The 54,794-nt window shown below is 72.0% G+C and carries 57 protein-coding genes and 3 pseudogenes; 23 read left to right on the top strand and 37 right to left on the bottom strand.

The window, feature by feature from the left end:
- The first annotated feature begins 142 nt into the window (after positions 1-142).
- Together MFF04_RS01640 and MFF04_RS01635 are read left to right on the top strand one after the other, a co-directional pair.
- Positions 143-334, top strand: a complete 192-nt coding sequence (locus MFF04_RS01640) for a hypothetical protein (protein ID WP_238273748.1) — start codon at positions 143-145, stop codon at positions 332-334.
- A 111-nt stretch (positions 335-445) separates the two neighbouring features.
- The gene (locus tag MFF04_RS01635) at positions 446-922 is read left to right on the top strand and encodes a hypothetical protein (protein WP_238273747.1); all 477 of its coding nucleotides are present in this window, start codon (positions 446-448) and stop codon (positions 920-922) included.
- A 152-nt stretch (positions 923-1,074) separates the two neighbouring features.
- Here MFF04_RS01635 and MFF04_RS01630 read toward each other — a convergent pair whose 3' ends face one another.
- Positions 1,075-1,329 carry a hypothetical protein gene (locus MFF04_RS01630; RefSeq protein ID WP_238273746.1) on the bottom strand — a complete coding sequence of 85 codons (255 nt, stop codon included), beginning with the start codon at positions 1,327-1,329 and terminating at the stop codon, positions 1,075-1,077.
- Between the two features lie 296 nt (positions 1,330-1,625).
- Here MFF04_RS01630 and MFF04_RS01625 point away from each other — a divergent pair, with 296 nt between their 5' ends.
- On the top strand, positions 1,626-1,847 hold the full coding sequence (locus MFF04_RS01625; protein WP_238273745.1) for a hypothetical protein: 222 nt from the start codon (positions 1,626-1,628) through the stop codon (positions 1,845-1,847).
- Positions 1,848-1,992: 145 nt separating this feature from the next.
- Positions 1,993-2,199 carry a hypothetical protein gene (locus MFF04_RS01620; protein WP_238273744.1) on the top strand — a complete coding sequence of 69 codons (207 nt, stop codon included), beginning with the start codon at positions 1,993-1,995 and terminating at the stop codon, positions 2,197-2,199.
- Between the two features lie 110 nt (positions 2,200-2,309).
- Here MFF04_RS01620 and MFF04_RS01615 read toward each other — a convergent pair whose 3' ends face one another.
- Positions 2,310-3,263, bottom strand: coding sequence for a GlxA family transcriptional regulator (locus MFF04_RS01615; RefSeq protein WP_238273743.1), 954 nt, complete (start codon positions 3,261-3,263; stop codon positions 2,310-2,312).
- Positions 3,264-3,381: 118 nt separating this feature from the next.
- On the opposite strand from MFF04_RS01615, the gene MFF04_RS01610 reads away from it, so the two are divergent.
- The 4 genes from MFF04_RS01610 (at position 3,382) to MFF04_RS01595 (ending at position 5,111) form a co-directional block, all read left to right on the top strand.
- Positions 3,382-4,194, top strand: a complete 813-nt coding sequence (locus tag MFF04_RS01610) for an SDR family NAD(P)-dependent oxidoreductase (protein ID WP_238273761.1) — start codon at positions 3,382-3,384, stop codon at positions 4,192-4,194.
- Positions 4,195-4,209: 15 nt separating this feature from the next.
- Positions 4,210-4,365, top strand: a complete 156-nt coding sequence (locus MFF04_RS01605) for a tautomerase family protein (RefSeq protein ID WP_238273742.1) — start codon at positions 4,210-4,212, stop codon at positions 4,363-4,365.
- Between the two features lie 84 nt (positions 4,366-4,449).
- Positions 4,450-4,605: a hypothetical protein gene (locus MFF04_RS01600; protein WP_238273741.1), complete on the top strand. Its 156-nt coding sequence runs from the start codon at positions 4,450-4,452 to the stop codon at positions 4,603-4,605.
- A gap of 122 nt (positions 4,606-4,727) precedes the next feature.
- Complete coding sequence (locus MFF04_RS01595) at positions 4,728-5,111, top strand: tautomerase family protein (RefSeq protein ID WP_238273740.1); 384 nt, start codon at positions 4,728-4,730, stop codon at positions 5,109-5,111.
- Between the two features lie 53 nt (positions 5,112-5,164).
- On the opposite strand, the pseudogene MFF04_RS22015 reads toward MFF04_RS01595, so the two are convergent.
- Positions 5,165-5,371, bottom strand: a pseudogene (locus tag MFF04_RS22015) (DMT family transporter); the annotation flags it as partial.
- A 161-nt stretch (positions 5,372-5,532) separates the two neighbouring features.
- Here MFF04_RS22015 and MFF04_RS01590 point away from each other — a divergent pair.
- Positions 5,533-5,754, top strand: a pseudogene (locus MFF04_RS01590) (transposase); the annotation flags it as partial.
- Between the two features lie 130 nt (positions 5,755-5,884).
- Here MFF04_RS01590 and pufC read toward each other — a convergent pair.
- From pufC to MFF04_RS01530, 12 genes are all read right to left on the bottom strand, one after another.
- Entirely contained in the window at positions 5,885-6,997 is a 1,113-nt protein-coding gene (gene pufC, locus MFF04_RS01585; RefSeq protein ID WP_238273739.1) for a photosynthetic reaction center cytochrome PufC, read from the bottom strand.
- Entirely contained in the window at positions 6,994-7,986 is a 993-nt protein-coding gene (pufM, locus tag MFF04_RS01580) for a photosynthetic reaction center subunit M (protein ID WP_238273738.1), read from the bottom strand. Before pufM ends, pufC begins: the two co-directional genes overlap by 4 nt.
- A gap of 23 nt (positions 7,987-8,009) precedes the next feature.
- The gene (gene pufL / locus MFF04_RS01575) at positions 8,010-8,834 is read right to left on the bottom strand and encodes a photosynthetic reaction center subunit L (protein ID WP_238273737.1); all 825 of its coding nucleotides are present in this window, start codon (positions 8,832-8,834) and stop codon (positions 8,010-8,012) included.
- 97 nt (positions 8,835-8,931) lie between these two features.
- Positions 8,932-9,120: a light-harvesting antenna LH1, alpha subunit gene (pufA, locus tag MFF04_RS01570; protein WP_238273736.1), complete on the bottom strand. Its 189-nt coding sequence runs from the start codon at positions 9,118-9,120 to the stop codon at positions 8,932-8,934.
- 11 nt (positions 9,121-9,131) lie between these two features.
- Positions 9,132-9,353 (bottom strand): light-harvesting antenna LH1, beta subunit, encoded by a 222-nt coding sequence (pufB, locus tag MFF04_RS01565; RefSeq protein ID WP_238273735.1) that lies wholly within the window; start codon positions 9,351-9,353, stop codon positions 9,132-9,134.
- A gap of 182 nt (positions 9,354-9,535) precedes the next feature.
- The gene (locus MFF04_RS01560; protein WP_238273734.1) at positions 9,536-9,751 is read right to left on the bottom strand and encodes a hypothetical protein; all 216 of its coding nucleotides are present in this window, start codon (positions 9,749-9,751) and stop codon (positions 9,536-9,538) included.
- Between the two features lie 116 nt (positions 9,752-9,867).
- Positions 9,868-11,334 (bottom strand): chlorophyllide a reductase subunit Z, encoded by a 1,467-nt coding sequence (bchZ, locus tag MFF04_RS01555; protein ID WP_238273733.1) that lies wholly within the window; start codon positions 11,332-11,334, stop codon positions 9,868-9,870.
- A complete protein-coding gene (gene bchY / locus MFF04_RS01550; protein ID WP_238273732.1) occupies positions 11,334-12,902 on the bottom strand; it encodes a chlorophyllide a reductase subunit Y in 1,569 nt (522 codons plus the stop codon). The genes bchZ and bchY overlap by 1 nt, the downstream gene beginning before the upstream one ends.
- Positions 12,903-12,908: 6 nt before the next feature.
- A complete protein-coding gene (locus tag MFF04_RS01545; protein ID WP_238273731.1) occupies positions 12,909-13,910 on the bottom strand; it encodes a chlorophyllide a reductase iron protein subunit X in 1,002 nt (333 codons plus the stop codon).
- Positions 13,907-14,842, bottom strand: coding sequence for a chlorophyll synthesis pathway protein BchC (gene bchC / locus MFF04_RS01540; protein WP_238273730.1), 936 nt, complete (start codon positions 14,840-14,842; stop codon positions 13,907-13,909). Before bchC ends, MFF04_RS01545 begins: the two co-directional genes overlap by 4 nt.
- Positions 14,843-14,951: 109 nt before the next feature.
- Positions 14,952-16,103: a methyltransferase gene (locus MFF04_RS01535; RefSeq protein WP_238273729.1), complete on the bottom strand. Its 1,152-nt coding sequence runs from the start codon at positions 16,101-16,103 to the stop codon at positions 14,952-14,954.
- A gap of 1 nt (position 16,104) precedes the next feature.
- The gene (locus MFF04_RS01530) at positions 16,105-16,974 is read right to left on the bottom strand and encodes a polyprenyl synthetase family protein (RefSeq protein WP_238273728.1); all 870 of its coding nucleotides are present in this window, start codon (positions 16,972-16,974) and stop codon (positions 16,105-16,107) included.
- A 97-nt stretch (positions 16,975-17,071) separates the two neighbouring features.
- On the opposite strand from MFF04_RS01530, the gene crtD reads away from it, so the two are divergent.
- The gene (gene crtD, locus MFF04_RS01525; protein WP_238273727.1) at positions 17,072-18,625 is read left to right on the top strand and encodes a 1-hydroxycarotenoid 3,4-desaturase CrtD; all 1,554 of its coding nucleotides are present in this window, start codon (positions 17,072-17,074) and stop codon (positions 18,623-18,625) included.
- Positions 18,583-19,479 carry a carotenoid 1,2-hydratase family protein gene (locus tag MFF04_RS01520; RefSeq protein WP_238273726.1) on the top strand — a complete coding sequence of 299 codons (897 nt, stop codon included), beginning with the start codon at positions 18,583-18,585 and terminating at the stop codon, positions 19,477-19,479. Before crtD ends, MFF04_RS01520 begins: the two co-directional genes overlap by 43 nt.
- Positions 19,480-19,484: 5 nt before the next feature.
- Here the strand turns inward: MFF04_RS01520 and MFF04_RS01515 are convergent, their stop codons facing one another.
- From MFF04_RS01515 to bchF, 20 genes are all read right to left on the bottom strand, one after another.
- Complete coding sequence (locus tag MFF04_RS01515) at positions 19,485-19,634, bottom strand: hypothetical protein (RefSeq protein WP_238273725.1); 150 nt, start codon at positions 19,632-19,634, stop codon at positions 19,485-19,487.
- 13 nt (positions 19,635-19,647) lie between these two features.
- On the bottom strand, positions 19,648-20,724 hold the full coding sequence (locus tag MFF04_RS01510; RefSeq protein ID WP_238273724.1) for a phytoene/squalene synthase family protein: 1,077 nt from the start codon (positions 20,722-20,724) through the stop codon (positions 19,648-19,650).
- Positions 20,705-22,231 carry a phytoene desaturase gene (locus MFF04_RS01505; protein WP_238273723.1) on the bottom strand — a complete coding sequence of 509 codons (1,527 nt, stop codon included), beginning with the start codon at positions 22,229-22,231 and terminating at the stop codon, positions 20,705-20,707. The genes MFF04_RS01510 and MFF04_RS01505 overlap by 20 nt, the downstream gene beginning before the upstream one ends.
- A 55-nt stretch (positions 22,232-22,286) precedes the next feature.
- The gene (bchO, locus tag MFF04_RS01500; RefSeq protein ID WP_238273722.1) at positions 22,287-23,192 is read right to left on the bottom strand and encodes an alpha/beta fold hydrolase BchO; all 906 of its coding nucleotides are present in this window, start codon (positions 23,190-23,192) and stop codon (positions 22,287-22,289) included.
- A gap of 10 nt (positions 23,193-23,202) precedes the next feature.
- Positions 23,203-24,894 carry a magnesium chelatase subunit D gene (locus MFF04_RS01495; protein ID WP_238273721.1) on the bottom strand — a complete coding sequence of 564 codons (1,692 nt, stop codon included), beginning with the start codon at positions 24,892-24,894 and terminating at the stop codon, positions 23,203-23,205.
- Complete coding sequence (gene bchI, locus MFF04_RS01490; RefSeq protein WP_283206336.1) at positions 24,891-26,072, bottom strand: magnesium chelatase ATPase subunit I; 1,182 nt, start codon at positions 26,070-26,072, stop codon at positions 24,891-24,893. Before bchI ends, MFF04_RS01495 begins: the two co-directional genes overlap by 4 nt.
- 42 nt (positions 26,073-26,114) lie before the next feature.
- The gene (gene hemA, locus MFF04_RS01485; RefSeq protein ID WP_238273720.1) at positions 26,115-27,332 is read right to left on the bottom strand and encodes a 5-aminolevulinate synthase; all 1,218 of its coding nucleotides are present in this window, start codon (positions 27,330-27,332) and stop codon (positions 26,115-26,117) included.
- A 98-nt stretch (positions 27,333-27,430) separates the two neighbouring features.
- Complete coding sequence (gene puhE, locus MFF04_RS01480) at positions 27,431-28,282, bottom strand: putative photosynthetic complex assembly protein PuhE (RefSeq protein WP_238273719.1); 852 nt, start codon at positions 28,280-28,282, stop codon at positions 27,431-27,433.
- Between the two features lies 1 nt (position 28,283).
- Positions 28,284-29,333, bottom strand: coding sequence for a magnesium-protoporphyrin IX monomethyl ester (oxidative) cyclase (gene acsF / locus MFF04_RS01475; protein WP_283206337.1), 1,050 nt, complete (start codon positions 29,331-29,333; stop codon positions 28,284-28,286).
- A 23-nt stretch (positions 29,334-29,356) separates the two neighbouring features.
- Positions 29,357-29,656, bottom strand: coding sequence for an O2-dependent cyclase accessory protein (locus MFF04_RS01470; RefSeq protein ID WP_238273758.1), 300 nt, complete (start codon positions 29,654-29,656; stop codon positions 29,357-29,359).
- Positions 29,656-30,183 carry a photosynthetic complex assembly protein PuhC gene (gene puhC / locus MFF04_RS01465; protein ID WP_238273718.1) on the bottom strand — a complete coding sequence of 176 codons (528 nt, stop codon included), beginning with the start codon at positions 30,181-30,183 and terminating at the stop codon, positions 29,656-29,658. The genes MFF04_RS01470 and puhC overlap by 1 nt, the downstream gene beginning before the upstream one ends.
- A gap of 11 nt (positions 30,184-30,194) precedes the next feature.
- Entirely contained in the window at positions 30,195-30,881 is a 687-nt protein-coding gene (puhB, locus tag MFF04_RS01460) for a photosynthetic complex putative assembly protein PuhB (RefSeq protein WP_238273717.1), read from the bottom strand.
- Complete coding sequence (gene puhA / locus MFF04_RS01455) at positions 30,878-31,654, bottom strand: photosynthetic reaction center subunit H (protein ID WP_238273716.1); 777 nt, start codon at positions 31,652-31,654, stop codon at positions 30,878-30,880. Before puhA ends, puhB begins: the two co-directional genes overlap by 4 nt.
- Before the next feature lie 12 nt (positions 31,655-31,666).
- The gene (locus MFF04_RS01450; protein WP_238273715.1) at positions 31,667-33,106 is read right to left on the bottom strand and encodes an MFS transporter; all 1,440 of its coding nucleotides are present in this window, start codon (positions 33,104-33,106) and stop codon (positions 31,667-31,669) included.
- Entirely contained in the window at positions 33,103-33,942 is an 840-nt protein-coding gene (gene bchM / locus MFF04_RS01445) for a magnesium protoporphyrin IX methyltransferase (RefSeq protein WP_238273714.1), read from the bottom strand. The genes MFF04_RS01450 and bchM overlap by 4 nt, the downstream gene beginning before the upstream one ends.
- A 10-nt stretch (positions 33,943-33,952) precedes the next feature.
- Complete coding sequence (gene bchL, locus MFF04_RS01440; RefSeq protein ID WP_238273713.1) at positions 33,953-34,846, bottom strand: ferredoxin:protochlorophyllide reductase (ATP-dependent) iron-sulfur ATP-binding protein; 894 nt, start codon at positions 34,844-34,846, stop codon at positions 33,953-33,955.
- Positions 34,843-38,553, bottom strand: a complete 3,711-nt coding sequence (locus tag MFF04_RS01435; protein ID WP_238273712.1) for a magnesium chelatase subunit H — start codon at positions 38,551-38,553, stop codon at positions 34,843-34,845. The genes bchL and MFF04_RS01435 overlap by 4 nt, the downstream gene beginning before the upstream one ends.
- On the bottom strand, positions 38,528-40,144 hold the full coding sequence (bchB, locus tag MFF04_RS01430) for a ferredoxin:protochlorophyllide reductase (ATP-dependent) subunit B (RefSeq protein ID WP_238273711.1): 1,617 nt from the start codon (positions 40,142-40,144) through the stop codon (positions 38,528-38,530). Before bchB ends, MFF04_RS01435 begins: the two co-directional genes overlap by 26 nt.
- A 4-nt stretch (positions 40,145-40,148) precedes the next feature.
- Positions 40,149-41,426 (bottom strand): ferredoxin:protochlorophyllide reductase (ATP-dependent) subunit N, encoded by a 1,278-nt coding sequence (locus tag MFF04_RS01425; RefSeq protein ID WP_238273710.1) that lies wholly within the window; start codon positions 41,424-41,426, stop codon positions 40,149-40,151.
- On the bottom strand, positions 41,423-41,914 hold the full coding sequence (gene bchF / locus MFF04_RS01420) for a 2-vinyl bacteriochlorophyllide hydratase (RefSeq protein ID WP_238273709.1): 492 nt from the start codon (positions 41,912-41,914) through the stop codon (positions 41,423-41,425). The genes MFF04_RS01425 and bchF overlap by 4 nt, the downstream gene beginning before the upstream one ends.
- Before the next feature lie 313 nt (positions 41,915-42,227).
- Between bchF and MFF04_RS01415 the strand changes: the two genes are divergently transcribed.
- From MFF04_RS01415 to MFF04_RS01380, 8 genes are all read left to right on the top strand, one after another.
- A complete protein-coding gene (locus MFF04_RS01415) occupies positions 42,228-43,100 on the top strand; it encodes a cobalamin B12-binding domain-containing protein (RefSeq protein ID WP_238273708.1) in 873 nt (290 codons plus the stop codon).
- Positions 43,101-43,172: 72 nt separating this feature from the next.
- Entirely contained in the window at positions 43,173-44,621 is a 1,449-nt protein-coding gene (gene ppsR / locus MFF04_RS01410) for a transcriptional regulator PpsR (RefSeq protein ID WP_238273707.1), read from the top strand.
- A gap of 81 nt (positions 44,622-44,702) precedes the next feature.
- Positions 44,703-45,587 carry a chlorophyll synthase ChlG gene (chlG, locus tag MFF04_RS01405; RefSeq protein WP_238273706.1) on the top strand — a complete coding sequence of 295 codons (885 nt, stop codon included), beginning with the start codon at positions 44,703-44,705 and terminating at the stop codon, positions 45,585-45,587.
- Positions 45,587-46,927: a BCD family MFS transporter gene (locus MFF04_RS01400; protein ID WP_238273705.1), complete on the top strand. Its 1,341-nt coding sequence runs from the start codon at positions 45,587-45,589 to the stop codon at positions 46,925-46,927. Before chlG ends, MFF04_RS01400 begins: the two co-directional genes overlap by 1 nt.
- A gap of 4 nt (positions 46,928-46,931) precedes the next feature.
- A complete protein-coding gene (locus MFF04_RS01395) occupies positions 46,932-48,143 on the top strand; it encodes a geranylgeranyl diphosphate reductase (protein WP_238273704.1) in 1,212 nt (403 codons plus the stop codon).
- On the top strand, positions 48,140-48,646 hold the full coding sequence (locus MFF04_RS01390) for a TspO/MBR family protein (RefSeq protein WP_238273703.1): 507 nt from the start codon (positions 48,140-48,142) through the stop codon (positions 48,644-48,646). The genes MFF04_RS01395 and MFF04_RS01390 overlap by 4 nt, the downstream gene beginning before the upstream one ends.
- Before the next feature lie 3 nt (positions 48,647-48,649).
- Positions 48,650-48,961: a hypothetical protein gene (locus tag MFF04_RS01385; protein WP_238273702.1), complete on the top strand. Its 312-nt coding sequence runs from the start codon at positions 48,650-48,652 to the stop codon at positions 48,959-48,961.
- Positions 48,962-48,991: 30 nt separating this feature from the next.
- Positions 48,992-50,644: a c-type cytochrome gene (locus MFF04_RS01380; protein ID WP_238273701.1), complete on the top strand. Its 1,653-nt coding sequence runs from the start codon at positions 48,992-48,994 to the stop codon at positions 50,642-50,644.
- Positions 50,645-50,716: 72 nt separating this feature from the next.
- On the opposite strand, the gene MFF04_RS01375 is transcribed toward MFF04_RS01380, so the two are convergent.
- Complete coding sequence (locus tag MFF04_RS01375; RefSeq protein WP_238273700.1) at positions 50,717-50,893, bottom strand: hypothetical protein; 177 nt, start codon at positions 50,891-50,893, stop codon at positions 50,717-50,719.
- Positions 50,894-51,168: 275 nt separating this feature from the next.
- Here MFF04_RS01375 and tsaD point away from each other — a divergent pair, with 275 nt between their 5' ends.
- The 4 genes and pseudogenes from tsaD (at position 51,169) to MFF04_RS01355 (ending at position 54,015) form a co-directional block, all read left to right on the top strand.
- Positions 51,169-52,224: a tRNA (adenosine(37)-N6)-threonylcarbamoyltransferase complex transferase subunit TsaD gene (gene tsaD, locus MFF04_RS01370; RefSeq protein WP_238273757.1), complete on the top strand. Its 1,056-nt coding sequence runs from the start codon at positions 51,169-51,171 to the stop codon at positions 52,222-52,224.
- Positions 52,221-52,520 (top strand): annotated as a pseudogene (locus tag MFF04_RS01365) (GNAT family N-acetyltransferase); the annotation flags it as partial. The gene tsaD and the pseudogene MFF04_RS01365, both read left to right, overlap by 4 nt.
- A gap of 32 nt (positions 52,521-52,552) precedes the next feature.
- Positions 52,553-53,554, top strand: coding sequence for an NAD(P)H-dependent glycerol-3-phosphate dehydrogenase (locus tag MFF04_RS01360; RefSeq protein WP_238273699.1), 1,002 nt, complete (start codon positions 52,553-52,555; stop codon positions 53,552-53,554).
- Entirely contained in the window at positions 53,551-54,015 is a 465-nt protein-coding gene (locus MFF04_RS01355; RefSeq protein ID WP_238273698.1) for an opioid growth factor receptor-related protein, read from the top strand. Before MFF04_RS01360 ends, MFF04_RS01355 begins: the two co-directional genes overlap by 4 nt.
- Before the next feature lie 49 nt (positions 54,016-54,064).
- Here the strand turns inward: MFF04_RS01355 and MFF04_RS01350 are convergent.
- Positions 54,065-54,794 (bottom strand): response regulator (locus tag MFF04_RS01350; protein WP_238273697.1); only part of this gene is annotated, 730 nt, incomplete at its 5' end.

Below are 54,794 nucleotides of genomic sequence, written 5' to 3'. Positions count from 1 at the left end.
AGCGATCCATACTCGACACCTTTTTCGACCTCCGTCGCGAATACCGAGGTCGGAACGCTGCGTCGCTCTCTCGGCTTGAGGGCAGCCGCCACACCCGGCGCATCAGTCGAGATCCAGGGTCGTTTCCGTGTCGTCGTGCTGCGTGAGCTACGAGATCTTCACCGGCGCGGACGACGCGATCGATATCTCCGTGACGACGACCAGCGGCCTCTCTGTCCGCCGACGTGATCTGACCTCGCACGCGGAGGCCTGCGCGGCATTGCAGGATCTGCGTGTCATTCTCGCCGCCCTGGGCCGAGACCTCGTCCTGACTGGCGGTCCAGTCTTGGCGTGATCACGGATCAACTGACCGTATTCGCATCTATCAGCGCTTCGTCTTGAAATCGACGGATCCGCCACCGATCTGCCGACTGCGCCTGCGGTTGGGCGCTCTACGGAGAAGATCATGCCGCACCACGACACCACCGCCCTTTCGGGCGTCATCAAGCACGTCTTCGCGCATCGTTTCACCCTGGAGGCCCAGGGCGAAACCCATCTGGCCGATCTCGGCCCGAAGGGCGCAGAAGCCTTCTCACTCTCGCCGGGTCTGCCCGTGACCCTGGAGGGCGAACGACGCCCGTCCGAGATCAAGGTCACCCGGATCGAGACCTCGGGCCGCGAGCCCGTGCTCATCGAGCATAAGAAGCCGAACCACGCTCCGGGCCATAAGCACGCTGACGCTCCGGCCGACGTGAATGTCGTCCTCGCCGCTGCGAGGAAGGGTGGCTGGGAACCCAAGGGCGAGGCGCGCAAGAAGCCTAAGCACTTCGAGGTGCTGGCGCGCCAGGGCCAGGGCCCGTGGACGGAACTCCACATCGACTTCGCGGGCGCGATCTACAAGCAGAAGCCTGCCGACGCCGAGAAGTGGTCGCTCGCCGCCTGAGCACCGACGTGGGCTGTCGACCGGCGGCCCCCTCGTCGGATCGCTCCGACAAACCTGACGATCCTGGCAATTGGTCGGCGCGATCGTCCAAAGGAAGAGGGCCTCGGCGATAAGCCGAGGCCCTTTCCAGTCCATGAGACGCCTCGCAGTAATCAGTACGACCGCGAGGTCGTCGTGGTCGATGTGGCCGCTCCCGTCGAGGTCGGGACGGTGGTGGGAGTCGTGTCGCGGTTCGCGCGGTGATGGCCGATAGCGCAACCCGCAGCGGCCCCGGCGACGCCATGGCCGACCATGTGACCGGCCAGACCACCCACGACAGCGCCCTTCAGGCAGCCCCTGGCTTCGGCCTGTCCGAGGCCGGCGACGGCGGTGAGAGCAACAACAGAAGCAATCGTCAGCGCACGCATCGCGTATCTCCAAGTTGAGATTTCGGCACCCAACGTGCTGCTGCGACGTTCCGTTCGCTCACGCTTTAGCGAGCCGCCGTCTCGGTCCGGCGGCGCGGATCTCGGAGGACGCTGAGCAATAGCAGTATCCGAACCCTGACCTTCGTCGGTTCACGCGAGCGACGAAGGTTTGCCGGCAAGATCGCTCAGACGTGATCCCGTCGATTCGGCGATATCGGGGTCCCGCTTGTTCCTGGGGTCGCGCCTTGAGCGCCTTCCGGTCACTTGGCCGGAAAGAAGAACCAGAGGACACTGCCATGGCGAACAAGCATCCAGGTGCCGATCACCACCACAAGGCTGCCGAGCATCACGAGCACGCCGCTCGTCACCACCGCGAGGCCGCCAAGCACCATGAGGGTGGTCATCACGAGAAGGCCGCCCACCACGCGCACAGCGCCCAGGGCCACGCCCACTACGCGACGCACCACGGCTCCGAGGCGAGCAAGCACCACGCCGAACACCACGGCAAGGGCGCGTAAGCGCTCCTCGATACAGGGTCAGGTCCCCGTGTCGCGGGGGTCTGCCCCCCCGGAACGCCTCAATCGCTCACGGCAACGTTAGATCACGCCCGGATCGATCTCGACCGCACCTCGTTGCGTGCTGTGAAGCTTGGGAGATCAGAGGATGCGTCCGGCCCGTCGACCGACACCCCTTCGATACGCCACCGCAGAGAGCATCCTCATCGTGCCGCAAAGATCCGACCTGCGCGCGGTCAACGACAATGCTCTACCCGACAGAGCCGCCCTGATCATCGTCGTGATCGGTCAAGTCAGCGCGGCGATCGCCAGCATCAGCGGGATCGTCGCGGCCGCATTGATGCTCGTTCGCTGACGATTCACGTCGCGACGCCGCATGCTGGTCCGCGCCGTCGGGGGTACAGGCCCGTCGAGCGCGGACGGTCCGCTGCTCTGGTAGACCCTAGGATACAGCGCTGGCCCTCGTTAGGCATTCGTCGCGTCCAGCGCTCCGCGCGCATTGCGTCGGATAACCTGTGGCGGTTGCCCGAACGCTCGAAGGAACGCCCGACGCATCCGATTGCGATCCGCAAAGCCGGTCTGGTCGGCGACGGCATCGATGGGATGCCGGCTGCGCTCCATGAGCACGCGCGCGGCCTCGACGCGCAGGTTCTCGACCGCCTTGGCCGGCGACTGGCCGGTTTCGGCATGGAAGACGCGGCTGAACTGGCGTGGGCTGAGATGCGCAGCCTCCGCCAACTCCTCGACCGAGAGCGGGCGGTCGAGATTCTGCTTGGCATAGGTCAGGGCCGCCTGGATGCGGTCCGACTTCGCATCGAGGTCAAGCAGGGTCGAGAACTGCGACTGGCCACCCGCCCGGCGATGGTAGAGTACGAGCTTCTTGGCGATCTCCTTCGTCACCTCGTGGCCGAGATCCGCCTCGATCAGGGCGAGCGCGAGGTCGATGCCGGCGCTCATGCCCGCCGACGTCCAGATCGGGCCATCGTTGATGAAGATGCGATCTACGTCGGCCGAGCACTTCGGGAACCGGTTCCGCAACTCGCGTGCATGCATCCAGTGTGTCGTCGCCCGCCGTCCATCGAGCAGGCCGGCCTCTCCGAGGACGAAGGCTCCCGTGCAGATCGCCGCGACGCGCCGAGCCTGTGAGGCTGCGCGCTGGACGAGGGCGATCAGGCCCGGCGACGACGGGCGTACGACCGTACCACCGCCGATGACGAGGGTGTCGTAGGGCGTGTCGCCGAACGCCTCCGTCTCCACGTTCATGCCGGCCGACGTGCTGACGGGACCTCCGTGCTCGGAGATGAAGTGGATGTCGTAGGTCGTTTCGTCCGCCGCGAGGTTCGCGACTTCGAAGGCTGGCACGGCTGCCAGAGCCATCATCGAGTAGCCGGGATAGACCACGAAGCCGACGCGCTGCATCCTCGCCTCCTATGTCCTAAATCGACGCAACTATGACATTTGCGCCGCACAAGGGCAACGGTAGCTTCCTCCCATTAGACGCCGCCGACCGGTGGCGCGAAGGAAGAGGAGAACGACGATGACTTCCCAAACCAATCAGGGCCTCGCCGTCGTGACCGGCGCATCCGCCGGCATCGGCGCGATCTACGGCGACCGTCTCGCCAAGCGAGGGTATGACCTCCTGCTGGTCGCCAGGAACGGCGAACGCCTGCAGGCCCTGGCCGACCGCTTGACCCACGAGACGGGGCGCAAGGTCGAGGCCTTTACTGCCGACCTGAGCCGGAAGGACGATCTCGCGCGTCTGGAGGCTCGCCTGCGCGAGGACGCGAGCATCACCATGCTCGTCAACAATGCCGGCATCGGCTCCGTCGCATCGATCCTGGAAGCCGACGTCGAGACGATGGACGCGATGATCCAACTCAACATCACCGCGCTGACCCGCCTGACCTACGCGGTCGCTCCTGCTTTCGTGGCGCGCGAAGCGGGGACCATCGTCAACATCTCGTCCGTCGTCGGCATCGCCGTCGAGATGCTCAACGGCGTCTACAGCGCGTCCAAATCCTACGTCCTCAGCTTCGGCCATTCGCTGCAGAAGGACCTCGCGGACAAGGGCGTGCGCGTCCAGACCGTGCTACCCGGCGCGACGGCCACCGAGTTCTGGGATGTGGCCGGCTACGCGGCACAGAAGTCGTCCGCGATCACGATGTCGGCGGCCGATCTGGTCGACGCGGCGTTGGCCGGTCTCGACCAGGGCGAGCACGTCACCATCCCGGGCCTGCAGGACGTCGACGACTGGACGCGCTGGGAGGCGGATCGCCGGGCGATCTCCGCCAAGTTCGGCAACGCCAAGCCCGGGCCGCGCTACGGACTTGCGACGGCGAACGCGGCCTGAATTTGGGGATCCTCCATGCCGTACCTACAGCTCGACGTCATCGGCCCGCATTCCGCGGCCTCCAAGAAGCACCTGGCGGCGCAGATGAGCCAGGCCTATGCGGAGATGATGTCGGTCGACGTCAGGCGAATCAGCGTCGCCATCCGTGAGCTCGGCGAGGGCGGCGTGTAGCGGATACAGGAGGCCGGCAGCGAGCCGGTGCCGGTCTCCGTGATGATGCTGGACATCCGGAAAGGGCGCTCGGCGGAGTTACGGATGGCGGTCGCCAAGGCGCTGTGCGCCCACTGCATCGAGATCCTCGGCCTGCGCGAGGATCGCCTCAACGTGGAGTTCACGCAGCATTCCGGCGACGAGATGTATCACCCTGCCCTCGGGGGCTATAGCCCCGAGTGGTCGCCGGACGAACGGTGACCCATCAGGCGCGATACCGGGCGCAGCAGACGCCCGTTCTCGACCTTGGCCTCGGTCGGGCGTCACAGCCGACCGAACCCCAGTCATTGGGATCTGAAGCACCGTAGCCCAGGGAGCACCATATGCCATTCGCCCGGATCGATCTCGCCAAGGGCAAGTCCGCCGAGTACCGCCGAACGATCGGCGAGGTCATCTACAACGCCATGCTCGAAGCCCTGAACGTGCCCAAGGATGATCGCTTCCAAGTCATCAACGAGCATGAGCCGGATAACTTCGTCATCGACCCGAGCTACCTCGGGATCGAGCGGACGGGAGACTGTGTCGTCATCCAGATCACCCTCAACGCGGGGCGCGGGGTGGAGCAGAAGCGGAGCTTCTACAAGGCCGTGGCGGACGGCCTGCACGAGCGCCTGGGTCTGCGCCGTGAGGATGTGTTCATCAGCCTCGTCGAGGTCACCAAGGAAAACTGGTCGTTCGGCAACGGCGAGGCGCAGTACGCTACCTGATCGAAGTTCGCGGGCGCGCCCGGTGTTGATGCGCTCTCTGTCGCGACCAGCAGCGCGCCCGCGATCGCGAGCAGCATCCCCAGGGCGCGCTTGGCCGTCATCGGTTCGCCGAGGACGAGCACACCGAGGATCGCCCCGCCGACGATAAACATGCCGTAGACCGGGACGACGATGCTCGCCGGCCCGAGCGGGAGCCCCTTGAGGAGGAACCCCGCCCGCGACCGTGGGCGCGGTACCGGTCGCGTCGGCGTACAACGCACCGGGCTTCAAGAAGTCTGCGCCTATCTTCCCGACGAAGGATCCGCCGATTCACGCATTCGGCACGGCGGCGACGGCTACCCTTGAGGTCGCGGTGGCCAGCACCGCGAAGGCGTTCAAATCGCCTGTGCGGGTCGCGAGCTTCACCATCAGTGTCACGGTCGAGTACCGGGCCCGCAGCATCACACCGCGCATCGCCCGGCGCCGCATCGAGAGTCGCGAACACTTGGGACGCTACCGCTGGATCGTGGAGCGCGCCCTGGCGTAGCTGGCTCGCTTCCGTCGCCTCGCTATCCGCCACGAGCGGCGCGCCGACCTCCACCTCGCCTTCACGACGCTCGCCTGCGCCCTCATCTACCGATCTCAGGCCAAACGGTTTTGTCCCTCACTCTTAGGGGCAGTCCTTCCCTCTCCGCCACTCCGATCGCGACCGGCCACCGACATGACATCGGAAGCCGGCCCTCGCGCTTCTTCTTCGGCGCGTCTCGGCGGATCTCAGCAGCCCGGTCCGGGCGCTATTGCGGCGTCGGCGCGGGAGCCGGCGGGGAGGCCGGAGCCTCTGTCGGGACGGCCGGCGGGGCCGCGCTCACGGTCTCGGTCGGCTTCGTCAGCTCCGGGTAGGCCTCGACGAGGTGGGCGCCGTTGAGGGGCTTGCTCTCGCCGTTGTGGCAGGTGGTGCAGTTCACCTTAGGCACGTCGCCCAGCGCTCCGAGACGGTTCGGCGGGAAGGTCGAGAGCAGCGGCTCGAGGTAGTTGCCGTTGAGGTCGCGCACCATCCGGATGCCGTGCCAGGCGGTGGTCCGCTGCGGCGTGCTCTGCGACCAGTTCGAGATCGCCCGCGTGTTGTGGCAGTAGGTGCAGTTGACCCCGAGCGCCTCCGACATGTGGATCATCAGGCCGTAGGTCTTCTCCGCGTCCTGGATCGGCTTGCCCTTGGTGGTGGGCAGGGCCGTGGTCGCGTTCACGCGGATGGCGTTGTTGTCGACGTCCTTGTCGGCGAGATAGGCGGTGAGGGTGTCGTAGGGCAGCGAGGACAGACCGACGGAGGGCGCGGCCAGGTTCTGCCCGTTGTTGCGGGCGATGAAGCCGCCGGGCCGGGTGGGCCCCGGATCGGTGAACCAGATGTTGGCCGGCACCGGCTGGCCGCGGTGGCAGGTGAAGCAGGTCACGCCGGTGCCGCCGACGTGCTTCTCCTTCCAGGTGCTGTTGATGTGCTGCGTCATCTGCAGCATCCGCCGGGCGACCTTCTTCTGGTAGAGGCTGTCGTCGGCCATGTTCTCGGTATTGTGGCAGTAGGTGCAGCCCTGCTGCGGGCTGACCCACTCGGTCATCGAGACCATGAGCCGGTTGAACTCGTTGACCGTCACGTCCTTGAGGACCTGGACGTTCTCGTAGGTCTTGCCGGCGAGCTCGTCGCCGGGCTCCGCCGGGTCGGCGGCCGCGGGCGCCACGTTGGCCTCTCGCGTCTCCGCGACGCCCTTGCGGGTGTGGACCTGGGCCATCGCGGTGCCGCGATAGCCGTTCTGCAGGGTCTCCAGCGGCGGCCGCACCCAGCCCGAGGTCACGAGCATCGCGACCGTGAGGAGGGCCGCGGCGACGACCCCGGCGAGGACGGAGATGGTCTTCATGGCGCGCTCCCCGGAAGGCTGGTGGGCGACACGCTCAGCGGATCGACCACGGGCGGGTAGACCTGCGGATAGGACGGGGCGACGCCGTGCTTGACCGCCCAGAGGTACCAGTTGTCGACGACCGTGCCCGTGAGCAGGATGCCGATGCCGCCGGTGAGCGTGGTCAGCACCGCGAACCACCAGGCCCAGCGGTGGACCGACTCCATCGTGGCGTTGAAGCCCATGGTCCAGCGCCAGAACAGGGCGGCGCGCTCGGTGGCGGTGCCGCGGTCGACGATCTGGTCGATCTCGCGCTCCCCGCCGTAGCGGCTCACCGCCAGGATCGTGCCGCCATGCATCGCGAAGAGCAGCGTCGACCCGTAGAGGAAGACGATCGAGAGCATGTGGAACGGGTTGTAGAAGAGGTTGCCGTAGCGCAGCGAGAAGGCGGCGGTCCAATCGAGGTGCGGGAAGATGCCGAAGGGCACCGCCTCGCTCCACGAGCCCATCAGCAGCGGCCGGATGAAGCCCAGCACCAGGAACAGCCAGATCGCGGAGGCGAAGGCCCAGGGCACGTGGTAGCCGAGGCCGAGCGCCTTGGCCCGCCGGAACAGGCGCAGCCACCAGAGCAGCACCGAGGCGGTGAGGAAGAAGCCGGCGATCAGCCACCATCCGCCCTCGGCGAGCGGGGGCAGGATCTTGAGGCCGTATTGCGGGCGCGGCGGCTCGAGCGCCAGCCAGGGGAGCTGGCGCACGAACTGGACCGGGTCCCAGTTCACGCTCGCCCACATATTGAGGCCGATGATCTCGAAGGCGATCAGGCCGCAGGCGAAGGAGAGCGCGCCGAGATACCCGACATAGATCGGGCCGACCTGCGCGTTGCCGATGAGGCCGAACAGGTAGGAGTTGAACGGCTTGCCCCAGCGCTGGTCGACCTCGACCGGGATCCCGTGCTCCGGGCTGACGGGGCGGACCTGCACCTCGGAGAAGATGTTCTGATAGTAGGCCATGGTCACGGTCTCCTCATCCGAAGTCAGCGCCAGACCGGGAGATTGAGCCACCAGCCCCACCACTCGGGCCAGCCGCGGGTCCAGAAGGGCCCGCTGATGACGATGCAGACGGCGCTCCAGAACCCCGCCGACAGCGCCAGGAACAGGCCGAGGCGGTGGATGCCGAGCGTGCCGATCGAGTAGCCGATGGTGTCGCGGAAGAAGGTGTCCTCGTGCTCGGGCGTCTTCACCACCTCGCCCTTGCCGGGGTTGGTGGAGGACAGGATCAGCGCGCCGTGCAGCGAGAGCGCCAGGGTCGTGGTGAAGAAGAAGCTCACCGCGAGCATGTGCGCCGGATTGTAGTGGAAGTGCAGGTACTGATATCCGGTGTTCGAGACCCAATCGAGATGGGAGAGGATGCCGTAGGGGAAGCCGTGCCCCCAGGCGCCCATCAGCAGCGGCCGGATCACCACCAGCGTGACGTAGGCGAAGATCGCCACCGAGAAGGCGAAGGGCACGTGGTAGCCGATGCCGAGCTTGCGGCAGATCTCGACCTCGCGCAGCGCCCAGGACGAGAACGCGCCCACCGCGCAGAAGGTGATGATCTGCCAGAGGCCGCCCTCCTTGAGCGGCGCCAGCGCCAGCCCGTACTTGAGGTCGGGGGGCGCGATGTTGATCTGCCAGATGTTCCAGGTCGGGCCGAGGGATGCGCCGTAGACGATCAGCGCCGTGCCCAGCACCGAGAAGAACAGCGTCGTGACCCCGAAGAACCCGACGTAGAAGGGCCCGACCCAGAAGTCGAACAGGTCGCCGCCGATCAGCGTGCCGCCGCGGATGCGGTACTTGCGCTCGAAACTCAGCATCGCCATCGCAACCTCCCGGATCGACCGTCCGATGTCCGATGGATGGCCGACGGGCGGCATGTCGCCGGCCCGCCGATCATCCGTGCTTGGGGTGCCGCGCCGCTCAGGCCGGCATCTGGGGCAGGACCAGCGTCTGCGCATTCGCGGCGCGCGGGGCCTTGGGACCTTCCAGCCAGTTGAACCGGTCCGTGCTGAGCAGGATGAAGTGGATCAGCAGGGCCAGGATGAACAGGAAGGTGAACAACGCCACGAGGGTGCGGCGCGGATCGAAGAGAAGCCAGATCTTGTACATGATGAGCCTCCTCAGGTGAGCAGGGAGACGACGCCCTGGGCCGCCGTCTCGAGGGCGGCGTAGCCCTTGGGTCCGGGAAGCCACGGACGCCACATCCAGACGAGGATGTGCGCGACCACGGCGATCGCCGTGAAGATGAGGAAGCTCGTCAGGAAGATCGCGTGGAACTCCTTGGCTTCCGGTTCCGTCAGCCCGGACAGGCTGCTCGGTCTCTCAACAATGCCATTGGCCATTGCTTCAAACCTCCTCTTCGACGTGCCGGGCCCGCGTCTGCGGGTGCGGCGGGTGTCGCCGGACCCGCGCCGGGAGCGCGGGCTCGGCCTTCCGTCCCGCCCGGCCGGACGGGAGCTCGCTCGGGGGTGGCACAGGCGCCCCGAGCCGAGGGCGCGTCACCCCGTGGATTCAGCTCATGAGTTCAGCCCATGAACACGAAGGGGATGGCCGAGACGGCCATCGCCCGCGCCTCCGCGAAGACGGAGCGCCGCCGCTGCGGCATCGCGCTGCGCGCCTGGGGGATCGTGCGCTGCACCAGGGCGGCGACGAGGAAGAACGGGTAGGTCGAGGCCAGGATGATCCGGAACTGGATCGCCTCTTGATGCAGGCGCGACGCCGGGTTCAGCGAACGGTGCATGGGATCACTCTCCTCCTGACGTTGCGCGGCGGGACGCCTCCGGTCCGGGACGCGGGGACCGGCATCGGCCGGGCGGCGCCGCGCCGCTCTGGCCGGAAAGGAAGGGGCGCCGGCGCTCACGCGGCGGCTCCGTAGCTGGCCTCGGCGCGGGCGCGCTCGACGTGGTCGAGGCCGACGCGGGCGCTGCCCGCCCCGCGCGCCGCCCGTTCCGCGGCATCGCGCAGGCGCTTGGCCGCCGAGATGCGCACCAGGACCGGATGGGCCTCGACGAGGGCGTCGAGGCGCGCGCGGGCCGGCTCGTCCCAGGGTAGCTCCCGATGCAGGCGGCCCGGCGTCGCCTCCACCGCGTCGAGGTCGCGGGCGAGCGGCAGGATGTGGAAGAGCATGTCGAAGAGGGCGTTGCAGACCTCTTGGACGAGGTAGGTCGCGCCGGAGAATCCCATGAAGGGCGTGCCCGTGTGGCGCCGGATGATCGCGCCGGGGAACGAGGCCGGCACGAACACCGCGCGGGCCCCGGCCTCGGCCGCGTACATCCGCTCGTTGAACGAGCCGAACAGCACGAGCGGCGGGTTCTTCGCGATGAGGTCACGGATCGTCGCGTTGTCGGTCTTCGCGCCGGCCTTGCGGGCGACGGCGAAGTGGCAGGGCAGGCCCATCTCCTCTTCGAGGAAGTGCCGGACGCCCCGCGCGTAGGTCTCGGAGGCCACGATGCCGAAGCTCGCCGTGCCGAAGAAGTCCTGCGTCACCGAGCGCCACAGGTCCCAGACCGGCTTGATCGTGGTGTGCTTCTCCCGCTCGATGAACGGCTCGGGATCGAGGCCCAGCGCCTCCCCGAGCGCCCGCAGGAAGCGCGTCGTCGAGTGGATGCCGATCGGGGCCTGGAAGTAGGGGCGCTCCAGGGCCTCGCAGAGCAGCCGCCCGAACTCGCGGTAGAGGCAGATGTTGGCGTCGGCGTTCACCAGGGCCGACACGTCGGCGAGGTGCGAGCCGAGGGGGAAGACGAGGTTCACCTCGGCGCCGATGCCCTCGACGAGGCGGCGGATCTCGGCGAGGTCCGAGGGCATGTTGAAGGTGCCGTAGGCCGGGCCGATGAGGTTGACGCGGGGCTTCACGCCCTCCTTGCGCGCCGGTCGGGCCGGGATACCCCTCTTGGCGAAGCGCCGGGCGCCGTGCTCGTTCCAGAGCCAGGCGAGCGCCCGGTCGGCGGCCTGCCACTGGTCCTCGTCGATGGTGCGCGGCAGGAAGCGCTGGAGGTTGGTGCCCTCCGGCGTCACGCCGCCGCCGATCATCTCGGCGATGGAGCCGGTGACGACGACGCTCGGCTGCGTCGGATCGAGGGTGGCGTGCGCCCGCTTCATCGCGGACTCGGTGCCGTGGCGGCCGAGCTCCTCCTCGGCCAGCCCCGTGACGACGATGGGCAATTCATGCGGGGGCAGCGCGTCGGTGTAGTGCAGCACCGAGGTGACGGGCAGGTTCTCGCAGCCCACCGGCCCGTCGATGACGACCTGCAGCCCCTTGATGGCGGTGAAGACGTAGACGGCGCCCCAGTAGCCGCCGGCCCGGTCGTGATCGAGGACGAGCATCAGGCCATCTCCCCGATCGGATCGTGGACGGGCTTGCCCCGGACGGCGGAGGCCACCGCCTGGCGGCGCTTCGGCACGTCCTCCCAGATCCCGGCGGCATGGCCCTCGCCGACCCCGTCGAAGAAGGTGCGCATGGCGTCGAAGCGCCCGCGGTTGCCGAGGGCCGCGTTGACGACCTTGGCGAGAGAGCCGGCGCCCGCGACGCCCATCAGCGGCCGGGCCGAGATCAGGTTGGTGAAGTACAGGGCCGGGATCGCCATGGACTTGGCCGCCTGCACCACGGGTGTGGTGCCGATGGCGAGGCCCGGACGGAACTCGGCGAGCGCCGAGAGATCGTCCTCGAGGGAGGCGCGGAAGCGCACCGCGACGCCGCGGGCCTCCAGCCAGTCGCGGTCCGCCTCGGACCAGGGCGTGCGCGGACAGGCGGTGCCGACGTAGCGCAGGTCCGCCCCGCTCTCGACGAGGAGGCGCCCGACCAGAAGCTCGGAGCCCTCGTAGCCGGAGAGCGTGATGCGGCCGGCGATCGGGTTTGCCGCGAGCGCGCCGCCGATCGCCGGCAGGACCCGGTTCTTGGCGGCCTCGACGGTGGCGCGGGGCACGGCGCAGGCCTCGCCGATGCGGTCGAGCCAGTCGGCGGTGCCCTCGCGGCCGACGGGAGCGGAGCCGACGACGGGGCGCCCGGCGGCCTCGAACTCGCGGATCGCGGCGGTGTAGAACGGATGGATCGCCGCCACCGCCGCGCAGTCGAGCGCCGCGTAGAGCTCGCGCCATTCCCGCGTCGGCACCACGGGGCCGGCCGCCAACCCGAGGGGTTCGAGGAGGCCGCCGATCACCACCGGGTCGGCGGGGAACATCTCGCCGAGCAGCGTCACCGTCGGGCGCCCGTCCCGGCCCGTGCGCGGGGCCTGGACGGGACCCTGCTCGGCCTCCGTGCGGGCGAATTTCAGCATCGCGCCGGCGAGCACGTCCTTGGCCTCGGCATGGGTCGGCACGCCGAAGCCCGGCACGTCGATGCCGATGATGCGCACGCCGTCGATCTGCTTGGGCAGCAGGCGCAGCGGCACGCCGGAGGCGGTGGGCACGCACAGGTTGATGACGACGACCGCGTCGTAGTCGGCGGGGTCGGCCACCTGGAAGACCGCCTCGCGGATGTCCTCGAAGAGCTTGCCGGTGACGAGCGTCTCGGAGTTGAAGGGCACGTAGCCCACGCTCCGCTTCGCGCCGTAGAAGTGCGAGGTGAAGGTGAGGCCGTAGACGCAGCAGGCGCTACCCGAGAGGATCGTCGCCGTGCGCCGCATCCGCAGGCCGACCCGCAGCGACCCGAAGGCCGGGCACATGCTCTGGGGCTGGTCGTGGGGACCGGCCGGATAGTCCTTGGCGTAGCGGTCGAGCGTCTCGCTGAGGCCGGCGGCCTCGGCGGCCGCCCGCATCGCGTCCTTGCCGGCATGGCAGCCGAGCCCGTCGCCCTTCACGGCGGCGAGGTTCACCACCTCCGCCGGAGCGGCGAGCGTCGAGACCGGCCGCTCCTTGCGGGCCCGCAGATCGGCGATGTCGAGGGTGACGGCCATGGCGCGTCAGACCTCGTCGTACACGACTTCGAGGGACGGCTTGGCGACCTGGGCCGTCCCGCACATGTCCTCGAAGGTGGCGGGCTCGAGCACCACGTTGCGCCCGGTGCTCTCGCTGGAGAACAGGCCGAGCAGCCCATCCTGGCTCAAGGGCTGCGGATGGTTCGGCAGCGCCTCGGCGACGCTCGAGGCCAGCCCCGCGAAGAGATCGCCCCAGCGCCCGTCGGGCTTGCCGATGATCTCGTAGCTCGCGCTCTTGCGGCGGATGTCCTCATCGGCCGGGATCGAGGCCAGGACCGGGATCCCGACCGCGGCGGCGAAGGCCTGCGCCTCGCCGGTGCCATCGTCCTTGTTGATGACGAGGCCACCAACGCCGACATTGCCGCCGAGCTTGCGGAAATACTGCACCGCCGAGCAGACGTTGTTGGCGACGTAGAGCGACTGCAGGTCGTTCGAGCCGACGACGATGACCTTCTGGCACATGTCGCGGGCGATCGGCAGGCCGAAGCCGCCGCAGACCACGTCGCCGAGGAAGTCGAGCAGGACGTAGTCGAAGCCCCACTCGTGGAAGCCGAGCTTCTCCAGGAGCTCGAAGCCGTGGATGATGCCGCGCCCGCCGCAGCCGCGCCCGACCTCGGGGCCGCCGAGCTCCATGGCGTAGACGCCGTCGCGCTTGAAGCAGACGTCGCCGATGGCGACCTGCTCGCCCGCGAGCTTCTTCTTCGTCGAGGTCTCGATGATGGTCGGGCAGGCGCGGCCGCCGAACAGCAGCGAAGTGGTGTCGCTCTTCGGGTCGCAGCCGATGAGCAGCACCTTCTTGCCCTGCTGGGCCATCATGTAGCTGAGATTGGCGAGCGTGAAGGACTTGCCGATGCCGCCCTTGCCGTAGATCGCGATGATCTGCGTCGCCTTGGCGGCCACGGTCGGCACCGGATCGGGCTCGATGCCGGCCTCGGTCCGCAGCGCCTCGGAGGCCTTCAGGGCCGCGCCGCTCAGCTGCATGTTCATGCCGCTCTCCAATCCAGGATCATCTTGAGGCACCCGGCGTCGCCGAAGGCCGTGCGGTAGGCTTCCGAGGCGTCCCCGGCCGGGCGCCGATGCGTGATCAGGCCGTCGAGGGAGAGGCGGCCCTGGCCGATCAGCCCCACGGCCGCGGTCAGGTCCTCGGGCCGCCACTGCGCGGCGACGCGGATACGGGCCTCGCGCAGGAAGGCGGGGGCGAAGTCGAAGCCGAGCCGGGCCTCGTAGAAGCCCGCGAGCACGATCTCGCCGCCGGGCGCGAGCCGGGCGATCCCCTGGTCGAGGATCGCCGCGTCGCCGCTGACGTCGAGGATCGTGGCGTAGTCGCGCCGCTCGTCCGCCTCGTGTGCGGCGACGGCGTAGGCCCCGGCGCCGCCCCTCCGGACCGGGTTCGTCTCCCAGACGTTCGGCGCCCCGCCGAGCGCACAGGCGATGCGGGCGACGAGGCGGCCGAGCACCCCGTGCCCGACGACGAGAAGGGGCTTGGCGAGATCGAGCCCCGCCAGGGCGTGATGGGCGGTGGCGGCGAGCGCGATCAGCGTGCCGCGCTCGGCGAGATCCGGGTCGATGGGGACGAGTCGGGGCCCGGCGCTGACGAGATGCGAGGCGGCGCCTCCGAACAGACCGCGGATCGCGCCGAAGCAGCGGGCGCCCGGCACGAACACCGTCTGACCCGCCCGCAGGCCGGACTCAGGCCCGGCCTCGACGACCTCGCCGACGGACTCGTAGCCCGGCACCAGCGGGTAGCCCATGCCGGGAAAGTCCGGCATCCGGCCGGACCAGAGCAGGCGCTCCGTGCCGGTGCTGATCCCGCTCCAGCGGACCGCGACCACGGCGTCCGCCGGCATCGGCGGATCGAGCGCCACGCTCTCGAGACCGATCCGCTCAGGGCGACGGAGGACGACGGCTTGGGCAATCATGACGCCTGTCCTCCCTTCCCGACGATTCGATCCGTGCAGGTCCGGACCTTGAGTGTCATCCTAGATGGACACTTACATACGTCAAGTATGACTTACATTTATGTGTGTCTCATCGAGTTGACACCACGACGCGCGTCAGCAGAGGCCGGCGGGTGGCGACCTCGCGGACGTGCCGGAAGCCGGCCTCCCGGAGCATCGCGGTCAGCTCGGCCACGGTCCGGCAGCGGCCGCTGCCCATGGCCAGGAGGTAGAGGCTGAAATACGCATCGGTGACGGGCGCGGCGCCGGGCGTGCCGCTCATCGGTTCGGCCAGGATCAGGACGCCCCCCGGCGGCAGGGCCTCGAAGGCGGCGCGCAGGAGCGTGTGCACGGCGCCGTCGTCGTGGTCGTGCACCACCCGCACCAGGCTGATCGCGTCGGCGTCGCGGGGAAGCGGATCGGTGAGGAAGCTGCCACCGACCACCCGCGCCCGCTCGCCGAGGCCCTCGCGGACGAGATGTGCCCCGCCGCGTTCGGCGACCGCCGGCAGGTCGAACAGCGTCACCCGGAGTCCCGGCGCCGCCCGCCCGGCGGCCGCCAGGAAGGCGCCCTCCCCGCCGCCGACATCCATGAGGCTGCGGTGGCGCCGCAGCGGATAGGCCTCGAGGATGTCCTCGGCGATCAGCGCCTGCGAGGCGGCCATCAGGCCGCCATAGGGGGCGACGGCCTCCGCCGTCAGCCCGGCCGCGTCCCCCTTTGCGTAGGGCCAGTAGCCGGCAAGACGTGTCGGCCCGGCCTCCCCGCGCAGGAGCGCGACGGGATCGCGCAGGTCGTCGTAGAGCAGGGCGTGGTGCTCGATCATCCGGTCGATGGCGGGGTTGCCGATCAGGGCCGCGCCGAGATCGGCCAGCGCGTAGCGGCCGTCCGGAAGGGGCGCGACGAGGTCGAGGGCGGCGGCGGCCTTGAGCAGGCGCGCGGCCGCCGCCGGGGCCAGCCGCATCCGCGCCGCCAGCGCCTCGGCCGCGACGGGCCCGTCCGCGAGGAGGTCGAACAGGCCGAGGCGCACGCAGGCGAACAGGGTCTGCGAGTAGGTGAAGCCCGCGCAGAGATCGAACAGCGCGCGGGTGTTCGCCCGCGCGATGCGCCGGGTGGGAAGGAAGCCGGCGGCCCAGCGCTGGAAGCGCGGATCGGCGATCGTCCGGGCTCGGAAGGCCCGCCATCGGGCGCGCCAGTCGCCTGCCTGTCGCAGGGGCCGGTCTCCGAGCGCGGCGCCCCGCGCCACCTCAGGCCAGCTCCCGGGCGAGGCTTTCCGGCAGGAACAGCCGCGTCTGCGCCGCGATCTCGGCGCGCAGCGCCTCGGCGCCGGGACAATCGGGGATCACCTCCATCGCCTCGCGCACCAGCCGCTTCAGCCGCGCCATCGCGCCGCCCATGCCGAGGAGCGCGGCGGCGTTCGGCCGGCCGAGGGTCGAGTCGCGGCCGACGGGCTTGCCGACCTCCTCCTGGCGGCAGGCGACGTCGCGCAGGTCGTCGGCGACCTGATAGGCCTCCCCGAGGCACTCGCCGAGAAGCCGCCAGGGCAGCGACGGGACGCCGGCCGCCGCCGCCCCCGTCACCGTGGCGGCGGCGAACAGGGCGCCGGTCTTGGCCTGCTGGTACTCGGTGAGCGCCACGGTCGGCTCGGATTCCCACGCCTGCCCGGCGACGATGCCGGCGGGCGCGCCGACCGCGCGGGCGACCAGCCCGACGAGCGCGGCGAGCCGGTTCGGGCTGCGCGCGGCGCCCCGCGCCAGGGTCTCGAAGGCCGCCACGATCAGGGCGTCCCCGGTCAGCACCGCGAGCGGCTCGCCGAAGGCGGCGTGGACCGAGGGCTTGCCCCGGCGCAGGGGCGCATCGTCGAAGCAGGGCAGGTCGTCGTGGACCAGGGAGGCGCAATGCAGCAGCTCGATCGCCGCCGCCGCCGCGTCGGAGGTGCGGCAATCGTCGTCGCCGCAGGCCCGCGCCACCGAGAGGCAGAGCCGGGGACGGATGCGGTGGCCGCCGGGAAAGACCGCGTAGCGCAGCGCCTCGGCGAGGCGCGGCGGCGCTCCGGGCGCCTCCAGATGGGCGACGGCGGCGTCGAGCGCTCCCTCGATGCGACGGTTGGCGTCCATGACGGCATCCCTCCCGTGTCACTTGTTGTTGATGCATCGATGTGTCAATAAATATTGACACTCGTCAAGTCGATTTCGAATGACGAAAGGACCGCCGGTGAGGGTCGTGGTCATCGGTGCCGGCATCGGGGGTCTGGTCGCGGCCCTGCGGCTCGCCCATGCGGGGCTCGCCGTCACGGTGCTGGAGCGAGCCGCGGCGCCCGGCGGCAAGATGCGCCGCGTCGCCGTGGGCGACACGGCCGTCGAGGCCGGCCCCACGGTCTTCACGATGCGCTGGGTGCTCGAGGAGATCTTTTCGGAGTGCGGGGCCGATCTCTCGGCCCATGTCGGGCTGGAGCCGGCCGCGATCCTCGCGCGCCACGCCTGGGGGCCGGGGGAGGAACTCGATCTCCTCGCCGACCCGGACGCCTCGGAGCAGGCGATCGCGGATTTCGCCGGTTTGCGGGAGCGGGACGGATACCGCCGCTTCCGGGCGCGCGCAGCGGAGGTCTACGCCACCCTGGAGGCGCCCTTCATCCGCGGCGAGCGCCCGAGCCCCCTCGACCTGACCCGCCGGGCCGGCTTCTCGGGGCTCGGCGATCTCTGGCGGATCCAGCCCTTCACCACCTTGTGGAGCGCGCTCGGCGTGTACTTCGCCGATCCGCGCCTGCGCCAGCTCTTCGGCCGCTACGCCACCTATTGCGGCTCCTCGCCCTTCGCCGCCCCCGCCACGCTGATGCTCGTGGCGCATGTGGAGAGCGAGGGGGTCTGGCACGTGGCGGGAGGCCTGAGCCGCCTTGCCGGCGCGGTGGCCGACCTCGCGGCGCGGCGCGGCGCCGCGTTCCGCTACGGCACGCAGGCGTCCGGGATCGCCGTCGAGGGCGGGCGCGTGGCCGGGGTCGACCTTGCGGATGGCGAGCGCATCCCCGCCGACGCGGTGATCTGCAACGCCGACGTGGCGGCGCTCGCCGACGGCCTGCTGGGCCGCGAGGCGGCACGCGCCGCCAGCCCCGTCCCGGCCGCCGAGCGCTCCCTCTCCGCCGTGACCCACTGCGTGCAGGCCCGTGCGCGGGGCTTCCCCCTTGCACGGCACACGGTGTTCTTCTCGGGGGACTACGCGGCCGAGTTCGCGCGGATCCGCAGCGGGCGGCTGCCCGACGATCCGACCGTCTACGTCTGCGCCCAAGATCGCAGCGACAAGGACCGCGGCAACGAGGACCGGAGCGACGCGGCGCCGGACCCGCAGCGGCCCGAGCGCCTGCTCTGCCTCGTCAACGCCCCCGCCAAACCCTTCGGCCCCTCGGAGATCGAGACATGCGTGAGTGCGATGCGGCGGCGCCTGAGGGCGAGCGGGCTGGAGCTCTCGGACGCGGCCGAGCCGGTCACGACCCAGCCGGAGGATTTCGCGCGGCTGTTTCCGGGCTCGGCGGGGGCGCTCTACGGGCGGGCCTCCCACGGCTGGATGGCCTCGTTCAAGCGGCCGGGAGCCCGCACGCGGATTCCGGGGCTCTACCTCGCGGGAGGGAGCGTCCATCCGGGGCCGGGGGTGCCAATGGCGGCGCAGTCGGGCCGGATCGCGGCGGACAGCCTGCTGCACGACAGGAGCCGCGCCCGCGCTTCGACACGCGGGTGGACCGCGACGGCTACGTCTGGTGGTACGTCGACGCCCTGAGCGAGGACGGGCGCCAGGGCCTCACGGTCATCGCCTTCATCGGCAGCGTGTTCTCGCCCTACTACGCCTGGGACCTGACGCGGGACCCGTTCGAGCACTGCGCGGTCAACGTCGTGCTCTACGGCGAGCGCGCGAACCGCTTCTGCATGACCGAGCGCGGGCGCGCCGCCCTCACGCGCGACGCGGACCACATCCGGATCGGCCCGAGCGGCCTCGACTGGGACGGGACCACGCTGACGATTCGCCTCGACGAGGTCGCGGCCCCGATCCCGACGCGGGTGCGCGGCACCGTGCGGCTGCGCCCGCCCGGCTTCACGCCGGGCATGCACCGCCTCGATGCGCAGGGCCTCCATCGCTGGTGGCCGATGGCGCCGAGCGCGCCGGTGGAGGTGGCGCTGAGCCACCCGGGCGTCTCCTGGCGCGGCACCGCCTATTTCGACACCAACCACGGCGACACCGCCCTGGAGGCGGCCTTCTCGGACTGGACCTGGTGCCGGGCGAGTCTCAGGGACGGCGCGGCCATCCTCTACGACGTGCGGCGCCGCGACGGCACGCGACAGGCCCTGACCCTGTGCTTTGCCGGAGACGGAACGCCGCTGGAGATCGAGGCCCCGCTCCACGCGCCCCTTCCGCCGACCCGCCTGTGGCGAATGCCGCGGCACACCCGCAGCGACGACGGCCGCGCGCAGGTCGTGCGGACCTTCGAGGACACGCCCTTCTACGCGCGTTCGCTGCTCGCCTCGACGCTGCGGGGCGAGCCGGTGCGGCCGGTGCACGAGAGCCTCTCGCTGGCCCGCTTCGCCAACCCGCTGGTGCGCCTGATGCTGCCGTTCCGGATGCCGCGGCCGGGCTGACGGGATCAGGCCGGCGGGTCCGGCTTCTCGGCCTGCGCCTTGGCGCGGTCGCGGCGGATGTCGCGCTTCAGGACGACGAGCTGCCAGATCCCCAGCCCCAGGGCGAGCGCGAAGACGAGCCCGATGTCGAGGAAGGCGAACAGCGGGTCGCTCATCGCCAAAGCCCGATCATGGGCTGGCCGTCGCAAGGCCCTCGCGCTCCCGCAGCACCGCGATGAGATCGAGCACCCGCGCGCCCTGCCCGCCCACGTCCCACCAGGCGGCCCGGGCCGGGACCGGACGCGCGGCGACGGCCTCCACGAGGAAGGCCGCCTCGGGAAGGGGCGGCGCCGTGCGGTCGCGTGGCGCCGGGCCCGGCCGCAGGGCGCGGATCAACAGGGCGGCCTTGCGGCGGCCGGGGACGCGGGCGCGGCTGCCGATCGGATCGAGGCCGCCCCGCTCCAGCGCGCGGCCGATCTCGGCGTAGATCAGACGCGCCGCGCGGATCGCCGGCCGGCAATCGACGGGGAGCCCCGCCACCCCCGGCTCGGAGCGGGCGTAGAGCGCGTCGGCCGCCGCGAGAAGGCGGCGGATCACCGCCCGGAGCGGCGGCGTCATCGCCGGCTCGGCCAGGAACGCGTCCGGATCGAGCCCGGCCTCCCGCATCCAGGCGAGCGGCAGGTAGAGGCGGCCGGCGGCGGCATCCTCGCCGACGTCGCGGGCGATGTTGGTGAGCTGCATGGCGATCCCGAGATCGCAGGCGCGCGCCATCGTGTCGGGGTCGCGCACGCCCATCAGCACCGTCATCATCGCTCCGACGCTGCCGGCGACCCGCGCCGCATAGGCGGTCAGCGCGTCCAGGGTCTCGTAGCGGCGGCCTTCCGCATCCCAGGCCAGCCCCTCGATCAGGGCCGCGGGAAGCGCGTGCGGCAGATCGTGCGCGCTCACGAGATCGGCCATGGCCCGGTCCGCGGGGGCGTCTTGGGGGACGCCGTCGTAGATGCGGGCGAGCCGGACCGCGAGGCGCGCGAGGGCGGCCGGGCGGTCGCGCATCCGCGCGTCGTCCACCGCGTCGTCGGACAGCCGGCAGAAGGCGTAGAGCCCGTAGGCGGGGCGGCGCACGCGGGCGGGCAGGAGGGCGGAGGCCGCGAAGAAGCTGCGCGATCCGGTGCGGATCGCGGCCCGGCAGGCGGCGTGGTCGGCCCCGCTCGCGTGGGGGATCGCCCAGAGCGGCGGCCTGCCGGCCTCAAGCGTGGACGCGGGCATCCGGCACCACCGTGTCGAGGACCTTGGCCGAGGAGAGCACGCCGGGAAGGCCGGCGCCGGGATGCGTGCCGGCCCCGACGAGGTAGAGGTTCCGGAACGCCGAGGAGGCGTTGTGCGGCCGGAACCAGGCCGACTGGGTCAGCACCGGCTCGAGCCCGAAGCCCGAGCCGCGGAAGCTGAGGAAATCCTGCGCGAAATCGGCCGGCGTCGTCACCCGCGAGGTCACGATCGAGCCCGTCAGCCCCGGCATCACGGTGGCCTCCAGATGCGCCTCGATGGCCTGCCGGTAGGGCTCGGCCAGCACCGGCCAGTCCTGGCCGCCGGCGAGGTTCGGCACCGGCGCGAGCACGTAGAAGGCGTCGCAGCCCATCGGCGCCAGCAGCGGGTCGGTGGCGGTGGGCCGGTGCAGGTAGAGGCTGAAATCCGGCGCCAGCACCTTGCGGACGAAGATGTCCTCGATGAGCCCGCGGTAGCGCGGCCCCATCAGGATGGTGTGGTGGGCGATCCCCGGAAACTTGCGGGCGGTGCCGAAGTACCAGACGAACAGGCCCATCGAGGAATGCGAGGCCCGTAGCTTGGCCCGCTGCCAGCCGCGCCCCTCCCCGCCGAGCAGGCTCAGGTAGGTCTGGGCGGAGTCGGCGTTCGAGACCACGATGTCGGCAGCGATGCGGCTGCCGTCGGTGAGCGTCACGCCGGTGGCGCGCCCGGCCGCGATGTCGATGCGCGCGACCTCCGCGCCGCAGCGGACGGAGCCGCCCTGCCCCTCGATGAGGCCGACGAGCCCCTCGACCAGCCGGCCGGTGCCGCCCATGGCGAAGTGGACGCCCCAGCGGCGCTCCAGATGCGCGATCAGGCAGTAGATCGCGCTCGCCCGGAACGGCGAGCCGCCGATGAGCAGGGGGTGGAAGCTGAAGATCGTGCGCAGGCGCTCGTCGCGGATGTAGCGCGCCACGAGGTCGAAGACGGAGCGGTGGCCGCCGAGGCGCAGCAGAGCGGGCGCGATCCGCAGCATGTCCGTCACCGAGGAGAAGGCGACGTGGCCGAGCTCCTCGAAGCCGACGCGGCAGATCGCGGCGCTGTGCGCCATGAAGCGCTCGTAGCCCTCGACGTCCCCGGGCGAGAACCGGGCGACCTCGGCGCGCATCGCCCGCGGGTCGCCGCTGTAGTCGAAGGTCGCGCCATCGTGAAAGCGGATGCGGTAGAACGGCAGCATCGGCGCCAGCGTGACGTCGTCCGCCATGCGGCGCCCGCACAGGGCCCACAATTCCTCGAACAGGAACGGCGCCGTCACGATGGTCGGGCCGGCATCGAAGGTGAAGCCGTCCTGCCGGTGCACGCGCGCCCGGCCGCCGGGCTGGTCGAGGCGTTCCAGCACCGTCACCCGGTAGCCGCGCGCGCCGAGCCGGATCGCCCCCGCCAGACCGCCGAAGCCGCTGCCGATCACCACGGCATGGGGCCGGGGCGGCGCTGTCCTCGTGAAACTCGGCGAGTCGGCGAGTGTCAACATAGGATGACACTACCGACTGAAAACCGGACTGTGCAAGCGCGGAGTGCTGCCGGGGTCAGCCCGAAGCGGAACTTTCGATTGTTGCCGCCTCGGACGCCTCGACGATGATCTCCGCGACCCGGTCCGGCGCCTCCTCGTGGGCGAGGTGGCCGAGATGACGAAGCAGGCTGACGCGGGCGTTCGGCAGGCGGTCTGCCAGGGCGAAGGCGGTCTCGGGGGCGATCGCCCGGTCGTCGCCCCCGACCACGAGCAGCAGCGGGACGTCGAGCCCGCCGATGGCCCGGTCGAGGGCGGCGAGGTCCCAGTTCGCCATCATGCCGAGCGCGCCGGCGACGTGGCCGGGACAGCGGAACAGCCGCCGGTAGAACTCCAGGGCGCGGTCGTCGAGGCGCGAGCCGGTGCCCTTGATCAGGCGCTCCGCCGCCGGCCGGTCGGCGGTCCAGGCGAAGAAGCGCGGCGTGACCGGGTTGAGGAAGAGCATGCGGGCGATGCTCGGAAACAGCACCGAGGCGACGCCCGGAAACGGCGTCAGCGCGCCGTTGAGGGCGACGAGCAAGCGCGGGCTCAAGCCATCGAGACACATGCGCACGAGGATCGCCGCCCCGGCGGAATGCCCGACGACGAGCGCCGGCGCGACGGCGAGTTCCCCGAGGAGGTCGCGGATCGCCGCGGCCATGCCGGGCAGCGAGAGGCGGCCGGGCGGCAGCGGATCGGTGAAGCCGTGGCCCGGCAGGTCCGGCGCCACCACCCGGAAGCGCTCCGCGAGGCGCGGCGCCAGCCCGCTCCAGGAATGGGTCGATGCGCCGGTGCCATGCAGGAGCAGCAGAACCGGCGCTCCCGGCTCGCCCATCACCTGAACGTGCCAGCGCAGGCCGGAGGCCTCGACGAAGCGGCTCGCCGCGCGGTTCGGCCAGTCGGCGCCGTCGCGCTCCCATTGCGGTCGGTCGCTCGACACCGGCATCGCGGACGTCCTACCCCGCCGCCCGGATCGCGGTGCTCATGGCCGCCGCATCGGCGTGGGGCAGGGGCAGATAGCGTGCGCCCATCGCGTCGGCGAGCCGCCGGGCGGCGTCCTGCGGCCGGGAAGCGGTATCGATGAGGAGGGTGCGGATCCCGGCGCCCCTCAGAAGCCCCGCTGCGTGCAGGGCGTCGGCGCCCGCCTCCGCCCGTCCCGGCGCACCGGAGCGGGCGACGTTGGCGCGCCCGTCGGTGAGCACGACGAGGGTCGCGGAGCCGCCGCTCCGGCGCACCGCGCAGGCGAGGCCGGCGGCGAGGTCGAGGCCCGAGGCGAGGGGCGTGCCCCCGCCCCCGGGCAGGGCGGCGAGGCCGCGCCGGGCCCGGGCCAGGGCGCGGGTCGGGGGCAGCACGATCTCGGCCCCCGCCCCGCGAAAGGCCACCAGCGCGACCTTGTCCCGTCGGACATAGGCCTCGGCGAGAAGCAGCTCGACGGCGCCCTTGGCCTCGGCGAGCCGCTCCAGCGCCGCCGAGCCGGAGGCATCCACCGCGAAGATCGTCGTGGTCTCGCTGCGCTGGCGGAACCGGATGATGCGGAAATCGCTCGCCTGCACCCGCAGGCCCCCTCCGCTCGGGTCCGCCGCCTTGCGCAGGCGCTGCCAGGGAGCGGCGGCGCGCAGCGTCGCGATCAGGGCGAGACGGCCCTCGCGGGGATGGCCCGGCCGCGTCCCGGCCGGACGCCCCGAGCGGGTGGCCCGCTGCATCGCGCCGGCCTTGCCGGCTCGCGGAGCCACGCTCCGTCCCTGCGCCGCGACGAGTCCGGCGAGCAGATCGGCCGGGATCGCGGCGCGAGCCGCCTCGACCACGCTCTCGGTCTGCGACGAAGACCGGTCGTCGGCCTCCGCCGAGCCGGACGGCGCCTCGGCCGGTGCCGGCTCCGGCCGGGCCTCCGCATCGTCCTGGACGGGCGGCGGAAGCCGGGTCGCGCGGGGCGCCAGGACGAGACCGGCCGCCTCGCGGACATCCTCCGCGGCGACGGTTCTGCGGCCGGCGCGGGCCGCCGCGAGGCGGGCGATGCGCAGGGCGAGGAGCGGCGCGCGCAGGGAGGCGACGCCGAGGGCCTCGGCAGCCGCGCAGAGGTCGGCGGCCGGGTCCGGGGCCGGATCGTCCTCGACCGAATACGGCGCCGGGTCCTCGGCGGCGACGCCCGTCTCTCCCCAGGTGACGCCGGTCAGGTCGAGATGGAAGGCGAGACGGTCCGCCAGCGCCTCGGGGACGCGCTCGTCCTCGCCCGTGCCCTCGTCGAGGAGAAGCAGGCCGATCCGGGCCGGGCTGCCGTCCCATGCGGCCCCGACCCGACCGGTGTCGAGGGCAGCCGCGAGACGGGCGGCGGTGGCGGCCGTCAGCCGCTCGGCCATGGGCACGACGAGGAGGCCGCCATCGGTCTCGGCGAGCAGCCCCGCCTCGGCGACGGGGCGGCCCGCCGCGAGGGTGGCGGCGAGGTCGAGCCCGCCGAGCAGGCGGTCGTCGGCGATGCCGGCGGGCATCCGTCGCCAGGGCGATCCCGGCCGCATGGCGGCGCGCAGGCGCTCGAGCCAGAGATCGCGCACCGGCCCCGCGCCGGCCCGGAGCAGGACGCCGCCGCAGCCCTGGGGATCGGCGGCGGCGAGGCCGGCCACCCGCAACGCCCGGGCCCAGGGAGTGGTCATCGCGCCAGGACTTCCTCCACGGCCCGGGCGACCCGCGCGGTGGAGCCGGATTCGTCGAGGGGGTTGCGGCGCAGGCGGTGGCGCAGGGCGGAGGGGGCGATGCGGGCGAGGTGATCGAGGCCGACCGTCTCGACACCCTCGTAGGCAGCGAGCGCCCGGGCGGTGCGCATCAGGGTGAGCTCGCCGCGCAGGCCGTCGGTGCCGAGCGCGAGGCAGAGCCGGGCCGCCGCCTCCAGGGTCGCGTCGGGCACCGCGAGGCCGGGCAGCCGGGCGCGGGCGGCGGTCAGCGTCCGGCGGATGGCGCGGTCGGCCTTCGCGTAGCCGGCGCAGAAGCCGGCCGGGTCGCGCTCGTAGGCGTCGCGCCGCCGTACCACGTCGATGCGGGTCGGCAGGTCGGTCGGGGTCGTCACCTCGACGGCAAGGCCGAAGCGGTCGAGGAGCTGCGGGCGCAGCTCACCTTCCTCCGGGTTGCCGCTGCCGACGAGCACGAACCGCGCCGGGTGGCGGATGCTGAGGCCCTCGCGCTCCACGGTGTTCACGCCGGAGGCGGCGACGTCGAGGAGCAGGTCGACGAGGTGATCGTCGAGCAGGTTGACCTCGTCGATGTAGAGGAAGCCGCGATTGGCCCGCGCCAGCAATCCCGGCTCGAAGGCCTTCTCGCCGCGGGTCAGCGCGCGCTCCAGGTCAAGGGCGCCGACCACCCGGTCCTCGGTGGCGCCGAGCGGCAGGTCCACCACCGGCACCGGGACGGAGCGGACGGTGCGCGCACCGCTCTGCGCCGCGCAGTGCGGGCAGGGCTCCGCCGCCCGGCCGGGATCGCAGGAATAGGGGCAGCCGGACACCGTCTCCATCGGCGGCAGCAGGGCGGCGAGGCCCCGGATGGCGGTGGACTTTCCGGTGCCCCGGTCCCCGAACACCAGCACGCCGCCGATCGAGGGGTCCACGGCGGCGATGAGGAGCGCCCGGCGCATCTCGTCCTGGCCGACGATGGCCGAGAACGGGAAGGCGGGTCGGTCGGAGCCCGGCCGCGCTTCCTCTTGCTCGCGGACGACCGGGCCGCGAAGGCGCCTTGCCGGCTTCAGGCGGATCGCCGGCTCGGCCGCCTGCATCCGCGGGAAGGGCGCCGGGACGCCGCGCCGCTCGACGGGGTCCGGCCGGCTCGCTCCGTTCACGCTCATCGTCGGATCTCCCGCTCGGGCCCAGGACTCTTCGTGACGGCTCTACTCGGCGGCCGCGCGCCGCACGCCCATCCGGCCCCAGATCGCGGAGAGGGCGTCGACGAGGTGGTCGATGTCGGCGTCGCTGTGCAGGGGCGAGGGCGTGATGCGCAGGCGCTCGGTGCCGCGCGCCACCGTCGGGTAGTTGATCGGCTGCACGTAGATGCCGAACGTGTCGAGCAGGGTGTCGCTGATCGCCTTGCACAGCACCGGATCGCAGACCATCACCGGCACGATGTGGCTGTCGTTGGGAAGCGTCGGGATGCCTGCGGCCTCGAGCCGGGCCCGCACCGTGGCCACCCGCTCATGATGGCGTGCCCGCTCGACGCCGCTGGCCTTGAGGTGCCGGATGCTCGCCGCTGCCCCGGCCGCCACGGCCGGCGGCAGCGACGTGGTGAAGATGAAGCCCGAGGCGAAGCTGCGCACGAAGTCGCAGAGCCTGGCCGAGCCCGTGATGTAGCCGCCATGCACGGCGAAGGCCTTGCCGAGCGTCCCCTCGATGACGTCGAGGCGGTGGGCGAGGCCGTCGCGCTCCGCGATGCCGCCGCCCCGCGCCCCGTAGAGGCCGACGGCGTGGACCTCGTCGAGATAGGTGAGCGCCCCGTGCGCCTCGGCCACGTCGCAGATCTCGGCGATGGGGGCGATGTCGCCGTCCATGGAGTAGACCGACTCGAAGGCCACGATCTTCGGACGGCCCGGGTCTACGAGGCGCAGCTTGCGGTCGAGGTCCTCGGGATCGTTGTGGCGGAAGATGTGCCGCTCGGCGCGGCTCGCCTTGATGCCCTCGATCATCGAGGCGTGGTTGCCGGCATCCGAGAAGACGGCGCAGCCGGGCAGCTGCGCGCCGAGCGTCCCCAGGGCGGCCCAGTTCGAGACGTAGCCCGAGGTGAAGAGCAGCGCCGCCTCCTTGCCGTGCAGGTCGGCGAGCTCGCGCTCCAGGAGCACGTGGTAGTGGTTGGTGCCCGAGATGTTGCGGGTGCCCCCCGCACCCGCGCCGCAGCGGTCGAGGGCCTCGTGCATGGCGGCGAGCACCGCCGGGTGCTGGCCCATCCCGAGATAGTCGTTCGAGCACCAGACCGTGACGGGCCACGTGCCCTCGGGCGTGTGGTGGGTGGCGTGGGGGAAGCGCCCCGCCTGCCGCTCGAGATCCGTGAAGACGCGGTAGCGGCCCTCCCGGTGCAGGCCGGCCAGAGCGGAGCCGAAGATCTCTTCGTAGTTCATGCTCGTCCCCTTCCCGTGTTGCCCGGCGGGTTCGGCCCGCTCGTCCCTGCCGCCGCGGCGGCGTGTCGGTTGCCGGTCCGCCGTGGCGGATCGGATGGTCAGCGTCCCTCGATCTCGGCGAGGCATGGCTCACCGAGATGGGCCCCCTCCCCGCAGGACGCCGGGATCGGCGCGGCCGCCGGCCCGGCGCGGGCGATCTTCGGCAGGCTCCACTGCCAGAGCGCGGCCGAGGGCAGCGGCAGCATCAGGAAGCCGTGCTCCAGGGTGGCGAGCGCCATCAGGGTCGCGAGGATGCTGAGGCCCGCGACCTCGTGGGCGCTCGCGCCCTCGCCGAGCGCCGCCAGGACGAGCCCGCCCGTCGCGAGGCCCGCTGCCGCGACCGAGACCGGGAAGAGTGGGTTCATCGCGCGGGTTCGGAGATAGCTGCGCAGGTAGGCGAGATGCTCGGGCAGGAACTCGACGTTGAGGTTGCGGACGCCGAGGAAGAGGTTCAACCGCGCGGAGAGGTTCATCCCCCACAAGATCAGGTAGGTCCACAGAGCGAACCGGTTCGGCGCCCCCCAGGTCAGGGCGAGGATGGCGAGGAAGCCCGCGACGATGGCCGCCTCGTGCCAGAGGCTGGTGGCCGCTGCCGCGCGGAAGCGGGCGAAGCCGCGGGCGCCCGCCGGACAGCCGACGGGGCGCGGGCCGGAGACGAAGCCCATGTAGTAGCTCATCTCCTGCCAGCCCCAGACGAGGAGCGCCGCCGTGAAGGCGGTGTAGGCCCCGCCCTCGCTCGCATCTCCGGCCGAGGCCCCGATCGCCCAGAGCGCCAGGGCCAGCGCGCCCGTGCCCGCCACCATGCTCGCCGCGTGCGTGGCGCGCGGGCGATGGTCGAGGAGCAGGATCAGGCCGGTGGAGAACCACCAGACCAGCACCGCGTAGAGAGCGGGAAGCGCGTAGGCGGCCATCCTACCAGACCGGTTCGAGGCGGATCTCCGCCGGCATCGCGTTGTCGCGGGCCGGCATGGCGTAGAGCCGGGCGAAGGTCAGCGCCGAGGCGGCGATCCAGGCGCCCTGCTTCAGCCGGCCGGCGAGGCCGCCCTGCGCCTTGGCGTCGGCGAGCCGCACGGAGCAGGTCACCAGCCGGTCGAGCAGCCGCTTGAAGCGCGGGTTGTCGAGGTCGAGCGTCAGCGGGAAGGTTTGCTTCGAGATCTCCGAGGTGATGCGGAAGACCTTGAAGTCGTAGTCGCTCGGATCGACCCCGAGGGCCTCGTGGAAGGCCGGGCGGCAATGGTCGCGCACGTACATCGTCGCGAAGACGGCGAGCAGGAAGAACTTGATCCAGTAGCGGTTCAGGCCCGAGGTCAGCTTCGGGTTGGCGCGCATCAGGAGCGCGAAGGCCTCCCCGTGGCGGAACTCGTCGTTGCACCACTTTTCGAACCACTTGAAGATCGGGTGGAAGCGGCGCTCGGGGTTGCGCTCCAGCTCGCGGAAGATGGTGATGTAGCGGGCGTAGCCGATCTTCTCGGAGAGGTAGGTGGCGTAGAAGATGAACTTCGGCCGGAAGAAGGTGTACTTCTTGGATTTCGTCAGGAAGCCGAGGTCGACGCCGATCCCGAAATCCTTCAGCACGTCGTTGATGAAGCCGGCATGCCGCGCCTCGTCGCGGCTCATGAAGCCGAACAGCTCCCGGATATCGGGGTTCTTGGCGCGCTTGCGCATCTCCGCGTAGAGCACGCAGCCCGAGAACTCGGCGGTGATGGACGAGACCAGGAAGTCCATGAACTCCTTGCGCAGCGCCGGGTCGAGCCCGGACATGTCGCAGTCGAACTCCGCGTTGCGCACGAAGTGGCGCTTGTTGGGGTCGGCGCGCAGCTCCGCGATGAGCTTGTTCCACTCGGCCCGCACAGGCTCGACGTCCGTGCGGTCAAGCTCCTCGAAGTCGGTGGTGTAGAAGCGCGGCGACAGGAAGGTCGTCTCCTGCGCGGCCTTGGTCGCCTCGTTGATCGGCATCTTCAGGGCGGGCTGCTGGATGGCTGCGGTCACAGGCGCCTCCTCTCGGAAAAGCTGACTTCGTAGAGCTCGGTGAGCTCGAGATGCCCCGCGAGCTTGGTCCAGAGCCGCTCGAGGGCGCCGGCCCGGGTCACGGTGGCGGTGCGGCGGACCACGAGGCGCTCGCCGTAGGGGACGGAGGTCGGCGCGTCGTGGACCTGCACCGCGTCACCCGGCTCGATCTCGAAGGCCGCGTCGAGGACGACATGGGCGTGCAGGCTCTCCGGCGTCTGCTCGATCTCGACGGTGCAGGGCACCTCGACGCTGCGGCGTCCGGTCAACCAGGCCATCATCGGGCGACTCCCAGGACGCTCTCGGCGGGGGAGAGCGCGTTCGGACAGGACCCTGCGGCCGGGCACGGCTCTCGGGCGGGCATCAGGCGCGCGAAGGCGCCGAAGTTCGAGGGGCCGAAGGCGCCGAGATCGACGCTCCGCCCGGTCAGCGGATCGTCGAGCCGCAGCGCCCCGTCGTCGAAGCGCGTGAGGGTGAACGGCACCTCCCGCGACAGGCCGGCCCGGAGCCGCCCTTGCGCGAAGCCCCGCAGGGTGGCGCGGATGAAGTTGTCCTCGCCGGGCCGCACGGTGGCGACGAGCGCCCCTTCACCGGCCTCCCGCAGGGCGATCGAGCCGTCGGCGGCGTCCTCGACGCGCAGCGCGAGGCTCTGGACGGGCCGGGCCGGCTCCATCCTGGTCAGGCCGACGCTCTCGACGCGTCCGACCGTGACCGCCAGCACCACGAAGCCGACGAGGGCGCCGACCCCGGCCACAAGGGCCCCGGAGGTGCGGCCGTTCGCTCTGGCGAGGGCGTGGGCGCGCATGCCGGCCTCCCTCAGTTCGCCGTCGCGAGGCGGGGCGCGGGCACCGCCCGCGGACGCAGCAGCACGGGACCGGCCGCCTCCTCGGGAGCCTCGCGGTAGGCCAGCAGGGCGCGGGCGAGAACCTGCGCCACCTCCGCGCCCCCGGCGACCGAGCGGATCATCGGCTCGGGCCGGTTCACATGCCAGGGCCGGGCGTGGGGCCAGAGGTGGAGATAGGCAATGCGGTTTCCGGCGCGCAGGCGCAGCGGCAGGTCGGCGCTGCCGTCCGGATAGACCCGGCAATCGGCGGATTCGACGAGGGCGAAGGGCAGGTTCAGGGTCATCGGCAGGGCGATGCCGAGCCGCATCACCACCCGGCGGTTGGTGATGGTGTAGGTCGTGGTCCGGGCCGAGAGCCATCCGAGCAGCGCCAGGAGCGCGAGGGCGCCGGCGCCGACGACGAGGGTCGGCAGCGCCAGGGCCGCCGCCTCGATCCAGCGGCCGTCGAGGGCCGGCGGCACCGCGGCCCACAGCGCCAGCCCGACGAACCAGAGCCCGACGAGGCGCAGGTGCAGAGCGCGGAAGGCGATCCCGAAGGCGCAGGGGCGCCCCTGCCAGAGCACGTGCTCGCCCGCCGGCAGCGGCGCCGGCAGGCCGGGCGGCGCGTCGAAGGCGTTCGCCGGCAGGTGATGGGCGAGAGGGGCGGCGGATCGCGTCACAGGAAGGACTCCTGTCTCTGGGCGGTCGCGTAGAGGGTGCCGCCGCCGAAGAAGGCCATGATCCGCTCCTCCTCGACGAGGGTCACGGAATCCGGATCCTTGGTCGCCGGGATCTCGGCGAACTGGCGGGCGAGCAGCGCCTCGGTCTTGACCGTGCGCGAGAAGCGGCCGGTCCTGGCGAAGGTCGCGGGCATCAGCACCCGGCGGCTCCCGTCGGCGAGGGCGACCTCGTAGTAGCGCATCAGCGACTCGCCCCGGTCGACCCAGAGGTCGCTGATCGTGCCGGCGAGCTGCCGGTCGGCGCCGAACACCGGCATGCCGATCGGGTTGGGGCCGTCCTCGTGGACCTCGAAGTGGTCGGCGACCCGCAGCGGCACGATGCGCTTCTCGCGATCCCAGGTCTCGTCGTGGCTGTCCTCGCGCTGGGCGTAGGAGGCCGGGCCGATGGCGTCGTGCAGGCCGTCGGTCTCGGGTTCCAGCGGCGCGCCGGGCCAGACCTCGCGCTTGTGGCCGCGGTAGACCCAGGGCGTCGGCGGACCCGGGCGGGGCGCGAGCTTCACGTGGCCGTTGGAGAGCAGGAACTGCTTCGGCGAGGGGATCAGGATCGAGTCGAGCGGACCGGGCCGTCCCCAGGCGGCCTCGGCCTCCAGCGGATAGCCCTCGCGGCGGTCCTCGCGGCGCAGGTAGAAGACGAGGCCCGCGAAGAAGATCCAGAAGGCGTAGAGCACCACCTGAGCGACATCGAGATAGGCCGTGATTTCACCTCTCGGCATGACCGGTCTCCTTCAGGCTGAGCGGGGCAGGGATCGAGGCAGGGATCGAGGCAGGGGCCGAGGTGCTGGCATCGGGGCGTCGGCGCGCACGAGCGGGCCGATGGCGAGCAGCGTCGCGAAGAGCAGCGCGATCTCGAGGTGGTAGACGACGAGGTAGCCGGTGGAGGGCAGGTTCAGCGCCTCGCCGAGCGCACCGGATTCCGCGAGATGCGCGCCGAGATCGCGCAGGATGCCGCTCGCCGCGATGGCGATGCCGGCCGCGCTCGCCTGCACGGCCCCCCAGGCGCCGAGCGCGAGGCCGGTATCCTCGGGGCCGGCCTTGGCCATCGAGGCCGTGAGCGTGCCGTGGGCGAAGAGGCCGCCGCCGAGACCGATCAGGGCGACCCCCGCCGCGAAGAGCCGGCCGGAATCGAGGGGCGCGGCGAAGATCACCGCCGAGAAGGCCGCGATGCCGACGCCCGCGCCGGAGGCCGCGACCCGGAAGGCGTCCCCGCCCCGGTCGAGCCAGCGCGCGGCGAGCAGCAGGCCGAGGCCGCCGCCGGCTGCGAGCAGCGCCGTCAGCGCGGTGGTCGCCGCCACCGGCAGGTGCAGGATCTGCGCGCCATAGGGTTCGAGCAGGATGTCCTGCATCGAGAAGGCCGCCGTGCCGAGCCCCGTGGCGACGAGGCGGCGGCGGGCGCGGCCCTTGCCGGCATAGAGCGCCCAGGAGTCGGCGAAGGCGGGGCGGGGCCGCTCCGGCGCCGTGCGGCTCGGGGCGCGCGGCTCCTGCTTCCAGAGGGCGATGCCGTTGAGCACGATGGTGACGACCGCCGCCCCCTGGATCACCTTGATCAGGCGCAGCGCCGAGAAGTCGGCGAGCAGCAGCCCGAAGGCCACGGCGCTCACCACCATGCCGGCGAGCAGCATCGCGCAGAGCAGCGCCACGACGCGGGGGCGGGCATGGGCCGGGGCGAGATCGGTGGCGAGCGCCAGGCCCACGGTCTGCGTGGTGTGGAGGCCCGCGCCCACCATCACGAAGGCGAGCGCGGCCGCGACATGGCCCGGCCAGACCGGCCCGGTGGTGTCGCCAGACAGGATCAGCAGGGCGAAGGGCATGATGGCGAGGCCGCCGAACTGCAGCAGCGTGCCGAACCAGATGTAGGGAACGCGCCGCCAGCCGAGCACGGAGCGGTGGGTGTCCGAGCGGAACCCGACCAGCGCCCGGAACGGCGCGAAGATCAGCGGCAGCGACAGCATCACCGCGACGATCCAGGCCGGCACCGCCAGCTCGACGATCATCACCCGGTTGAGCGTGCCGATGAGGAGCACGGCGGCCATCCCGACCGTGACCTGGAACAGGGCGAGGCGCAGCAGGCGCCCCATGGGCAGCTCCGCCGTCGCCGCGTCGGCGAAGGGCAGAAGGCCGGGCCCGAGGTTCCGGAAGGCGCGGGTGAGGAGGCCGGCGGTTCTCATGGCGCGCCTCCCTTCTCCCCTCTGCGGGAGACGGCGGCCCGCGAAGCGGGTCGGATGAGGGGAGCGCCATCTCCGGATGCGTCGCTCCCCTCTCCCGTCGCCCTCCGGACGCCGCCCTCCCCCGCAGCGGGGGGAGGGAGCGCGCGCGTGAGCTCGATGGCGTTGGAGAGGTAGAAGCCGCTGTCGATGCGCCGTGTCCGGGTCAGGGCGAAGGCGTCGAGCATCCCTTCCCGTGCGATGCGGCGGCGCAGGGCCGCCTCGGTGATCGGCACGATGGCGGGCGCCCGGTCGCGGCGGGGGAAGAGCCGGCCGGCGGCGTGCATCAGCGTGAGGAGCGCGGTGCGCGGCGCGACGGTGAAGACCAGCGAGGTCTCGGTGCGCCGGCTCAGCTCGGCGAGCGCGCGGGCGATGTCGGCGGCGCCGTAATGGATCAGCGAGTCCATCGCCACGACGTGATCGAAGCGGCCGAGGCCCGCGTCGAGCATGTCGCCGACCCGGAAGTCGATGCAGCCTTCGGCGAGCGGGGCGGTGCGCTCCCGCGCCAGGTCGATCAGGGTCGGGGAGACGTCGACGGCGACGACCTCGGCGCCCCGGCGCGCGGCCTCGAGGCTCAGCGCCCCGGTGCCGCAGCCGGCATCGAGCACCCGCCGCCCGCGCAGGTCCGCCGGCAGCCAGGACAGCAGGGTCTCGCGCATGGCCTCGCGCCCGGCCCGGACCGTGGCGCGGATCTTCGAGACCGGCGCGTCCGAGGTCAGCCGCGCCCAGGCCTCGACGGCGGTGCGGTCGAAGTAGGTGGTGAGCTCGGAGCGGCGCTCGGCGTAGCTGGGCGAGGTCATGTGGTGCGCCTCAATCGAAGCCGAGGAATTCGAAGAGGTCGCGGTCCTTCATCGGGAGCGCGTCGAGCGGCCGGCCGCCGGCCCAGAGATGGGCGGCGAGCCGCATGTACTCGTCGGTCACGGCAGTGAGCTCCGGCGTCGGCTCCATCTCGAAGAGCGTCGCCTTCTTGAGGCGCGAGCGCCGGACCACGTCGAGGTCCGGGAAATGCGCGATGCGCTCCAGCCCGGTCGCCGCGTTGAAGCGGTCGATCTCGTCGGTCTTGGCGGAGCGGTTGGCGATGACCCCGCCGAGGCGCACGTTGTAGTTCTTCGCCTTGGCGTGGATCGCCGCGACGATGCGGTTCATGGCGAAGATCGAGTCGAAGTCGTTGGCGGTGACGATGAGCGCCTGGTCGGCGTGCTGAAGCGGCGAGGCGAAGCCGCCGCAGACCACGTCGCCGAGCACGTCGAAGATCACCACGTCGGTGTCCTCCAGAAGGTGATGCTCCTTGAGGAGCTTCACCGTCTGGCCGACCACGTAGCCGCCGCAGCCGGTGCCCGCCGGGGGCCCGCCGGCCTCGACGCACATCACGCCGTTGTAGCCCTCGGCGACGAAGTCCTCGACGCGCAGCTCCTCGGAGTGGAACTGCACCGCCTCCAGGGCATCGATGACGGTCGGGGCGAGGCGTTTCGTCAGGGTGAAGGTCGAGTCGTGCTTCGGGTCGCAGCCGATCTGGAGGACGCGCTTGCCGAGCTTCGAGAAGGCCACCGACAGGTTCGACGAGGTCGTCGACTTGCCGATGCCGCCCTTGCCGTAGATCGCGAACACCTTGGCGGTACCGATCTTGAGCGTCGGGTCGAGCTCGACCTGGACGCTGCCCTCGGGCCGGCGCGCGGCGATGGGGTTGCGGATGGCGATGTTCATGCGGCGACCCCTGCGGTGATGCCCTCGACGCGGTCCTCCAGCTCCTCCTCAGCGCGGTCGAGCGCGTCGCGCGTCGCCGCGTCGGGGGTCCAGAAGCCGCGCTGGTGCGCCTCGATCAGCCGGTGGGCGACCTTGGCGGATGCGGTCGGGTTGAGCGCGGCCATGCGCTCGCGCATGGCCGGGTCGAGGACGTAGGTCTCGGTGATGCGCTGGTAGACCCAGGGCGCGACCCCGTCGGTGGTGGCCGACCAGCCGAGCGTGTTGGTCAGATGCGCCTCGATCTGGCGGACGCCCTCGTAGCCGTGGCCGAGCATGCCCTCGGTCCATTTCGGGTTGAGCATCCGGGTGCGGGACTCCAGCGAGACCTGCTCGGTCAGGGAGCGCACGACACCCTCGCCGCGGGTCTGGTCGCTGATGAAGATCGGCACGGCGGCGCCCCTCGCCTCGGCCACCGCCCGGCCCATGCCGCCGAGCCCGTCGAAGTAGTGGTCCACCGAGGTCACGCCGACCTCGACGGAATCGAGGTTCTGGTAGGCGAGGTCGACGGTGGCGAGCACGCTGCCCATCAGGGCGCGCTGGGCCTTCGGCACGCCGTTGCGGCCGTAGGCGAAGGACTTGCGCCGGGCGAAGGTCTCGGAGATCTCGTCCGCCTCCTCCCAGCGGCCGGACTCAACCAGCGCGTTGACGTTGGCGCCGTAGGTGCCCTCGGCGTTGGAGAAGACCCTGAGCGCCGCGGTCTCGAGGTCGATGCCGTGCTCGTCCTGCAGCGCCAGGGCGTGCTTGCGCACGAAGTTGCGCTCCACCGGCTCGTCCGCCGTGGCGGCGAGGTAGGAGGCCTCCGCCAGGAGCTTCGTCTGGAGCGGCAGCAGGTCGCGGAAGATGCCCGAGAGCGTGACGACCACGTCGATGCGCGGGCGCCCCAGCGTCTCCAGCGGGATCAGGGTGGCGCCGCCGAGGCGGCCGTAGCCGTCGAAACGCGGGGCCGCGCCGATCAGCGCCAGCGCCTGGGCGATCGGGCCGCCCTCGCTCTTTAGGTTGTCCGTGCCCCAGAGGACCAGGGCGACGCTCTCGGGGAGCGCGGCGCCCTCGTCGGCGTAGCGGGCGAGGAGGCGGGCGGCCTGGCGGGCGCCGTCGGCCAGCGCGAAGGCGGAGGGCAGGCGGTAGGGATCGAAGCCGTGGAGGTTGCGGCCCGTGGGCAGGATGTCGGGATTGCGAAGGAGGTCGCCGCCAGCCACCGGCGCGATGAAACGCCCGTCGAGGGCGGCGAGCAGTCCCTTGATCTCGTGATCCTGTGACAGCTGCCGGTCGGTCTCGCGCAGCGCGGCGAAGGCGGCACGGTTCGGCTCGCTCGCCGGCAGGCCCGCCTGCGCCAGCGCTGCGTCGATCTCCGCTCCCGCCACGAGGGCGGCGAGACCTGCGGGAGCGGGCGCCAGCCCGTGATGGGCCTCGGCCAGCGCCAGGAGGATGTCGGCCCGTTCCTCCGGCGGGGTCTCCCGTCCGGCCACGTGGAGCCCGTGCGGGATCAGGGTGTGCTCCAGCTCGTGCAGGGCCGCGCCGAGGCGCTGGACGTGGCCGGCGAGGTCGGCGCTCCAGACCGGCTCGGCGGTGACGAGGTCGAGGCCCGCGCCCTGCGCCTGGATCAGCTCGGCGAGGTCGCGGCGCTCGGCCAGGGCCTCCGGCTCCAGGGCCCGCCAGCGCTCGATCGAGGCCTTGAGGTCGATGAGCCCGCGATAGAGCCCGGCGCGGGCGAGGCTCGGGGTGAGGTAGCTCACCAGCGTCGCGGCGGAGCGGCGCTTGGCGAGCAGCCCCTCGGACGGGTTGTTGGCGGCGTAAAGGTAGACGTGGGGCAGCGGGCCGATCAGGCGCTCGGGCCAGCAGGCGCCCGACAGGCCGGTCTGCTTGCCGGGCATGAACTCCAGGGCGCCGTGAGTGCCGAAATGCAGCACCGCGTCGGCGCGGAAATCCTCGCGCAGGTAGCGGTAGAAGGCCGAGAAGGCGTGCGTCGGGGCGAAGCCGCGCTCGAAGAGCAGCCGCATCGGGTCGCCTTCGTAGCCGAAGCCCGGCTGCACGCCGACGAAGACGTTCCCGAACTGGGCGCCGAGCACGAAGATCTGCGCGCCGTTGCTGTTCTGGCGGCCGGGGGCCGGGCCCCACTGCGCCTCGATCTCGGCGAGGTGCCGCTCGCGGCGGACGTGCTCGTCGGCCGCGACGCGGTGGTGGACGTTGGCGGCGGTCCCGAACCGGGCGGCGTTGCCGCCGAGCACCGCCTCGCGCAGCGCCTCGACGCTCGCTGGAACCTCGAGCGTGTAGCCCTCGGCCTTCAGCGCGGTGAGCGTGTTGTGGAGCGATTGGTAGACCGACAGGAAGGCGGCCGTGCCGATGCTGCCGGCGTTCGGGGGGAAGCCGAACAGCACCACGGCGATCCGGCGCTCGGCCCGCGCCTTGCGGCGCAGGGCGACGAGGCGCTCGACCCGGGCAGCGAGGGTGTCGGCGCGCTCAGGATTCACGACCATGTCGCGGGCGCTGTCGCCGGGCGAGCGGCTGGAGCGGCCGCCGAACACCGTCGGCGCGGTGGCGCCGTCGAGTTCGGGGATCGCCACCATCATGGTGGCCTCCACCGGCGAGAGGCCGCGGTCGGAGGCCTCCCACTGCTCCAGCGTCTGGAACTCCAGAGCGTGAGCGGCGAGGTAGGGCACGTCGAGGGCGGCGAGCAGCGCCTGCGCCCCGGCGGCGTCGTTGTAGGCGGGGCCGCCGACGAGGGAGAAACCGGTGAGCGAGACCAGCGCATCGATGGTCGGGCGGCCGTCGCGCTGGAAGAAGGCGTCGACCGCCGGGCGGTTGTCGAGCCCGCCGGCGAAGGCCGGCACCACCGCGAGCCCGCGCGCCTCCAGGGCGGCGATGACCCCGTCGTAATGGGCCGTGTTCCCGGCGAGCACATAGGAGCGCATGACGAGGAGGCCGACGCGCCCCTTCACCGGGCCGGCGGGCACCGGCACCCTCGCGGCGTCCTCGCCGATCCGTCCGGCCATGCGTGGGTGATAGAGGCCGGTCTCGGGATAGCCGAGCGGCGCGGGCGCGGCGGCGATCCGGCGCCAGGCTTCCCGCGGGCCCGCCGCGTAGCGCCCGACGAGGAAGCGCACGAGGTTGGCGATGTTCTCGTCCGACCCCGAGAGCCAGTATTGCAGGGTGAGAAAGTAGGCCCGCACGTCCTGCGCCGAGCCCGGGATGAAGCGCAGGATCTTGGGCAGCTTGCGGATCATCGCCATCTGGCGGGCGCCGTTGCTCTGGGCGCCGGGCTTCCCCCGCAGGCGCTTCAGGAAATCGAGGGCGCCGCGCCGCGTGCCGTCCATGTCGAAGCGGTTGAGGCGGGTCGTCTTCACGATCTCGCCCGCCGAGAGGCAGCCGATCATGGCGTCGCAATGCGGGCGCCGGGCGAGCAGGGCGGGGAGGATCGCCCGTACGTGCTCGTCCATGAACAGCATGGTCGAGAGCACGATGTCGCCCCGCGCGACGTCGGCCTTGCAGGCCTCCAGGGCGGCCGGATCGGTGTCCCAGGCCGCGGCGGCGTGGAAATCGAGGACGAGGCCGGGCAGGTCGCGGGCGAGGCGCTGGCGGGCGCGCTCCAGGGCGCTCGCGAGATGGTTGTCCATCGTCACGAGCACGACCCGGAGCGCCGGGCGCTCAGCGTCCGTAATGCGCTTTCGCATCGTACAGCGTCTCGAGGGTGATGAGCGGCAGCGCGCGTTCCCGCGCGAAGCGCTCGGTGTTCGCGCGGGCCTTGCCCCGCACGAAGAACGGGATTTTTTTCAATTCCTTCTCGGCATCGGGGGCCCAGGCGGACGACGCGGCGGCGCTCTTCCCTCCCCCCTCTGCGGGGGAGGCTGGCCCGCGAAGCGGGTCGGGAGAGGGGAACCCGGTTTCCGAAGCTGGCACGACCGGCGTGCGGGACGGCGCTTCGTCCGGCAGCGTCGGCGCACTTCGCCCGAGATGCGAGGGCGCGGCCTCGGCGTGGAACTCCGCGTCCTCGCGGAACATCCCGAGCAGGTGCTCCTCGAGGCCCATCATCAGGGGGTGAACCCAGGTGTCGAACAGGACGTTGGCGCCCTCGAAGCCCATCTGCGGCGAGCGGCGGGCGGGGAAGTCCTGCACGTGGACCGGGGCCGAGATCACCGCGCAGGGCAGGCCCAGGCGCTTGGCGATGTGCCGCTCCATCTGGGTGCCGAGCACCAGCTCGGGCTGGGCGGCCTGGATCGCGGCCTCGACGTCGAGGTAGTCGTCGGTGATCGTGGCCTCGATGCCGTGCAGCGCCGCCTCGGCCCGGACCTCGCGGGCAAACTCGCGGGCATAGGTACCGAGACCGACCACCCGGAAGCCGAGCTCCCCGGCGGCGACGCGGGCGGCGGCCAGCGCGTGGGTGGCGTCGCCGAAGATGAAGACCCGCTTGTCGGTGAGGTAGGTCGAGTCGACCGAGCGCGAGTACCAGGGCAGCCGCGAGCCGTGGCCCTCGAGCACCGGCGCCGGATCGACGCCGGCCGCCGCAGCCACCTCCTCCACGAACCGGATCGTCGCCCGGACCCCGATCGGCACCGTCTCGACGAAAGGCTGGCCGAACGCCTTCTGGAGGTGCAGGGCGGCGGCGCGGGCGATCTCGGGGTAGAGCACCACGTTGAAGTCCGCTGCGCCGAGGCGCCCGAGATCGGCGGGCGTGGCGCCCAGCGGCGCCACCACGTTCACGTCGATGCCGAGGCTTGCGAGCAGCGTCACGATCTCGGCGAGGTCGTCCCGGTGGCGGAAGCCGAGCGCCGTCGGGCCGAGCAGGTTGCAGAGCGGCCGACGCTCCGCCCGCGGCGTCGGCTCGCCCCCGGCGAGCGCCCGCACGAGGCGGTAGAAGGTCTCCGAGGCGCCCCAGTTCTCCTTTTTCTGGTAGGCGGGCAGCTCCAGCGGGACGACCGGGATCGGCAGGTCGAGGGCGCGGGCGAGGCCGCCCGGATCGTCCTGGATCAGCTCGGCGGTGCAGGAGGCCCCGACGATCATCGCCTCGGGGCGAAAGCGCGCGTAGGCCTCGGATACGGCCTCCTGGAAGATCGCCGCCGTATCGCCGCCGAGATCGCTCGCCAGGAAGGTCGTGTAGGTCACCGGCGGGCGGGCGTCCCGCCGCTCGATCATGGTGAAGAGCAGGTCGGCGTAGGTGTCGCCCTGGGGGGCGTGCAGCACGTAGTGCAGGCCGCGCATGGCGGTGGCGATCCGCATCGCGCCGATGTGAGGGGGGCCCTCGTAGGTCCAGAGGGTGAGCTGCATCGCCTCAGACCTCCAGCCGGGCGCGGCGCTTGAGCGGGCGCGCGAAGAGTTCGGCGAGGTCTCCGGCCTGGTCGTAGCCCTGAACCGGGGTGAACAGCAGCTCGATCGACCACTTCGTCGCCAGGCCCTCCGCCTCGAGGGGGTTGGCGAGGCCGAGGCCGCAGACCGTCAGGTCGGGCTGCGCCGCCCGGCAGCGGTCCATCTGCGCATCGAGATCCTGGCCCTCCACGATCCGGGTGCCGGCGGGCAGCAGCGCGAGTTCCGGAGCGAGGTGCTGGCGGTGGAGGTAGGGCGTGCCGACCTCGACGAGCGCCGCGCCCATCTCCCGCGACAGGAAGCGGGCGAGCGGCAATTCGAGCTGCGAGTCGGGAAAGAGGAACACCCGCCGGCCTTCGAGACGTTCGCGGTGGAGGTCGAGCGCCACCGCAGCGCGGGCCCGGCCCGGCGCGGTGACGCGCTCGAAGCGCTCGGCCGGGACGTCGAAGGCGTCGGCGGCGGCCTTCAGCCAGCCCGTGGTGCCCTCCGCGCCGAGGGGGAACGGGGCGGCGATCCGGGTGGCGCCCCGCGCCTCCAGAACGCGGGCGGTCTCGGCCAGGAAGGGCTGCGCCAGGAGGATGCGGGTGTTGGCGCCGATCGCCGGCAGCTGCCCCGCCCGGCGGGCCGGCAGGAACGCCACCTCGGCGAGGCCGAGATCGGCGAAGAGCCGGGCGAACTGGTCCTCGACCACGTCCGCGAGCGCCCCGACCACGAGGAGCGAGGGCGCGGCGGAGGCGGCCGCGCGCGACATCTCCGGGACCAGCGCGGCGAGGCAGGCATCCTCGCCCTGGGTGAAGGTCGTCTCGATGCCGCTGCCGGAATAGCTCAGCACCCGCACCTCGGGATGGAAGGTGCGCGTCAGCCGCCGCGCGGCCTGGGCGAGATCGAGCTTGATCACCTCCGAGGGGCAGGAGCCGACGAGGAACAGCAGGCGGATGTCCGGCCGCCGTTCGATGAGCCGGCGCACGACCCGGTCGAGCTCCTCATTCGCGTCGGCGAGCCCGGCGAGGTCGCGCTCGTCGATGATCGCCGTGGCGAAACGCGGCTCGGCGAAGATCATCACCCCGGCGGCGGATTGGATCAGATGCGCGCAGGTGCGCGAGCCGACGACGAGGAAGAATGCGTCCTGGATCTTGCGGTGGAGCCAGACGATACCAGTCAGGCCGCAGAACACGGCGCGCTGCCCGCGCTCCTGGCGGATCTCGCAGCCCGTCTCCGGGCGCGGCAGAGGCGCGTGGGCGTTCACCGCGCCGGCTCCGCGGCGAACGCTTCCAGGCGCGCGGACCGGAGCTTCAGGAGGAACTGGGTGGCGTTGACGACGTAGGCGGCGTAGGCGGCGAGCGCGAGGAGCATCAGCCCGCTCGTGTCGAGGGCGCCGGTCGCCAGCGCCAGCAGGTAGACGCTGTGCAGGGCCAGCACCAGCATGCTGACCATGTCCTCCCAATAGAAGGCCGGGGCGAACAGGTAGCGGCCGAACACCGCCTTCTCCCAGATCGAGCCCGTCACCATGATCGCGTAGAGCGTCACGGTCTTGGCGACGACGGAGAGGTTGGCGGCCCACGCCCCCTCGCCCGTCGCCAGGGTGCGCAGGACGAGGCCGAGGCTGACGGCGAACACGAGGAATTGAAGGGGGGCCAGGATGCCCTGGACCAGGGTCCAGCGGGTGCGGTCCCGGCGCGCGCGCTGGTCGGCATCGTAGAGCGGTCGTCTTTGCCTGTCCGGTGTCCGGATCATGCGTCCGCCCTCTCGCCGGAGCCCCCTCGATGACCTCGGGACGGGCCGATCGAGGGGAGGTTAGGAACCCCTCCGACGAGTGTCAAGCTGGCTTTACGTCAGATCCAAATTACACTTTGAATGCAAAATAGTTACAAACTTGACGTTGATAACGGCGATTTCAGGCGTATCGTGCAGCTCGCCTCGAGCATGGGCGATGCCCACTTTCCCGGCCCGGAGGCCCAAGAGGCGCATCAAGACGAGACCCGGAATTCGACCGACAAGATCGAACCGACACGGCCATCAGCGTCATTGGGAGGAACCAATGGTTGACATGAGGCAATTCGGTGACGGCTTGCTCTACGATTCCCCCGGCAGAGACCTCGTCGAGATCTGCGATTTCGCGTTCGACTCGCGAATCGAGGTCTTCAACCCCCGTCCGACCATCCAGGACGATCTCGCGCGCGTCGTCGAGGCGGACATCATCCCCCGCCTCATGCTCGCCCATCGGCAGGACGCAGGTCCGTCGGGTGGAAATATCTTGCCTGACACCGATCAGGTCGAGGCGTTCACGGATTTGATCCTGGCACCGGCCGGGGCCGACTTCGATAGCCGGCTCTCCGCCCTGTTGGCGAGCGATCTCGCGCCGGACAGCCTGCTCCTCGACCTGCTGGCGCCGACGGCGCGCCATCTCGGCACCCTCTGGGAGGACGACCTCTGCGACTTCGTCGAGGTGACCCGGGCGATGGGACGCCTCCAGCGGATCATGCGCGCGGTCACCCATCGCTTCGACCGCGCCCCGCACGCACCCCGCAACGGCCGCAGCGTCCTGCTGCTGCCCTGCCCCGGGGATACCCACAGCTTCGGCCTGACGGTGGTCGCCCGCTTCTTCCACGAATCGGGATGGGCGGTGAGCTGTAGAACCGCCGCGAACGAAGATGTCGTCTCGCAGGTCCGCGACGGCTGGTTCGACGTGGTCGGTCTTTCCCTCGCCTGCGAGGTTCTCGTACCGAGGATGACAGAGATGATCGCCGGGATTCGACGGCACTCGCGCAATCCGGCCCTGCGCGTCATCGTCGGCGGACCGGTTTTTCTGGCCGATCCCGGCCGCGTCGGGCAGGTCCGCGCCGATGCCACCGCCCACGATGCCCGCCAAGCCGTGCATGTCGCCGAGAGCCTGCTTGATCTGTCGGCGAGACCCTGCTGAAAGAACCAACCCCCTCGGGAAGGATTGCCCCAACAGACAGCCTTGCCCGACCACATCACGATCCGGTGACCTGTGAGCAGCCTGGCGCACCATGCCACGAGAGAAGCGCTCGCGGCGCTTCAGACCTCCCTCGGACCGCTCGATGCGCAAGCAGCCGGGGCGCTGGTGGCCGCCGCGACGGATCTCTCCCTGGTGATCGACGGCGAGGGCGTGATCCGGGATGCGAGCTTCGCGAGCGCCGATCTCAAGGGCGAGGGCTGCGAGACCTGGCTCGGGCGGCCGTGGATCGACACGGTCACGGTCGAGAGCCGGCCGAAGATCGACGCCCTCCTCAAGGACGCCGCCCCCGGCGCGGTGACGCGCTGGCGGCAGGTCAACCACCTCTCGCCGACCGGCATCGACCTGCCGGTGCGCTACGCTGCCATGCGGCTCCCCGGGGACGGGCAGGTCCTGCTGCTGGGGCGGAACCTGCGGGCCATGGCCTCGCTCCAGCGCACCCTGGTCGAGACGCAGCAGGCGCTGGAGCGCGACTACCTGCGCATGCGCGATGCCGAGACGCGCTACCGCCTGCTCTTCCAGCTCGGCTCGGAGCCCGTGCTGGTGGTCGATGCCGGCACCCGCCGGGTGACGGACGTCAACCCAGCCGCGGCGCGCCTGATCGGCCGGCCCGAGAAGCGCATCGTCGGGCAGGACGCCGTCGACCTCTTCGACGCCTCCAGCCTGCGCGATCTCGAGATCCTCTTCGCGGGCCTGCGCGTCACCGGGCAGGCCGCCGACCTCGACGCCCGGCTCGGGGCCCGGCGCGGCCCGGTTCGGGTCGCCGCCTCGCTGTTCCGCCAGGACAACGCCACCAGCGTGCTCCTGCGCCTCGCCGCCGCCGAGGCGGACACGGCCCAGGCCGAGCCGGCGCGCGCCGGCGCCCTCGACGTCGTCCGGAGCCTGCCGGAGGGCTTCGTCGTGACCGACCCAGAGCGGCGGATCCTCACCGCGAACCCGGCCTTCCTCGACCTCGTCCAGCTCGCCACCGAGGAGCAGGTTCGCGGCCAGCCTCTCGACCGCTGGCTCGGACGCGAGCAATCGGAGGTCGCGACGCTGCTCGCGATGCTCGCCCAGCACGGATCGGTGCGTTACTTCCCGACCCATGTCCGGGGCGCCTACGGGACGATGGAGGAGGTCGAGGTCGCCGCCGTCTCGGCGACCGACGGGAGCCGGCCCTGCCTCGGCTTCACCCTGCGCGCCATGCCCCGCCGGGCAGTGGCCGCCTCGGGCAGGCGGGAGCTTCCGCGCTCCGTCGAGCAGATGACCGAGCTCGTCGGCCGGGTGCCCATGCGGAACCTCGTGCGCGAATCGACGGACCTGATCGAGCGCCTCTGCATCGAGGCCGCGTTGCGCATCACCCAGGACAACCGGGCCTCCGCCGCCGAGATGCTCGGCCTCAGCCGGCAGGGCCTCTACGCCAAGATGCGACGCTACGGCATCGGCGACCTCGACGCGCCGGACGGGGTGGCCGACTCGGTGTAGCCGTCGGTCGAAGCCGCCGGGATGCGATCGTGATGTAAATCAAACTTGACACTCGACGCTGTAAAAAACTAGCGTCGTATCATGGCAACGCCGGCACCCAGCGCCCTCGTCGAGCTTCTGAAGCCGATCACATGGTTCGCGCCGATGTGGGCCTTCGTCTGCGGCGCCGTCTCCTCGGGATCTTCGCCGAGCGGGCAGTGGACGGTGATCGCCGCCGGGGTGATCCTGGCCGGACCGCTGGTCTGCGCGACCTCGCAGGCCGTCAACGACTGGTACGACCGTCACGTCGACGCCATCAACGAGCCGCAGCGCCCGATTCCCTCCGGGCGGATGCCGGGCCGCTGGGGCTTCTACGTCGCCGCGGGCTGGACCGTCCTGTCGCTGCTGGTCGCCGCGGCGCTCGGCCCCTGGATCCTCGGCGCCGCGCTGTTCGGCCTCGTCCTCGCCTGGATCTACAGCGCGCCGCCCCTGCGCCTGAAGCGCAACGGCTGGTGGGGCAACTCGGCGGTGGCGCTCTGCTACGAGGGCCTGCCCTGGTTCACGGGAGCGGCGGTGATGGCCGCGGCAGTGCCGGACGGTCGCATCCTCCTCGTCGCCCTGCTCTACTCCGTGGGCGCCCACGGCATCATGACCCTCAACGACTTCAAGTCGGTGGAGGGGGACCAGCGCACGGGCATCCGCTCGCTGCCCGTCCAGCTCGGCACGCTCGGTGCCGCGCGCCTCGCCTGCCTCGTGATGGCGCTGGCGCAGCTCGCGGTCATCCTCTCCCTGCTCGCGTGGGGACGCCCCTGGCACGGCGCGCTGATCGCCGCGCTGCTTCTCGCCCAGTTCGTCCTGATGGCTAGCCTGCTCGCCGATCCCCGCGGGCGCGCCGCCTGGTACAACGGCACCGGCACGACGCTCTACGTCCTCGGCATGCTGGTGGCGGCCTTCGCCCTGCGCCCGCTCGCGATGGGAGCCCCGTGATGGCGGCCGCATCCTTCGGCTGGATCGCGATCGTACGGCTCGGCCTCGTGCAGACGGCGCTCGGTGCCGTCGTGGTCTTGATGACCTCGACCATCAATCGGGTGATGGTCGTGGAGCTGGCGCTGCCGGCGATCGTCCCCGGCGGCCTCGTCGCCCTGCACTATGCCGTGCAGGTGCTGCGCCCGCGCTGGGGCTACGGCTCCGACCGCACCGGCCGCCGGACGCCCTGGATCCTCGGCGGCATGGCCGCCCTCGCCCTCGGGGGCTTCGGAGCGGCGGTGGCCACGGCGCTCACCGAGACGCATCCGGCCGCCGGCCTCGCCCTGGCGGTGCTGTCCTTCGCCGCGGTGGGGATGGGGGCGGGCGCCGCCGGCACCTCGCTCTTGGTCCTCCTCGCCACTTGCGTCGAGGCGCGCCGCCGGGGGGCGGCGGCCACCATCGTCTGGGTGATGATGATCGCGGGCTTCGCGATCACCGCCCCGCTCGCCGGACACTTCCTCGAGCCCTTCTCGGGGGCGCGGCTGGTGGCGGTCTCCGGCACCGTCTCGGCGATCGCCTTCGCGGTCGCCTGCCTCGCGGTCCGCGGCGTCGAGCCGGCGCCGGTCGCCCGCGGCGCGGCCGAGGCCCGGAAGCGCCCGTTCCCCGAGGTGCTGGCCCGGGTCTGGGCCGAGGCGGACTCGCGCCGCTTCACGATCTTCATCTTCGTGGCCATGCTCGCCTACAGCGCGCAGGAGCTCATCCTGGAGCCCTTCGCCGGGCTCGTCTTCGCGATGTCGCCGGGCGTCACCACCAAGCTCGCGGGCCTCCAGCACGGGGGCGTGCTGGCGGGCATGCTGGCGGTCGCCGGCCTGACCATGGGGATCGGCGGGCCCGTCCTCGGCTCGCTCAGGCTCTGGACGACGCTCGGCTGCGTTGGCTCCGCCCTGGCGCTCGTCGGGATCGCCGGCAGCGGGCTGGCGGGCACGGAAGGCGCGTTCCGGGCCCTCGTCTTCGGCCTCGGGCTCTTCAACGGCATCTTCGCGGTGGCCGCCATCGGCTCGATGATGGCGCTCGCCGGGATCGGCGGCGAGGCCGAGCGCGGCACCCGCATGGGGGTCTGGGGGGCGGCGCAGGGTCTCGCCTTCGGAGCCGGCGGCTTCCTCGGGACCGTGGCGGTCGATCTCGCCCGGCTCGTCGCGCCGCGTCCCGTCGATGCCTATGCGGGCGTCTTCACCGGGGAGGCCGTCCTGTTCGTGCTCGCCGCCGCCCTGGCGCTGCGGATCGCCCACGCGCCGGGAACGCGGGTGCCGCGGGCCCGGCGCAGCGCGCAATCCTTCGAGGCCGGTCTCTCCACGAGGTGACGTCATGCGAGGTGAAGCCGTGGCCGCCGCGAGGAGCACCGACCTCGAGACCTTCGACGTCGTGGTCGTGGGCGGCGGCCCGGCGGGCGCCACCGCCGCCACCGATCTCGCCCGCGGCGGGCGGCGCGTGCTGCTCCTCGACAAGCCCGGCCGGATCAAGCCCTGCGGCGGCGCGATCCCGCCGCGCCTGATCCGCGACTTCGCGATTCCCGACCACCTCCTCGTCGCCCGCATCCGCTCGGCCCGGATGATCTCGCCGAAGGACAAGCGGGTGGACATGCCCATCGGCGACGGCTTCGTCGGCATGGTCGACCGGGCCGATTTCGACCCCTGGCTTCGCGCGCGGGCGGTGGAGGCCGGGGCGGTGCTGCGGGCGGCGAGCTTCCGGCACGTCGAGCGCGACGGCGAGGGGCCCGTCGTGCACTACACCGCCGACGGCTTTCCCCGCGCCGCCCGGACCCGCCTCGTGATCGGGGCCGACGGAGCGAGCTCGTCCGTGGGGCGCGCCGAGATCCCCGGCCATGCCGCCATGCGCCAGGTCTTCGCCTATCACGAGATCGTCCGGCTGCCGGAGACCGGGCGTCACACGGTCGAGGCGACACGCTGCGACGTGCTCTACCAGGGCCGCCTCTCGCCGGACTTCTACGCCTGGGTCTTTCCTCATGGCGGCACCGTCAGCATCGGCACCGGCAGCGCCCGCAAGGGCTTCTCCCTGCGCGGCGCCGTTCGGACCCTGCGCGCCGCCACGGGCCTGGAAGCGGCCGAGACGGTGCGCCGCGAGGGCGCGCCGCTGCCCCTCAAGCCGCTGCGCCGCTGGGATAACGGCCGCGACGTGCTCCTCACGGGGGATGCCGCCGGCATCGTCGCGCCCGCCTCCGGCGAGGGTATCTACTACGCGATGCTCGGCGGGCGCCTCGCGGCGGAGGCGGCGCAGAGCTTCCTCGCCACCGGCCGCGTCCAGGCGCTCGGCGAGGCCCGGCGGCGCTTCATGCGGCTGCACGGGCGCATCTTCCTGATCCTGCGGATCATGCAGGGCGTCTGGTACCGCAACGATACCCTGCGGGAGCACTTCGTCTCGATCTGCCGCGACCGCGACGTCCAGCAGCTCACCTGGGATTCCTACATGAACAAGGAGCTGGTGCGCGCCAGGCCCGTCGCCCACGCGCGCATCTTCTTCAAGGACCTCGCCCACCTGTTCCGCTGGGTCTCGCCATGAGCCCGACCTTGGACCTGACGGGGAACGGCTGGGGACCGGTGCTGGTCGCGAGCGGGGTGGCGATCCTGGTGGCGCTCGCCGGCGGCATCCTCACGGACACGGGGGCCTGGTACCGCTCCCTGCGGCGCCCCTCCTGGAAGCCGCCGGACTGGGCCTTCGGCCCGGTCTGGACAGTGATCTTCGCCCTGACGGCGACCTCCGCCGTGCTCGCCTGGAACGCCGACGCCGAATGGGGCTCGAGGGCCGCCCTGCTCGCGGCCTACGCGATCAACGCCGTGCTCAACGTCGCCTGGAGCGGCCTCTTCTTCACCCTGCGCCGGCCGGACTGGGCTCTGGTCGAGCTCGTGCTGCTCTGGCTGTCGATCGTCGGGCTGATTCTCGTCACGACGCCGCTGTCGGTCACGGCGGCCCTGCTGCTCGTGCCGTATCTCGCCTGGGTCGGGACCGCAGGGTTCCTGAACCGCGCGATCGTGCGGCTCAACGGCCCCTTCCGGAGCGCCTGAGCGATGGAGGCGCTGTTTGCCAGCGGACGCATCGTCGACGCCATCCTGCTCCTCGTGGCGATCGAGGCGCTGATCCTGATCCCCTGGCGCCGAGGGGCCGGTGCGGCGCTTTCGCTCCTCTGCAACTTGGCCTCCGGCGTGGCGTTGATGCTCGCCCTGCGTGCCGCGCTGACGGGATCGCACTGGACGACCGTCGCGGGCTGTCTCGCCCTCGCGGGTCTGGCCCATGCCGGCGAGATGGCCCTGCGCCTCGGCGGCCCCTCTCTCGATCGTCCAGCGCGCGGAGCGCCCACCCGGATCGACCCGCCCGCCTGATCCCGTCCCCGACCGCACCGGAGCGAACCCATGAGGAACCGCCGCGACGCTCTCCATCCCGCGCCTCGACCCAGGGATCGGGGCCGGGGCGGCGCGCCGCGGTTCCTGGCCGGCCGGCCGCGAGACATCCTCCGGGCCGCCCTGTTCCTGGGGATCGCAAGCGGCGTTCCGCTGGCGGGCGCGGCCTCGGCGCAGGACGCGGAGCTGATCAAGCGCGGCGAGTACCTCGCCACCGCCGGCGACTGCGTCGCCTGCCACACGGCGCCGGGGGGCAAGCCCTTTGCCGGCAACTACGTGCTCAACACCCCGATCGGCAAGATCACGACCCCGAACCTCACCCCCGACAAGGAGACCGGCCTCGGCAACTGGAGCGCCGACGACTTCTACCGGGCCTTCCACGAGGGCATCGGCAAGGACGGCGGCTATCTCTACCCGGCCTTTCCCTTCGCCTGGTACACGAAGGTCACCCGCGCCGATGCCGACGCGATCTACGCCTACCTGATGTCGCTGCCGGCCGTCCGCTCGCCGCGCCAGACCTCCGAGATCCCCTTTCCCTTCAACATCCGCACCGCGCTCGTCACCTGGCGGACCGCCTTCTTCTCGGCGGGCGAGTTCAAGCCCGATCCGCAGGCCAGCGCCGAGGTCAACCGCGGCGGCTACCTCGTGGAGGGGCTCGGGCACTGCGGCATGTGTCACAACGCCAACAAGATCGTCGGCAACAGCGGCCTGGCGGGCAAGCTCGGCGGCGGCGTCATCGACGGCTGGTACGCGCCCAACATCACCCCCGACGACCATACCGGCATCGGCGCCTGGAGCGACGATCAGGTCGTGACCTACCTGAAGACCGGTGCGGCGCCGGGCAACCAGCCGGGCGTCGCCGCCGGCCCGATGCGCCAGACCATCCAGGAATCGCTGTCGAAGCTCACCGACGCCGACCTCAAGGCCATGGTCGCCTACCTGCGCACGCAGAAGGCGAAGGAGAGCTACAAGGTGAAGGACCTGCAGGCCTTCGCCACGCCCGGCGCACCGGGGGCGGCGACCTATCTCAGCTACTGCTCCTCCTGTCACAAGCCGGACGGCAGGGGCGTCGAGGGTGCGATCCCGGCGCTCGCAGGCAACAGCTCCGTGCAGGCCAAGGGGCCGGAAACGGTGATCCGCGTCATCCTCGGCGGGCTCAGCGCCCAGAACGGCTACGCGCCGATGCCGGCGATCGGCGCCGGCATGACCGACCAGGAGGTTGCCGACGTCACCGACTACATCCGCAACGCCTGGGGCAACGCCGCTCCGGTGATCGGCGAGCGGGGCGTGGTCGCCGAAGCGCGCAAGGCCACGCAGACGATGCTCGCCGGAACCGCGCCCTGCGCCGAGATCGCCCAGCCGGAGCTCGCCAAGGCGGTCGCCGATCTCGGCGTCGTCCAGCGGCTCAAGGGGCTGGCGCAGGAGAACTTCATCCCCACAGTCAACGCCCTGCTGCCGCCGCTCCGCGCGGCGGTGCCGGGCGCCAACGGGGACGATCTCGTCAACGGCCTGACCACCGCCTTCTGCCAAGCCGGCCGCGACGATCCGGGCTATGCGAAGGCCGGCTGGCACGCGACGATCGGCAGCTTCGCGAGCATCGCCTACAGCCAGCTCCGCAACCCGGAGAAGCGGGCCTCGAACGGCAGCGCGCCGCGATCGCCGTAAGCGACGACGCCGGGAGCCGCGCCCGGCCGGTTCGGGCCGGGGCGTGGCTCCGGGTTGCCGGTTCGGCGCGCCTCAATGCTCCGTGCCGGGCCGGTTCGGCCGGGGCGGGCCGCCATGGTGCTCGACGAAGGCGGACCGGTCCGGGCTGTTCTTCTTGGCGGCGACGCGGGCGCGCATCACCAGCAGGACGACGCCGGCGATGAGCAGCGTCGCGAGCGCGAGACCGAATATCAGGTATTGATCCTGCATGTTCTCCTCCGAGTCTTCGATTGATGGTCGAAGTGCCGTCGGCACGCGAGAGTTCCAGCTTGACCTCGCGATGCTCGAGATCGTTCAGGCTTCCGCAGCCCGACGACATGAGTTTTCTGAGCGCCCGGCGCGCGATGTCTGGCGATCGGCCGCGGATACTGCGGCGATCGATCCTTCCGGGCTAGGCGCCCGTCCATCGCGCGCGACGTTGCCGGGGGGAGCCCTCGGCGCGTAGGATGCCCGCGCTCTGCTCCCCCAATAAGGCCACCCGCCGGATGAACGTCCTCGGCATCGAGACCACCTGCGACGAGACGGCCGCGGCGATCGTCGCCCCCGCCGAGGGCGAGGGCGAGACGCGCGGAATCGTGCGGGCGAACGAGGTGCTGAGCCAGATCGCCGAGCACGCGGCCTATGGCGGCGTCGTGCCCGAGATCGCCGCCCGCGCCCATGTCGAGGTGCTCGACCGGCTGATCGCCCGCGCCCTCGACCGCGCGGGGCTGAGGCTCGCCGAGCTCGACGGCATCGCCGTCGCCGCCGGGCCCGGCCTGATCGGCGGCGTCCTCGTCGGCCTCGTGACCGCCAAGACCCTGGCGCTCGTCGCCCGCAAGCCGCTCCTCGCCGTGAACCATCTCGAAGCCCACGCGCTCACCGCGCGGCTCACCGACGGGCTCGCCTTTCCCTACCTGCTGCTCTTGGCGTCGGGCGGGCATACGCAGCTCGTGGCCGTGAAGGGCGTCGGCGACTACGTGCGCCTCGGCTCGACCATTGACGACGCCATCGGCGAGGCCTTCGACAAGGTGGCGAAGCTCCTCGGCCTCGCCTATCCCGGCGGCCCCGAGGTCGAGCGCATGGCCGAAGCCGGCGACCCGGAGCGCTTCGCCCTGCCCCGGCCGATGCTCGGGCGAAAGCGGGCCGACTTCTCCCTCTCCGGCCTCAAGACGGCGCTGCGCATCGAGGCGGAGCGGATCGCGCCGCTCGCCGAGCGGGACGTGGCCGATCTCTGCGCCGGCTTCCAGGCGGCCGTCGTCGACGTGGTCGTCGACCGGGTCCGCGTGGCGTTGCGCGACTTCGCGAATGTGGCCGGGCACCCGACCGCCCTCGTCGCGGCGGGCGGCGTCGCCGCGAACGGCGCGCTGCGCCGGGCGCTCGCCGCGCAGGCCGGCGAGGCCGGGCTCGCCTTCGTCGCCCCACCGCTGAACCTCTGCGGCGACAACGGCGCCATGATCGCCTGGGCGGGAATCGAGCGCCTGCGCCTCGGCCTCACCGACGACCTCACCGCTCCGGCCCGCGCCCGCTGGCCCTTCGCCGCCGAGCTGAAGGCCGCTGGATGAGCGCCGCCGAAACGGACGCCGCGCTTCGCACCCGCTGGCGCGACCTCGTGGAGCGCCGCCTGCCCGCCGCCGCCCCCGGCCGGCCGGACTGGCCCGTGCGCCTCGACCACTGCTTCGCGCGCATCCTGCTCGACAACGCCTGCGGCGGTCCCTGGCGGGAGAGCGCTGCGCCGCCCGCCTGGGCGAACATGCCCGCCGAACGGCTCGCCCAGGCCGTCGCTCTCGGCGAGGCGGTGCTCGCGGGCGGCGCCGACCTCGCGGCGCTGAACCGCCGCTCGCTCGACTGGCGCGGCAAAACGGGGCCGGCGCTCGCGAGGTGTGCCCGCGCATGAGCGGCCCTCTCTCCCACGTCGCCGTGGTCGGCGGCGGCGCCTGGGGCACGGCCCTGGCGAACGCCGCCGCCGCGGCCGGCCACACCGTGACGCTCTGGATGCGCGACGCCGAGGCCGCGGACCGGTTGGAGCGCGCGCGGGAAAACGCCCGCTACCTGCCCGGCGTGCCGCTCCATCCGCGCATCCGCGCCACCGGCGCCCCGGAGGGTCTGCACGAGGCCGGCACCTGCCTCCTCGTGGTGCCGGCGCAGACCACGCGCGCCGTGCTCGGCGCCCTCGAAGAGCATCTCCGGGCCGGCGCGCCGGTGGTGCTCTGCGCCAAGGGCATCGAGCGGGGCAGCGACGCCTTCATGAGCGCGGTGGCCGCCGAGGTGCTGGCGCCGGGCACGCCGCTCGCCGTGCTCTCGGGCCCGAGCTTCGCGGCGGACGTCGCCCGCGGGCTTCCCACCGCGGTGACGCTGGCAAGCGCCGACGCGGCCCTTGCCGCGAGCCTCGCCAGAAGCCTCTCCGGCCCGGCGCTGCGGCTCTACCACACCGACGACGTGCGCGGCGTCGAGGTCGGCGGGGCAGGCAAGAACGTGCTCGCCATCGCCTCGGGCATCGTCGCCGGGCGCGGCCTCGGCGAGAGCGCGCGGGCGGCGCTGATCGCGCGGGCCTTCGCGGAGCTGATGCGCTTCGCCCGCAGCCTCGGGGCGCGGCCGGAGACGCTGATGGGCCTCTCGGGCCTCGGCGACCTCGTGCTGACGGCCTCCTCGCCGCAGTCGCGCAACTTCGCCTTCGGCCAGCGCCTCGGACAGGGGGAGGCGCCGGAGGCGGCCTCCGGCGGCAAGCTCGCCGAGGGCGCCTTCACCGCCGCCGCCCTGGTGGCGCTCGCCCGCTCGAAGGGCGTCGAGATGCCCGTCGCCGAGGCGGTGGCCGACGTGGTCTCCGGCGCGGCGCGCGTCGAGACCGCCATCGCCCGGCTGCTGGCCCGCCCTCTCAAGGGGGAGGCGGAGTGAGCGGGTTCCCGATCCTCGCCTTCCTCGCCGGCCGGGGCCGCGACGGCTCGGGGCGGCTCCTCTCGGAGGTGCTCGCCTTCGACGACGCCGCGATCGAGGGTGTCCACGACTTCATCCAGTGGTGCTTTCCGAGCATGGAGCCCAGCCGCGCGGTGCCTGGCGCCCCGGTGCTGGCCCCCGGCGAGGCCGAGGCGATCCGCGCGGACCCGGAGGCCCGCGCCGGTCTCGCCCGGGCGCTCGCCCGGATGGAGCGCTTCTATGGGAGCACGGACGACTGGCTCAGCGCCTTCGACCACAACCACCTGCGCATCACCCGGATCGTCGCCGCGGCGCGCGACCTCCTCGGCGCGGCGGAGGCCCGCGTCTTCCACGCCCACGTCTCGGCGCGCAACCGCGCTGCCGGAAGCCCGGTCAACGCCGAGAGCCTGCGCCGCTGGGCGCTGGCGCTCGGGGAGCCGTAAGGGCGGGGCCGATCCCCGTCGGGTGGGTGACGCAGCCCCGCCGCGCGGTTCAGACGGGCCCGGACGGGCTCGGCGGATCGCGCAAGGTACGGAGCGTCCGCAGGGCCTCGACGCGCGCGACCGTCAGCGCGTCGATCATCGGCGCGAGATCGTCCTGGCCGCGCGCCGCGGTCTCGATCCGCCGGCACAGCTCCGACAATCCGGTGAAGCCGAGCAGCCCCGCGGCGGCGATCATGGCGTGGGCGTCCTCGGCGATCCGGGTCCGGGCCGTCGGCGGCGCCCGGAACCGTTCGGCGAGCTCCGTCTCGAGGAGGCTGAGCAGGCCGGCGACGCGCTCTGCCCCGAAACTGTCGCGCACGGATTCGAGCACCGCTTCATCGAGGACCGGCGGCGCCACGTCCGGCTCGGCCGGCACCTGGGAACGCAGCCGCCCGCCCCAGCGCTCGACCATGGCGAGTAGCTCCGGGCGGCGGAAGGGCTTTCCGATGTGGTCGTCCATGCCCGCCTCGCGCAGGGCAGAGACCTGGGCCGGCAGCACGTTGGCGGTCATCGCCACCACCGCCAGCGCGCCCGCCGCGCCGGGCAGCGCACGGATGCGGCGGGTGGCGGCGAGCCCGTCCATGCCGGGCATCTGCACGTCCATCAGCACGAGGTCGTAGGGCTCGCCGGCCCGGGCGGCCGCGTCCACGGCCGCGACCGCCTCCGCGCCGCCGCCCCGGCAGTCGACCCGGTGGTCGCCGCTCTCGAGGACGGCGCGGGCGAGCTCCTGGTTCAGGAGC

This window comes from Methylobacterium jeotgali (assembly GCF_022179345.1).
Classification (GTDB): domain Bacteria; phylum Pseudomonadota; class Alphaproteobacteria; order Rhizobiales; family Beijerinckiaceae; genus Methylobacterium; species Methylobacterium jeotgali.
This window is presented reverse-complemented; position numbering and strand designations above follow the sequence as displayed.

Coding starts and splice junctions, on each gene's coding strand:
- MFF04_RS01635 (WP_238273747.1), top strand. CDS start 446: ATGCCGCACCACGACACCACCGCCCTTTCGGGCGTCATCAAGCACGTC.
- MFF04_RS01630 (WP_238273746.1), bottom strand. CDS start 1,329: ATGCGTGCGCTGACGATTGCTTCTGTTGTTGCTCTCACCGCCGTCGCC.
- MFF04_RS01625 (WP_238273745.1), top strand. CDS start 1,626: ATGGCGAACAAGCATCCAGGTGCCGATCACCACCACAAGGCTGCCGAG.
- MFF04_RS01620 (WP_238273744.1), top strand. CDS start 1,993: ATGCGTCCGGCCCGTCGACCGACACCCCTTCGATACGCCACCGCAGAG.
- MFF04_RS01615 (WP_238273743.1), bottom strand. CDS start 3,263: ATGCAGCGCGTCGGCTTCGTGGTCTATCCCGGCTACTCGATGATGGCT.
- MFF04_RS01610 (WP_238273761.1), top strand. CDS start 3,382: ATGACTTCCCAAACCAATCAGGGCCTCGCCGTCGTGACCGGCGCATCC.
- MFF04_RS01605 (WP_238273742.1), top strand. CDS start 4,210: ATGCCGTACCTACAGCTCGACGTCATCGGCCCGCATTCCGCGGCCTCC.
- MFF04_RS01600 (WP_238273741.1), top strand. CDS start 4,450: ATGGCGGTCGCCAAGGCGCTGTGCGCCCACTGCATCGAGATCCTCGGC.
- MFF04_RS01595 (WP_238273740.1), top strand. CDS start 4,728: ATGCCATTCGCCCGGATCGATCTCGCCAAGGGCAAGTCCGCCGAGTAC.
- pufC (WP_238273739.1), bottom strand. CDS start 6,997: ATGAAGACCATCTCCGTCCTCGCCGGGGTCGTCGCCGCGGCCCTCCTC.
- pufM (WP_238273738.1), bottom strand. CDS start 7,986: ATGGCCTACTATCAGAACATCTTCTCCGAGGTGCAGGTCCGCCCCGTC.
- pufL (WP_238273737.1), bottom strand. CDS start 8,834: ATGGCGATGCTGAGTTTCGAGCGCAAGTACCGCATCCGCGGCGGCACG.
- pufA (WP_238273736.1), bottom strand. CDS start 9,120: ATGTACAAGATCTGGCTTCTCTTCGATCCGCGCCGCACCCTCGTGGCG.
- pufB (WP_238273735.1), bottom strand. CDS start 9,353: ATGGCCAATGGCATTGTTGAGAGACCGAGCAGCCTGTCCGGGCTGACG.
- MFF04_RS01560 (WP_238273734.1), bottom strand. CDS start 9,751: ATGCACCGTTCGCTGAACCCGGCGTCGCGCCTGCATCAAGAGGCGATC.
- bchZ (WP_238273733.1), bottom strand. CDS start 11,334: ATGCTCGTCCTCGATCACGACCGGGCCGGCGGCTACTGGGGCGCCGTC.
- bchY (WP_238273732.1), bottom strand. CDS start 12,902: ATGGCCGTCACCCTCGACATCGCCGATCTGCGGGCCCGCAAGGAGCGG.
- MFF04_RS01545 (WP_238273731.1), bottom strand. CDS start 13,910: ATGAACATGCAGCTGAGCGGCGCGGCCCTGAAGGCCTCCGAGGCGCTG.
- bchC (WP_238273730.1), bottom strand. CDS start 14,842: ATGATTGCCCAAGCCGTCGTCCTCCGTCGCCCTGAGCGGATCGGTCTC.
- MFF04_RS01530 (WP_238273728.1), bottom strand. CDS start 16,974: ATGGACGCCAACCGTCGCATCGAGGGAGCGCTCGACGCCGCCGTCGCC.
- MFF04_RS01515 (WP_238273725.1), bottom strand. CDS start 19,634: ATGAGCGACCCGCTGTTCGCCTTCCTCGACATCGGGCTCGTCTTCGCG.
- MFF04_RS01510 (WP_238273724.1), bottom strand. CDS start 20,724: ATGCCCGCGTCCACGCTTGAGGCCGGCAGGCCGCCGCTCTGGGCGATC.
- MFF04_RS01505 (WP_238273723.1), bottom strand. CDS start 22,231: ATGTTGACACTCGCCGACTCGCCGAGTTTCACGAGGACAGCGCCGCCC.
- bchO (WP_238273722.1), bottom strand. CDS start 23,192: ATGCCGGTGTCGAGCGACCGACCGCAATGGGAGCGCGACGGCGCCGAC.
- MFF04_RS01495 (WP_238273721.1), bottom strand. CDS start 24,894: ATGACCACTCCCTGGGCCCGGGCGTTGCGGGTGGCCGGCCTCGCCGCC.
- bchI (WP_283206336.1), bottom strand. CDS start 26,072: ATGAGCGTGAACGGAGCGAGCCGGCCGGACCCCGTCGAGCGGCGCGGC.
- hemA (WP_238273720.1), bottom strand. CDS start 27,332: ATGAACTACGAAGAGATCTTCGGCTCCGCTCTGGCCGGCCTGCACCGG.
- puhE (WP_238273719.1), bottom strand. CDS start 28,282: ATGGCCGCCTACGCGCTTCCCGCTCTCTACGCGGTGCTGGTCTGGTGG.
- MFF04_RS01470 (WP_238273758.1), bottom strand. CDS start 29,656: ATGGCCTGGTTGACCGGACGCCGCAGCGTCGAGGTGCCCTGCACCGTC.
- puhC (WP_238273718.1), bottom strand. CDS start 30,183: ATGCGCGCCCACGCCCTCGCCAGAGCGAACGGCCGCACCTCCGGGGCC.
- puhA (WP_238273716.1), bottom strand. CDS start 31,654: ATGCCGAGAGGTGAAATCACGGCCTATCTCGATGTCGCTCAGGTGGTG.
- MFF04_RS01450 (WP_238273715.1), bottom strand. CDS start 33,106: ATGAGAACCGCCGGCCTCCTCACCCGCGCCTTCCGGAACCTCGGGCCC.
- bchM (WP_238273714.1), bottom strand. CDS start 33,942: ATGACCTCGCCCAGCTACGCCGAGCGCCGCTCCGAGCTCACCACCTAC.
- bchL (WP_238273713.1), bottom strand. CDS start 34,846: ATGAACATCGCCATCCGCAACCCCATCGCCGCGCGCCGGCCCGAGGGC.
- MFF04_RS01435 (WP_238273712.1), bottom strand. CDS start 38,553: ATGCGAAAGCGCATTACGGACGCTGAGCGCCCGGCGCTCCGGGTCGTG.
- bchB (WP_238273711.1), bottom strand. CDS start 40,144: ATGCAGCTCACCCTCTGGACCTACGAGGGCCCCCCTCACATCGGCGCG.
- bchF (WP_238273709.1), bottom strand. CDS start 41,914: ATGATCCGGACACCGGACAGGCAAAGACGACCGCTCTACGATGCCGAC.
- MFF04_RS01415 (WP_238273708.1), top strand. CDS start 42,228: ATGAGGCAATTCGGTGACGGCTTGCTCTACGATTCCCCCGGCAGAGAC.
- chlG (WP_238273706.1), top strand. CDS start 44,703: ATGGCAACGCCGGCACCCAGCGCCCTCGTCGAGCTTCTGAAGCCGATC.
- MFF04_RS01400 (WP_238273705.1), top strand. CDS start 45,587: ATGGCGGCCGCATCCTTCGGCTGGATCGCGATCGTACGGCTCGGCCTC.
- MFF04_RS01395 (WP_238273704.1), top strand. CDS start 46,932: ATGCGAGGTGAAGCCGTGGCCGCCGCGAGGAGCACCGACCTCGAGACC.
- MFF04_RS01390 (WP_238273703.1), top strand. CDS start 48,140: ATGAGCCCGACCTTGGACCTGACGGGGAACGGCTGGGGACCGGTGCTG.
- MFF04_RS01385 (WP_238273702.1), top strand. CDS start 48,650: ATGGAGGCGCTGTTTGCCAGCGGACGCATCGTCGACGCCATCCTGCTC.
- MFF04_RS01380 (WP_238273701.1), top strand. CDS start 48,992: ATGAGGAACCGCCGCGACGCTCTCCATCCCGCGCCTCGACCCAGGGAT.
- MFF04_RS01375 (WP_238273700.1), bottom strand. CDS start 50,893: ATGCAGGATCAATACCTGATATTCGGTCTCGCGCTCGCGACGCTGCTC.
- tsaD (WP_238273757.1), top strand. CDS start 51,169: ATGAACGTCCTCGGCATCGAGACCACCTGCGACGAGACGGCCGCGGCG.
- MFF04_RS01360 (WP_238273699.1), top strand. CDS start 52,553: ATGAGCGGCCCTCTCTCCCACGTCGCCGTGGTCGGCGGCGGCGCCTGG.